General features: G+C 61.9%; 55 protein-coding genes and 5 tRNA genes (2 of these 60 cut by a window edge). 23 read left to right on the forward strand and 37 right to left on the reverse strand.

What is annotated here, in order from left to right; translation table 11 throughout:
- Positions 1–794: the 3' portion of a heme o synthase gene (gene cyoE / locus AACQ95_RS20355; protein ID WP_241279633.1), read on the forward strand. It extends 112 nt beyond the left edge of the window; 794 of the gene's 906 nt are visible here — the last part of the coding sequence; the start codon falls outside the window, past its left edge; it ends in the stop codon at positions 792–794.
- Positions 795–907: 113 nt separating this feature from the next.
- Here cyoE and AACQ95_RS20360 read toward each other — a convergent pair whose 3' ends face one another.
- From AACQ95_RS20360 to nhaC, 7 genes are all read right to left on the reverse strand, one after another.
- Positions 908–2,338, reverse strand: coding sequence for a gamma-aminobutyraldehyde dehydrogenase (locus AACQ95_RS20360; protein WP_241279635.1), 1,431 nt, complete (start codon positions 2,336–2,338; stop codon positions 908–910).
- Positions 2,339–2,367: 29 nt separating this feature from the next.
- Positions 2,368–3,186: an ABC transporter permease gene (locus AACQ95_RS20365; RefSeq protein ID WP_103472130.1), complete on the reverse strand. Its 819-nt coding sequence runs from the start codon at positions 3,184–3,186 to the stop codon at positions 2,368–2,370.
- Positions 3,176–4,144, reverse strand: a complete 969-nt coding sequence (locus AACQ95_RS20370) for an ABC transporter permease (RefSeq protein ID WP_241279637.1) — start codon at positions 4,142–4,144, stop codon at positions 3,176–3,178. The genes AACQ95_RS20365 and AACQ95_RS20370 overlap by 11 nt, the downstream gene beginning before the upstream one ends.
- Positions 4,141–5,154 (reverse strand): ABC transporter ATP-binding protein, encoded by a 1,014-nt coding sequence (locus tag AACQ95_RS20375; RefSeq protein ID WP_043137228.1) that lies wholly within the window; start codon positions 5,152–5,154, stop codon positions 4,141–4,143. The genes AACQ95_RS20370 and AACQ95_RS20375 overlap by 4 nt, the downstream gene beginning before the upstream one ends.
- A gap of 190 nt (positions 5,155–5,344) precedes the next feature.
- Positions 5,345–6,490 (reverse strand): ABC transporter substrate-binding protein, encoded by a 1,146-nt coding sequence (locus tag AACQ95_RS20380; RefSeq protein WP_241279639.1) that lies wholly within the window; start codon positions 6,488–6,490, stop codon positions 5,345–5,347.
- 200 nt (positions 6,491–6,690) lie between these two features.
- The gene (locus AACQ95_RS20385) at positions 6,691–7,614 is read right to left on the reverse strand and encodes a LysR family transcriptional regulator (RefSeq protein WP_043137224.1); all 924 of its coding nucleotides are present in this window, start codon (positions 7,612–7,614) and stop codon (positions 6,691–6,693) included.
- A gap of 105 nt (positions 7,615–7,719) precedes the next feature.
- Positions 7,720–9,129, reverse strand: a complete 1,410-nt coding sequence (gene nhaC, locus AACQ95_RS20390; RefSeq protein ID WP_241279641.1) for a Na+/H+ antiporter NhaC — start codon at positions 9,127–9,129, stop codon at positions 7,720–7,722.
- 302 nt (positions 9,130–9,431) lie between these two features.
- Between nhaC and AACQ95_RS20395 the strand changes: the two genes are divergently transcribed.
- Positions 9,432–9,638: a hypothetical protein gene (locus AACQ95_RS20395; protein ID WP_021141290.1), complete on the forward strand. Its 207-nt coding sequence runs from the start codon at positions 9,432–9,434 to the stop codon at positions 9,636–9,638.
- Positions 9,639–9,641: 3 nt separating this feature from the next.
- Here AACQ95_RS20395 and AACQ95_RS20400 read toward each other — a convergent pair whose 3' ends face one another.
- From AACQ95_RS20400 to rsmC, 9 genes are all read right to left on the reverse strand, one after another.
- Positions 9,642–9,908 (reverse strand): late competence development ComFB family protein, encoded by a 267-nt coding sequence (locus AACQ95_RS20400; protein ID WP_043137219.1) that lies wholly within the window; start codon positions 9,906–9,908, stop codon positions 9,642–9,644.
- Between the two features lie 109 nt (positions 9,909–10,017).
- Positions 10,018–10,103: transfer RNA gene (locus AACQ95_RS20405), tRNA-Leu, on the reverse strand.
- A gap of 71 nt (positions 10,104–10,174) precedes the next feature.
- Positions 10,175–10,260, reverse strand: a tRNA-Leu gene (locus AACQ95_RS20410).
- A 44-nt stretch (positions 10,261–10,304) separates the two neighbouring features.
- Positions 10,305–10,390: transfer RNA gene (locus tag AACQ95_RS20415), tRNA-Leu, on the reverse strand.
- Positions 10,391–10,434: 44 nt separating this feature from the next.
- Positions 10,435–10,520: transfer RNA gene (locus tag AACQ95_RS20420), tRNA-Leu, on the reverse strand.
- A 56-nt stretch (positions 10,521–10,576) separates the two neighbouring features.
- Positions 10,577–10,662 (reverse strand) — tRNA-Leu (locus AACQ95_RS20425).
- A gap of 116 nt (positions 10,663–10,778) precedes the next feature.
- Positions 10,779–12,239: a glycogen synthase GlgA gene (glgA, locus tag AACQ95_RS20430; protein WP_043137217.1), complete on the reverse strand. Its 1,461-nt coding sequence runs from the start codon at positions 12,237–12,239 to the stop codon at positions 10,779–10,781.
- Complete coding sequence (glgC, locus tag AACQ95_RS20435; protein WP_274454401.1) at positions 12,229–13,488, reverse strand: glucose-1-phosphate adenylyltransferase; 1,260 nt, start codon at positions 13,486–13,488, stop codon at positions 12,229–12,231. The genes glgA and glgC overlap by 11 nt, the downstream gene beginning before the upstream one ends.
- Before the next feature lie 107 nt (positions 13,489–13,595).
- Positions 13,596–14,624, reverse strand: a complete 1,029-nt coding sequence (rsmC, locus tag AACQ95_RS20440) for a 16S rRNA (guanine(1207)-N(2))-methyltransferase RsmC (RefSeq protein WP_241279643.1) — start codon at positions 14,622–14,624, stop codon at positions 13,596–13,598.
- 278 nt (positions 14,625–14,902) lie between these two features.
- Between rsmC and dapA the strand changes: the two genes are divergently transcribed.
- From dapA to AACQ95_RS20460, 4 genes are all read left to right on the forward strand, one after another.
- The gene (gene dapA, locus AACQ95_RS20445; protein WP_043554405.1) at positions 14,903–15,775 is read left to right on the forward strand and encodes a 4-hydroxy-tetrahydrodipicolinate synthase; all 873 of its coding nucleotides are present in this window, start codon (positions 14,903–14,905) and stop codon (positions 15,773–15,775) included.
- Between the two features lie 94 nt (positions 15,776–15,869).
- The gene (locus AACQ95_RS20450; protein WP_103472137.1) at positions 15,870–17,510 is read left to right on the forward strand and encodes a sensor domain-containing diguanylate cyclase; all 1,641 of its coding nucleotides are present in this window, start codon (positions 15,870–15,872) and stop codon (positions 17,508–17,510) included.
- A gap of 4 nt (positions 17,511–17,514) precedes the next feature.
- Complete coding sequence (locus AACQ95_RS20455) at positions 17,515–18,618, forward strand: EAL and HDOD domain-containing protein (RefSeq protein WP_043554407.1); 1,104 nt, start codon at positions 17,515–17,517, stop codon at positions 18,616–18,618.
- A gap of 65 nt (positions 18,619–18,683) precedes the next feature.
- Entirely contained in the window at positions 18,684–19,274 is a 591-nt protein-coding gene (locus AACQ95_RS20460) for an HAD family hydrolase (RefSeq protein ID WP_241279645.1), read from the forward strand.
- Positions 19,275–19,413: 139 nt separating this feature from the next.
- Here AACQ95_RS20460 and hfq read toward each other — a convergent pair whose 3' ends face one another.
- Complete coding sequence (hfq, locus tag AACQ95_RS20465; protein WP_011707507.1) at positions 19,414–19,776, reverse strand: RNA chaperone Hfq; 363 nt, start codon at positions 19,774–19,776, stop codon at positions 19,414–19,416.
- Positions 19,777–19,953: 177 nt separating this feature from the next.
- Between hfq and AACQ95_RS20470 the strand changes: the two genes are divergently transcribed.
- The 3 genes from AACQ95_RS20470 to AACQ95_RS20480 are packed head-to-tail and all read left to right on the forward strand — an operon-like array spanning position 19,954 to position 23,439.
- Positions 19,954–21,231, forward strand: a complete 1,278-nt coding sequence (locus tag AACQ95_RS20470) for a paraquat-inducible protein A (protein WP_043137196.1) — start codon at positions 19,954–19,956, stop codon at positions 21,229–21,231.
- Complete coding sequence (pqiB, locus tag AACQ95_RS20475; RefSeq protein ID WP_016352115.1) at positions 21,224–22,870, forward strand: intermembrane transport protein PqiB; 1,647 nt, start codon at positions 21,224–21,226, stop codon at positions 22,868–22,870. The genes AACQ95_RS20470 and pqiB overlap by 8 nt, the downstream gene beginning before the upstream one ends.
- Positions 22,870–23,439, forward strand: a complete 570-nt coding sequence (locus AACQ95_RS20480) for a PqiC family protein (RefSeq protein WP_080741096.1) — start codon at positions 22,870–22,872, stop codon at positions 23,437–23,439. Before pqiB ends, AACQ95_RS20480 begins: the two co-directional genes overlap by 1 nt.
- An 84-nt stretch (positions 23,440–23,523) precedes the next feature.
- Here AACQ95_RS20480 and ompA read toward each other — a convergent pair whose 3' ends face one another.
- On the reverse strand, positions 23,524–24,558 hold the full coding sequence (gene ompA, locus AACQ95_RS20485) for a porin OmpA (protein WP_241279647.1): 1,035 nt from the start codon (positions 24,556–24,558) through the stop codon (positions 23,524–23,526).
- A gap of 232 nt (positions 24,559–24,790) precedes the next feature.
- On the opposite strand from ompA, the gene AACQ95_RS20490 reads away from it, so the two are divergent.
- Positions 24,791–25,525, forward strand: a complete 735-nt coding sequence (locus AACQ95_RS20490) for a substrate-binding periplasmic protein (RefSeq protein ID WP_043137191.1) — start codon at positions 24,791–24,793, stop codon at positions 25,523–25,525.
- A 56-nt stretch (positions 25,526–25,581) separates the two neighbouring features.
- Here AACQ95_RS20490 and AACQ95_RS20495 read toward each other — a convergent pair whose 3' ends face one another.
- Positions 25,582–26,589, reverse strand: coding sequence for an SGNH/GDSL hydrolase family protein (locus AACQ95_RS20495; RefSeq protein ID WP_043137347.1), 1,008 nt, complete (start codon positions 26,587–26,589; stop codon positions 25,582–25,584).
- Positions 26,590–26,827: 238 nt separating this feature from the next.
- Between AACQ95_RS20495 and AACQ95_RS20500 the strand changes: the two genes are divergently transcribed.
- The gene (locus AACQ95_RS20500; protein WP_043137188.1) at positions 26,828–27,208 is read left to right on the forward strand and encodes a YgiW/YdeI family stress tolerance OB fold protein; all 381 of its coding nucleotides are present in this window, start codon (positions 26,828–26,830) and stop codon (positions 27,206–27,208) included.
- 69 nt (positions 27,209–27,277) lie between these two features.
- Here AACQ95_RS20500 and mltC read toward each other — a convergent pair whose 3' ends face one another.
- The 5 genes from mltC to AACQ95_RS20525 form a co-directional block, all read right to left on the reverse strand.
- Complete coding sequence (gene mltC, locus AACQ95_RS20505) at positions 27,278–28,378, reverse strand: membrane-bound lytic murein transglycosylase MltC (protein ID WP_043137185.1); 1,101 nt, start codon at positions 28,376–28,378, stop codon at positions 27,278–27,280.
- Positions 28,379–28,546: 168 nt separating this feature from the next.
- Complete coding sequence (locus tag AACQ95_RS20510) at positions 28,547–28,819, reverse strand: oxidative damage protection protein (protein WP_005313967.1); 273 nt, start codon at positions 28,817–28,819, stop codon at positions 28,547–28,549.
- 8 nt (positions 28,820–28,827) lie between these two features.
- The gene (mutY, locus tag AACQ95_RS20515; protein ID WP_043554415.1) at positions 28,828–29,889 is read right to left on the reverse strand and encodes an A/G-specific adenine glycosylase; all 1,062 of its coding nucleotides are present in this window, start codon (positions 29,887–29,889) and stop codon (positions 28,828–28,830) included.
- 101 nt (positions 29,890–29,990) lie between these two features.
- Complete coding sequence (gene exeB / locus AACQ95_RS20520) at positions 29,991–30,671, reverse strand: GspB family T2SS assembly factor variant ExeB (protein WP_098982031.1); 681 nt, start codon at positions 30,669–30,671, stop codon at positions 29,991–29,993.
- Entirely contained in the window at positions 30,671–32,314 is a 1,644-nt protein-coding gene (locus tag AACQ95_RS20525) for an ExeA family protein (protein ID WP_241279649.1), read from the reverse strand. Before AACQ95_RS20525 ends, exeB begins: the two co-directional genes overlap by 1 nt.
- A gap of 273 nt (positions 32,315–32,587) precedes the next feature.
- On the opposite strand from AACQ95_RS20525, the gene AACQ95_RS20530 reads away from it, so the two are divergent.
- Positions 32,588–33,826, forward strand: coding sequence for a multifunctional CCA addition/repair protein (locus tag AACQ95_RS20530; protein ID WP_103472143.1), 1,239 nt, complete (start codon positions 32,588–32,590; stop codon positions 33,824–33,826).
- Between the two features lie 129 nt (positions 33,827–33,955).
- Here the strand turns inward: AACQ95_RS20530 and AACQ95_RS20535 are convergent, their stop codons facing one another.
- The 4 genes from AACQ95_RS20535 to AACQ95_RS20550 all read right to left on the reverse strand — a co-directional run bounded on the left by AACQ95_RS20535 (position 33,956) and on the right by AACQ95_RS20550 (position 37,017).
- Positions 33,956–34,840, reverse strand: coding sequence for a hypothetical protein (locus AACQ95_RS20535; protein WP_241279651.1), 885 nt, complete (start codon positions 34,838–34,840; stop codon positions 33,956–33,958).
- Positions 34,841–34,894: 54 nt separating this feature from the next.
- Entirely contained in the window at positions 34,895–35,833 is a 939-nt protein-coding gene (locus tag AACQ95_RS20540; protein ID WP_241279653.1) for a hypothetical protein, read from the reverse strand.
- Positions 35,834–35,933: 100 nt separating this feature from the next.
- The gene (locus AACQ95_RS20545) at positions 35,934–36,623 is read right to left on the reverse strand and encodes an LrgB family protein (protein ID WP_103472145.1); all 690 of its coding nucleotides are present in this window, start codon (positions 36,621–36,623) and stop codon (positions 35,934–35,936) included.
- Positions 36,616–37,017 (reverse strand): CidA/LrgA family protein, encoded by a 402-nt coding sequence (locus AACQ95_RS20550; RefSeq protein WP_017412989.1) that lies wholly within the window; start codon positions 37,015–37,017, stop codon positions 36,616–36,618. Before AACQ95_RS20550 ends, AACQ95_RS20545 begins: the two co-directional genes overlap by 8 nt.
- Before the next feature lie 126 nt (positions 37,018–37,143).
- Between AACQ95_RS20550 and AACQ95_RS20555 the strand changes: the two genes are divergently transcribed.
- Positions 37,144–38,019, forward strand: coding sequence for a LysR family transcriptional regulator (locus AACQ95_RS20555; RefSeq protein WP_043137158.1), 876 nt, complete (start codon positions 37,144–37,146; stop codon positions 38,017–38,019).
- 6 nt (positions 38,020–38,025) lie between these two features.
- Here AACQ95_RS20555 and AACQ95_RS20560 read toward each other — a convergent pair whose 3' ends face one another.
- The 3 genes from AACQ95_RS20560 to pdxR form a co-directional block, all read right to left on the reverse strand.
- Entirely contained in the window at positions 38,026–38,886 is an 861-nt protein-coding gene (locus tag AACQ95_RS20560; RefSeq protein ID WP_241279691.1) for a hypothetical protein, read from the reverse strand.
- Positions 38,887–39,103: 217 nt separating this feature from the next.
- Complete coding sequence (locus AACQ95_RS20565) at positions 39,104–39,988, reverse strand: hypothetical protein (protein WP_241279655.1); 885 nt, start codon at positions 39,986–39,988, stop codon at positions 39,104–39,106.
- Between the two features lie 100 nt (positions 39,989–40,088).
- Complete coding sequence (pdxR, locus tag AACQ95_RS20570; RefSeq protein ID WP_241279657.1) at positions 40,089–41,516, reverse strand: MocR-like pyridoxine biosynthesis transcription factor PdxR; 1,428 nt, start codon at positions 41,514–41,516, stop codon at positions 40,089–40,091.
- A gap of 128 nt (positions 41,517–41,644) precedes the next feature.
- On the opposite strand from pdxR, the gene AACQ95_RS20575 reads away from it, so the two are divergent.
- From AACQ95_RS20575 to AACQ95_RS20585, 3 genes are all read left to right on the forward strand, one after another.
- Positions 41,645–42,127, forward strand: a complete 483-nt coding sequence (locus tag AACQ95_RS20575; RefSeq protein WP_043137150.1) for an OsmC family protein — start codon at positions 41,645–41,647, stop codon at positions 42,125–42,127.
- Positions 42,128–42,218: 91 nt separating this feature from the next.
- Positions 42,219–42,656 carry a rhodanese-like domain-containing protein gene (locus AACQ95_RS20580; RefSeq protein WP_098982046.1) on the forward strand — a complete coding sequence of 146 codons (438 nt, stop codon included), beginning with the start codon at positions 42,219–42,221 and terminating at the stop codon, positions 42,654–42,656.
- Positions 42,646–43,374 carry a GNAT family N-acetyltransferase gene (locus AACQ95_RS20585; RefSeq protein ID WP_098982047.1) on the forward strand — a complete coding sequence of 243 codons (729 nt, stop codon included), beginning with the start codon at positions 42,646–42,648 and terminating at the stop codon, positions 43,372–43,374. Before AACQ95_RS20580 ends, AACQ95_RS20585 begins: the two co-directional genes overlap by 11 nt.
- A 51-nt stretch (positions 43,375–43,425) precedes the next feature.
- On the opposite strand, the gene ybaK is transcribed toward AACQ95_RS20585, so the two are convergent.
- The 3 genes from ybaK to AACQ95_RS20600 all read right to left on the reverse strand — a co-directional run bounded on the left by ybaK (position 43,426) and on the right by AACQ95_RS20600 (position 46,088).
- Positions 43,426–43,896 (reverse strand): Cys-tRNA(Pro) deacylase, encoded by a 471-nt coding sequence (gene ybaK, locus AACQ95_RS20590; protein WP_241279659.1) that lies wholly within the window; start codon positions 43,894–43,896, stop codon positions 43,426–43,428.
- Positions 43,897–44,116: 220 nt separating this feature from the next.
- Positions 44,117–45,382 carry an inorganic phosphate transporter gene (locus tag AACQ95_RS20595; RefSeq protein WP_042868184.1) on the reverse strand — a complete coding sequence of 422 codons (1,266 nt, stop codon included), beginning with the start codon at positions 45,380–45,382 and terminating at the stop codon, positions 44,117–44,119.
- Positions 45,383–45,407: 25 nt separating this feature from the next.
- The gene (locus tag AACQ95_RS20600) at positions 45,408–46,088 is read right to left on the reverse strand and encodes a TIGR00153 family protein (RefSeq protein ID WP_042653142.1); all 681 of its coding nucleotides are present in this window, start codon (positions 46,086–46,088) and stop codon (positions 45,408–45,410) included.
- Positions 46,089–46,257: 169 nt separating this feature from the next.
- Between AACQ95_RS20600 and AACQ95_RS20605 the strand changes: the two genes are divergently transcribed.
- Entirely contained in the window at positions 46,258–47,223 is a 966-nt protein-coding gene (locus tag AACQ95_RS20605) for a CYTH domain-containing protein (RefSeq protein ID WP_241279661.1), read from the forward strand.
- A gap of 107 nt (positions 47,224–47,330) precedes the next feature.
- Here AACQ95_RS20605 and AACQ95_RS20610 read toward each other — a convergent pair whose 3' ends face one another.
- Together AACQ95_RS20610 and lpxL are read right to left on the reverse strand one after the other, a co-directional pair.
- The gene (locus AACQ95_RS20610) at positions 47,331–47,798 is read right to left on the reverse strand and encodes an energy transducer TonB (protein ID WP_043137134.1); all 468 of its coding nucleotides are present in this window, start codon (positions 47,796–47,798) and stop codon (positions 47,331–47,333) included.
- 155 nt (positions 47,799–47,953) lie between these two features.
- The gene (gene lpxL, locus AACQ95_RS20615) at positions 47,954–48,877 is read right to left on the reverse strand and encodes an LpxL/LpxP family Kdo(2)-lipid IV(A) lauroyl/palmitoleoyl acyltransferase (protein ID WP_241279663.1); all 924 of its coding nucleotides are present in this window, start codon (positions 48,875–48,877) and stop codon (positions 47,954–47,956) included.
- Positions 48,878–49,185: 308 nt separating this feature from the next.
- Here lpxL and hldE point away from each other — a divergent pair, with 308 nt between their 5' ends.
- Positions 49,186–50,613: a bifunctional D-glycero-beta-D-manno-heptose-7-phosphate kinase/D-glycero-beta-D-manno-heptose 1-phosphate adenylyltransferase HldE gene (hldE, locus tag AACQ95_RS20620; RefSeq protein ID WP_241279665.1), complete on the forward strand. Its 1,428-nt coding sequence runs from the start codon at positions 49,186–49,188 to the stop codon at positions 50,611–50,613.
- A 170-nt stretch (positions 50,614–50,783) separates the two neighbouring features.
- Here hldE and tolC read toward each other — a convergent pair whose 3' ends face one another.
- Positions 50,784–52,109, reverse strand: a complete 1,326-nt coding sequence (gene tolC / locus AACQ95_RS20625) for an outer membrane channel protein TolC (protein WP_098982054.1) — start codon at positions 52,107–52,109, stop codon at positions 50,784–50,786.
- A gap of 306 nt (positions 52,110–52,415) precedes the next feature.
- Between tolC and nudF the strand changes: the two genes are divergently transcribed.
- The 5 genes in view from nudF to AACQ95_RS20650 are tightly spaced (at most 26 nt apart) and all read left to right on the forward strand, a layout consistent with a single transcriptional unit that may run on beyond the window.
- Positions 52,416–53,057 (forward strand): ADP-ribose diphosphatase, encoded by a 642-nt coding sequence (gene nudF / locus AACQ95_RS20630; RefSeq protein WP_043554440.1) that lies wholly within the window; start codon positions 52,416–52,418, stop codon positions 53,055–53,057.
- A gap of 1 nt (position 53,058) precedes the next feature.
- Positions 53,059–53,505, forward strand: coding sequence for a DUF1249 domain-containing protein (locus AACQ95_RS20635; RefSeq protein ID WP_241279667.1), 447 nt, complete (start codon positions 53,059–53,061; stop codon positions 53,503–53,505).
- A gap of 26 nt (positions 53,506–53,531) precedes the next feature.
- Complete coding sequence (gene cpdA, locus AACQ95_RS20640; protein WP_043137116.1) at positions 53,532–54,350, forward strand: 3',5'-cyclic-AMP phosphodiesterase; 819 nt, start codon at positions 53,532–53,534, stop codon at positions 54,348–54,350.
- Between the two features lie 13 nt (positions 54,351–54,363).
- Entirely contained in the window at positions 54,364–54,951 is a 588-nt protein-coding gene (locus tag AACQ95_RS20645) for a YqiA/YcfP family alpha/beta fold hydrolase (RefSeq protein ID WP_241279668.1), read from the forward strand.
- A 2-nt stretch (positions 54,952–54,953) separates the two neighbouring features.
- On the forward strand, positions 54,954–55,257 hold the 5' portion of the coding sequence (locus AACQ95_RS20650; RefSeq protein ID WP_241279670.1) for an NUDIX hydrolase. The gene runs 320 nt beyond the window's last position; only the first 304 of its 624 coding nucleotides appear in the window; it begins with the start codon at positions 54,954–54,956; the stop codon falls past the right edge of the window.

Here is a 55,257-nt window from a genome sequence, read left to right on the forward strand (position 1 = left end):
TGTTGCTGGCTGAGCCGACGGTGGCCTCGCTGGACAACATGGTCTCCGGGTTGGTGGGGATAGGGTTGTTAGCCGCGGCGGCGGCGGCCATGAACCATATCCTGGACCGTGGCATTGATGCACAGATGCGCAGAACGCGCTGGCGACCGGTCGCCACTGGGCGGATCGGCACCAAACCGGCGATGGCGTTTGCGCTCTGGCTGGCCCTGCTGGGGTTTGCCTTGCTTTATTGGGGCGTGAATCCCCTGACCGCCTGGTTGACCCTGGCCAGCCTGTTTGGCTATGCGGTCGTCTACACCCTGCTGCTGAAGCGGGCCACACCACAGAACATAGTCATCGGCGGGCTGGCGGGAGCCATGCCGCCGCTGCTTGGCTGGACCAGCATCACGGGGCAGCTCTCGGCCGAGCCCTGGTTGCTGGTGATGATCATCTTCGCCTGGACGCCCCCGCATTTCTGGGCGCTGGCGATCCACAGGCGTGATGAGTATGCCGGCGCCAATATTCCCATGCTGCCTGTCACCCATGGCATCGAGTTCACCAAGACGGCCATCCTGTTCTATCTGCTGATGCTGACCCTGATCTGCCTGTTGCCATACCTGATCGGCATGTCTGGCCTCATCTATCTGCTCGGCAGCCTGGTGTTGAACCTCTTGTTCTGCTGGCACGGCTGGTTGCTGAAGTACTCGGAGCGGCCCGGTCAGGCGATGCGGACTTTCCGTTTCTCCATCTACCACCTGATGCTGCTGTTTGGTCTGCTGATCCTGGATCACCATTGGCTGTGGCGGCTGTCCTAGGGAAAGCCATCTGCCTTTGAGTTTCAGGGGCTTGGGATGGGGACAATTCAGGGGCGTAGTGCGGGGGAAACGGCTCAAGTGACAAGGCTGGCCCAGGGCCAGCCTTGTCGTTTTCAGAGCTTGACCATGATGTGGCGCGGCACTGTGTAATCCTCCAGCGCGTAGAGGGAGAGATCCTTGCCGTAGCCGGACATCTTCATGCCGCCGTGGGGCATCTCCGAGGTGAGCATGAAGTGGGTGTTGATCCAGGTGCAGCCATATTGCAAGTGGCTGGCCACCTTGCTGGCGAGGCCGAGATCACGGGTCCAGACCGAGCTGGCGAGGCCATAGTCCGAGTCGTTGGCCCACTGCACCACCTGCTCTGCATCGTTGAAGCGAGTTACCGACACCACTGGACCAAACACTTCGCGCCGCACTATCTCATCCTCCTGGCGGGCGCCGACGATCAGGGTCGGCTCGAAGAAGAAGCCGTTGCCGGGGCGGATCTTGCCTCCCGCAGTCACCTCCACATGACCGCTGCTCTGGGCCCGCTCGACGAAGCTGGCAACCCGGTTGCGCTGCCTGTCCGAGATGAGCGGCCCCATCTCCACCCCCTCCTCGCGTTGACTACCGACCTTGATGGAAGCCACCGCATCCGTCATGGCGGCGACAAACTTGTCGTAGATCTTGCCCTGGGCGTAGATGCGGCAGGCTGCGGTGCAATCTTGCCCCGCGTTGTAGAAGCCGAAGGTGCGAATGCCTGCCACCACGGCTTCCAGATCCGCGTCGTCGAAGATGATGACCGGCGCCTTGCCCCCCAGCTCAAGGTGGGTGCGCTTCATGGTGCGGGCGGCGCTCTGCAGTATCTTCTGGCCGGTGGCGATATCGCCGGTCAGGGACACCATGCGCACCAGCGGATGCTCCACCAGTGGTGCCCCCACGCTCTCACCCCGGCCACAGACGATGTTGATGACGCCGCGGGGGAAGAGCTCGCTGGCGAGCTCGGCCAGGCGCAGGGCAGTGAGCGGAGTCTGCTCTGAGGGCTTGAGCACTACCGTATTGCCGGCGGCGAGCACGGGGGCCATCTTCCAGGCCGCCATCATCAGCGGGTAGTTCCAGGGTGCTATGCTGCCCACCACACCTATGGGATCACGGCGGATCATGCTGGTGTGCCCCTCTATGTACTCCCCCGCCAGCGGCCCCTGCAGGCAGCGGGCCGCGCCGGCGAAGAAGCGGAAGCAGTCCACTACAGCCGGCAATTCGTCGTTCAGCACAGCCAGATAGGGCTTGCCGCAGTTGAGGGATTCGAGCGCCGCGAACTCCTCGGCGTGGCGCTCTATGGCATCGGCGAGGCGCAACAACAGGTTGCTGCGCTGGGCCGGGGTGGTGCGGCTCCACTGGGCGAAGGCACGCTGGGCGCCGTTCACCGCGCGGTTCACCTGCTCGAACGAGGCTTCGGGCACGGAGGCGAGCAGCTCGCCGGTTGCGGGGTTGAGGATGGGCTCGGCCGGGCCGTCTCCGGTCACGAACTGGCCATCGATCAAGAGTTGGGTAGAGAGTTTCATGGTTGCATCCTTGCGCACGCGTTGAGTCATTATTTGCCACTGCCGGCGACATCCTGGCCGTCGCGGGTGAGGTAGTAGGCAAGCAGAATGGGGATAGTGGTGAAGGCCACTATGATGAGGGCCACCACGTTGGTGACGGGGCGATCGCGGGGGCGGATCAGCTCCTGATACATCCAGATGGGCAGCGTGGTCTGCTGGCCCGCGGTGAAGGTGGTGACTATCACCTCGTCAAAGCTCAGCGCAAACGCCAGCATGCCCCCCGCCAGCAGCGCCGTGGCGAGATTGGGCAGGATCACGTAGCGCAGTGTCTGGAAGCCGTCGGCGCCAAGATCCATGGACGCTTCAATCAGCGACTGGTTGGTGCGGCGAAAGCGCGCCAGCGCATTGTTGTAGACCACCACCACGCAGAAGGTGGCGTGGCCTATGACTATGGTCCAGAAGCTGAACGGGATCTCCAGCAGGCCGTAGGCGGATCGCAGCGCTATGCCGGTGACTATGCCGGGCAGGGCGATGGGCAGCACCAGCAGCAGCGACACCACCTCCTGGCCGAAGAAGCGGCTGCGGGCTATGGCCCCCGCCGCCAGGGTGCCGAGCACCATGGCGGCCAGAGTAGCCAGCCCCGCCACCTCCAGCGACAGCTGGATGGCGCGCCACACATCGGGTCTGTTCAGGGTCACCTCGAACCACTTCAGGGTCAGGCCGGGGGGCGGAAACTGGTAGCTCTTGCTCTCGCTGGTGAAGGCGTAGAGGAAGATGAACAGGATCGGGATGTGCAGGAACAGCAGCCCGCCGATGGCGGCATATTTCAGCAGACCGGAAGCCTGATTCACGGGTGGATTAGAGCGCATCGAAGGCTCCTAAACGTTTCGCTATGGTGAGGTAGATGGCGATGATGAGGATCGGCACCAGCGAGAAGGCGGCGGCAAAGGGCAGGTTGCCCGCCGTGCCCTGCTGCATGTAGACCACCTGGCCTATATACATGGTGGAGTTGCCAATGATGCCGGGGATGATGTAGTCCCCCAGCGTCAGGGAGAAGGTGAAGATGGAGCCCGCCACCACGCCCGGCAGTGCCAGCGGCAGTATCAGGGTGCGAAAGGTCTGTGCCGGGGTGGCGCCGAGATCGCTGCTCGCCTCGATGAGGGATCGCGGGATCCGCTCTACCGCCGCCTGGATCGGCAGTATCATGAAGGGTAGCCAGACGTATACGAAGACGATGAAGGTGCCGAGCCGCGAGAACGACAGCGAGGGGCCGCCTATCACCGGCAGGGAGAGGATGCCATCCAGCAGCCAGTCCAGCCCCAGACTGTCCGCCAGCCAGCTGATGACCCCCTCCTTGGCCAGGATCAGCTTCCAGGCATAGACCCGTACCAGATAGCTGGACCAGAGCGGCAGCATGATGCCGACGTAGAACAGGGCCCGGGTCTTGCCGCTGGTGTAACGCGCCATGTAGTAGGCGATGGGGAAGCCGAGCAGCGCACAGGCCAGGGTCACCAGCAGCGACATGCCGACGGTGCGGCCTATGACGTCGAGGTTCTCCGCCCGCAGCAGGGCGACGAAATTTTGCAGTCCGAGCTCGTGGCGTACCTGGCCGCTGAACTCATCCAGCCCGAAGAAGGCGTTGGAGAGCAGCATCAGCAGGGAGCCCACGTAGATGACGCCGAGCCAGATCAGCGGTGGGCCGAGCAGGATCCCCAGCAGCAGGCCGGGTCGACCATAGAGCAGGGTGGAGAGGCGCCGCAATGGCCGCAAGCGTGCAGGTTCTGTGATGTGGCTCATGGCAAGGCTCGCACTGTGGGGGAGGCTCATGGCTGAGCCCCGGACTCGGAGCCATTCAGACGATGAATGGCCTGTTCCGGCCAGCTGAGGCTGACCCGGCTGCCATGGGCCAGACGGGCCTGCCCCTCGTTGGGGTGGTTGACGATAAGCTCGAGCCGCTCGCCGAGATCGACCCGGTAGCGTACGAAGGGACCCAGGTATTCCACCTCGCGGATCTCCCCCGACCAGCCGGGGCTGCCGGCCTCACTGAGCCGGATCCGCTCAGGGCGCACCATCATCTGGCGCTCGTCACCGCACAGCCGTCTGGCCTGCTCCCCCTCGAACAGATTGACTGTGCCAACGAAACGGGCCACAAACGGTGTCGCCGGCGCGTCGTAGATGGTATCCGGTGCGGCTATCTGCTCTATCTTGCCCTGATTGAAGATGCAGATGCGGTCGCTCATGGAGAGCGCCTCCTGCTGATCGTGGGTGACGAAGATGAAGGTGATGCCGAGCTGGCGCTGCAAGGCTTTCAGCTCGAGCTGCATCTGCTCACGCAGCTTGAGATCGAGCGCCCCCAGCGGCTCGTCCAGCAGCAGGATACGTGGCTGGTTGATCAGGGCCCGGGCGATGGCGATGCGCTGGCGCTGGCCGCCGGAGAGCTGGCCCGGTTTGCGGCTGCCGACGCCGGGCAGGCGTACCAGCTCCAGCATTTCGTCCACCTTGCGGTAACGCTCCGCTTTGGCCACGCCCTTGAGCATCAGGCCGTAGCCGATGTTGTCGCGCACATCCATGTTGGGGAAGAGGGCATAGTCCTGGAATACGGTGTTGAGGTTGCGATCGTAGGGTGGCACCCGGGAGCAGGGCTCACCGAACAGGCGGATCTCCCCCTCGCTCGGGTATTCGAAGCCGGCGATCATCCGCAGGCAGGTGGTCTTGCCGGAACCGCTCGGGCCAAGCAGGGTAAAAAACTCGCCGGAAGGGATCTGGAAGGAGATGTCGTCGACCGCCTTCACCTCGCCATAGTGGCGGCTGATGCGGTCAAATTGTACGGCGTTCATGGAGCGTCCTTGTCTGTGCAGGGATGGGCCGGACTCCTGTCCGGCCCGCTGGGTTGCGCGCAGTCAGCTCAAGCTCAGCGACCACCCAGGATGGCGATATAGTCGGAGACCCAGCGATAGTGCAGAGGACACGCGGGTCTCCTGTTACTGGCGCAGGGGAACCGATGGATGTCGTGCTGATCAATCTGCATCAGCGACCACCCAGGATGGCAATATAGTCGGACACCCAGCGATAGTAGGGCACGCAAGTCCCCTGGCTCTTGCACTGGGAGACGGGGGTACGCCAGAAGTGCACCCGATCGAAGTTGTCGATGCCATTGGTCTTGCAGCCCTCTTTCCCCAGCAGGGCGTTGCCCTCACAGGCGGCGGGCACCACGGGCACTGAGCCGAACCAGGAGGCGAGATCCCCCTGCAGCTTGTTGTTGAGGGAGTGCTCCAGCCACTGGTAGGCGCAGGTCAGGTTCTTGGCCTCGCTGTGTACCATGCTGGTGTCGGCCCAGCCGGTGACCCCTTCCTTGGGCACAGTGGTGGCGATGGGCTGCTTGTCGGCGATCAGGGTATTGGCCTGGAAGGGCCAGGAGTCGGAGGCCACCACCCCCTCGTTCTTGAAGTCATCGATCTGGACGAAGGCATCGTGCCAGTAGCGGCCCACCAGCTGGCGCTGCTTGCGCAGCAGCTCGAGGGAGGCCTTGTACTGATCCTCGTTCAGCTCGTAAGGGTCTTTGATGCCGAGCGCCGGCTGGTGGGTCATCAGATAGAGGGCTGCATCTGCGATGTGAATGGGGCCGTCGAAGGCCTGTACCCGTCCCTTGTTGGACTTGCCGTCCGGCAGTGTCTGCTCCTCGAACACCAGGCTCCAGGAGTCGGGGGCCTTGGGGAACACCTTGGTGTTGTACATCAGTATGTTGCCGCCCCACTGGTAGGGCACGCCGTAGTGCTTGCCGTCTACCGTGTGCCAGGGTGCACTCTGCAGGCGGGGATCTATCTTGCTGTAGCTCGGGATGAGCGCCAGGTTGAGCGCCTGTACCTTGCCCCCTGCGATGAGGCGCAGGCTGGCGTCACCGGAGGCGGTCACCAGATCAAAGCCCCCCTCGTTCATCAGCGCCACCATTTCGTCCGAGGTCGCCGCCGTCTTGACGCTGACCTTGCAGCCTGTCTCCTTCTCGAAGCCGGTCACCCAGTCGTAGTTCTTGTCGGTCTCGCCACGCTCTATGTAGCCGGCCCAGGCCACGATATTGAGTTGGCCTTCACCCTTGCCGAGTTCGGTCGGGGCGGCCTGGGTCTGGCCTGCCAGCAGGGCGGGGATCAGGGCCAGGGTCAGGGGGGTCAGTTTCATCTTGCTCTCCTTGCATGATCGGAAACCATGGCGATACCGCAATGGCAATTAACATCCTGTTAACCAGTCATGAGCGTAGGAGAAGACGGTGGTAATGAGAATTTCAATTTTTAACGCCAAAGGTATCTGCTAAATCGATATCGAGTGCAGATGAATCTGAATTTCTGTGGCAAATGCGGTCGTCAGGTCTCCGGGAACGGTTAGCGAGAAACCTGCTGGCGGGCCCGCAAGCGGCTCTGATCCCGCACTATGTCGATGAATTCGCGGGCAGTCCAATCCAGCCGCGAGCCGCGCCGCCACACCAGCCCTATGTCGATGGCGGGAATGGGCTCCTTGATGGTGCGGGCCTCGACCCGTTCCTGCTCCAGTGACCAGGGGCGATAGGCAAAGTCCGGCAACAGGGCAACCCCGAGCTGGCTGGCTACCAGGCTGCGCACCGCCTCCACCGAGGCGGTGCGCAGTACGATGCGCGGCGCTATGCCATAGCGGCGCAGGCCGCCGCCGATGATCTGGTCCAGCTGATCGGCGGTCAGCGAGATCATGGGCTCCTCACCGAGCGCCTTGAGGGAGAGGGTCGATTCGGCGCAGAGCGGGTGGTTGGCGGCGAGCCAGACCCGCAGCGGTGAACGGGTCAGCAGCTCGGTATCGAACGCCTCCTGGCGGATGGTGCGGTTGGTCATCAGGATCCCCACGTCCACCTCGCCGTTGACTATCTGGTGCTCGAGATAGGGCTGTTCATCCTCCTTCACCTCGATGCGCACCGCCGGAAAGGCGCGGCGAAAGCGCCCGAGCGCTTCCGACAGGTAGTAACCGGCCACCAGGGTCGTCACGCCTATGGTGAGCTGCCCCTGATCCTGCTGGGCCACCGCCTTGAGGGACTGGCCTGCCTCCGTCATGGCGCCGAGGATGCGGCGAGCGTGCAGCAGAAACTGGTGGCCCTGGGTGGTGAGGCTGACCCCGCGCGGATTGCGCTCGAACAGGGCTGCGCCCAGTTCGGTTTCCAGCTCGCGAATGGCGCTGGTGACCGCCGACTGGGAGATGTGCAGCTCGGCGGCGGCGCGGCTGACCGAGAAACTGTCGGCCACGGCGACGAAATAGCGGATCTGGCGAAAGGTAAAATTCATCTGGGCATCCTGCCACTCGCGACTGGGGTGGTTGCCAGCTTAACCTCGAATCCCGCTCAAACAAAAGGCGCCGTGATGGCGCCTTTGTCATTGATCTCGCAACGATTAGCGGGAGCTGGCAGCGGCCACCAGCGGAACCCGGTTCACTGCCTTGCCCAGGTAGGCGAGGGTGATGGTCACTATGATGCAGGTGAAGCTGAGCCACATGTAGGGCAGGTAGTCGAGGGTAGCGACCCCGAGCACCCCGGCCATGAAGATGCCGTTGTCGCTCCAGGGCACCATGCCGCAGGTGAGGGTGCCGCCGAACTCGGCGTTGCGGGAGAGGTTCTTGCGTGCCAGCCCCAGCCGGTCGTAGTTCTTGGCCATGATCTTGGGGGTCAGGATCAGCGACACATACATGGCCGAGCCGAACACGTTGGCCAGGAAGGCGGTGCCTATGGTGTGGCTGGTCAGGCTGCCGACGCTGTTGATGCGCTTCTCGAAGGCGGCGGCGATCACTTCCAGAATACCGACCTTCTCCAGCAGGCCGCCAAAGCCCAGACCGAAGATGATCACGGCCACCGAGCCCAGCATGGACTCCATGCCACCACGACCCAGGATGTTGTCGATGAAGTCTATGCCGGAGATGATGGGGAAGGGGCTGTAGGCGGAGTGCATCGCCTTGACCGGATCCATGTCCTGAAATGCGATGGCCCAGATCAGGCCCAGCAGGGCGCCGAAGCTGATCACCGGGAAGGCGGGTTTGCGGTTGGCCAAGAGGCCCAGCACCAGCACCACGGGGACTATGGCCAGCGGCGTGATGTTGAACTGCTTGTCGAGCGCCTCCATCACCAGATTGACCTGCTCCAGGCTGACATTGCCGGAGTACTGCATGCCGACCAGGGTGAACAGCACGGCCGTGATGACATAGGAGACTAGGCTGATGGGCAGCATCCCCTTGATGTGTTCCACCACATCGACGTTGGACATGGTCGATGCCAGCACCACGGAGTCGGAGAGCGGGGAGAGCTTGTCACCGAAATAGACACCGGAGAGCACTGCACCGGCCACCAGGGGGGCGGGGACGCCCAGGCTGTGGCCAATGCCCATCATGGCGATGCCGGCGGTGGCGGCAGAGCCCCAGGAGGTACCGGTGGCCAGCGAGGTGAGGGAGCAGATGATCAGGGTCGCCAGCAGGAAGATGGAGGGGTGTATCACCTTGAGACCGAAGTAGATGATGCTGGGCACTATGCCGCCGGCGATCCAGGTGCCGACCAGGGCACCGACGGAGACCAGTATCAGGATGGCCCCCATCCCCTTGGAGACGCCATCGACGGCGGCCTGCTCCAGGGACTTGTAATCATGGCCGAGCTTGATGCCGAGCCCCATGATGACGAACCAGGCGATGAACAGCGCCAACTGGATTGGCAGGTCGAGCACGCTGGTAAACGAGAAGGCCAGGGCCAGGAAAATGGCCAGGCAGGCAAACACCTGCGACATGCCCGGTAGTCGGATGTGGTTTTGTTGGTTTTGCATAGATACTTCCTAAACTCTTGCTCGCCAAGGTCAGTCCCTCTCGTCCTGTGGATACACGTATCCCGAGGGGCCAACCCAAAAAGAGGCCGCAATCTACCACAAACCTGGGGGGACAAATCCCAACAGATTTAGCAAAAATGCATTTTTGATTGAAAAACTTACAAATTAGTTGATCTCATAACCCGTTTTTGAGTGCTCTGTTTGCCCCTATGGGACATTCGACTCTGATAGAAAAGTCCGATTGCATACTCCAAAAATACAAATGATAATCGTTATCAAATAATGCGAGAGGAGGCATCACCATGATCTGGATTGTGAGAGTCATGTTGTTGGTCGGGCTGCTGGCCGTGCTGGGCTGGGGTCAGGAGAAGGAGTACGGCATCTGGAGTCTTGGCTTTGTGCTGGCCGCCTGGGTCATGCTGGAACCCAGGCTGAGGCCTGCCCTTATCCTGCTGCCGGTGGCCGGGATGACCGGCATAGCGGCTCTGATCTGGCAGCAGCCCTGGTGAGGATCAGGGGATGGGGGCGCTCTGAACCTTCTCCTGTGCCAGCTTGAGCGACTCAATGACGTTTTTCTCCATCTCGGTACGCTTGGCATCGGTCAGGAAGTAGATCATGTCGACGTCGTGACGTATGTAGTGGGAGGGCAGCTGGTTGAGGGTCAGGCAGCAGAGGTCGGCCATCTGGTTGGCGTTCAGCGTCAGGTTCAGACCCTGTCTCTCAATCTCCTTGAGCACCAGATGCTCGTAGAAGTTGTGAATGTCGGTATCCAGTATCATATGCGTTCCTTGGCATGACGATGGGCGGTAAGTCGTCAAAAGCATAGTCATAACAAGGAGTAAAAACAAAAAGCCCATCACTTGCGTGATGGGCTTTTTATGTAATGAATGGTGCGAAGAGAGGGACTCGAACCCTCACATCCGTGGGACACTAACACCTGAAGCTAGCGCGTCTACCAATTCCGCCACCTTCGCACACTGATTTTCTCCAGCTGGTTTTTAAATGCGGTTGGAGCGCATTGCTCTGTTTTTACATGTCAGAATCATGGTGCGAAGAGAGGGACTCGAACCCTCACACCCAGGGGGCACTAACACCTGAAGCTAGCGCGTCTACCAATTCCGCCACCTTCGCACATAGTGTTACCAGTTTTGATTTACATGCTGTCTGGAGAAGCATGGTGCGAAGAGAGGGACTCGAACCCTCACATCCGTGGGACACTAACACCTGAAGCTAGCGCGTCTACCAATTCCGCCACCTTCGCACATTGTGTTACCAGTTTTGATTTACATGCTGTCTGGAGAAGCATGGTGCGAAGAGAGGGACTCGAACCCTCACACCCGGGGGGCACTAACACCTGAAGCTAGCGCGTCTACCAATTCCGCCACCTTCGCACATTCGGGTTATCAGTCTGGATTGACATGCTGTCTGATAAAAGCATGTTGCAGTATGGTGCGAAGAGAGGGACTCGAACCCTCACATCCGTGGGACACTAACACCTGAAGCTAGCGCGTCTACCAATTCCGCCACCTTCGCATCACTGCGGTGGGGGATTCTATAGAGTTTTGGAAGAGCGTCAACAGCCAAAGGGGACTTTTTTCGCTGTTGACGTTCAAAGCTGTGCTAAGGGCACAAAACTTCAGCAATTAGCGTCATTGACGCGCCAGGGCGTCCCGATACATCTGCTCATACTGGGTGACCGAGTCCGGCCAGTTGAAGCGGGTGTTCATGGCGTTGCGCTGCACTCTGGCAAACCGTTCGGGATCCTGCAGGTAATAGAGCAGGCTGCGGCGCATGGCATCGAGCAGTATGTTGGCGGTCGGATCGTTGAAGCAGAAGCCGGTGGCGTGCTCAGGATCGGCATCCCAGTCCACTACGGTATCCTTGAGGCCACCGACGGCCCGCACCAGCGGCAAGGTGCCGTAGGCCAGGCTGTACATCTGGTTGAGACCGCAGGGTTCGAACAGGGAGGGCATCAGGAAAAAGTCGGCGCCCGCTTCCACCAGGTGGGCCAGCCGGTCGTCATAGGTGTTGATGAAGGCAAACTTGTCCGGGTACTGCTGGGCCATGGCCTGCAACTGAGCGGCGAGTGAGGGATCCCCCGAACCCACTATCACCACCTGCACCTTGTGATGCAGGAACTTGTCCAGCACCGGCAGCAACAGGTGCACCCCTTTCTGCTCGGTCAGCCGGCACACCATGCCGTAGATGGGCAGATCCGCCACCGGCAGGCCGGTTTCCTGTTGCAGCGTCTGTTTGCAGATCCGCTTGCCGGCGAGGTTGTCGACGTCATAGGTGGCGGGCAGGAAGTCGTCGAAGGCCGGATCCCAGTCCTGATAGTCGCAGCCATTGAGAATGCCGCGCAGGTCGGCTGCCCGCTGCTGGAAGATGCTGGCCATGCCGTGGGCGCCCAGGTGAGTCAGCAGCTCGCTGGCGTAGTTGGGACTGACCGCGTTGATCTTGTCGGCATAGAGCACCCCGCACTTGAGCAGGTTGATGTGACCGTAGTCGTAGCTGATGCGCTGTTCATACTCGGCAATCTCGGGCATGGCCCAGAACTGCTCCCGCCCGAACACCCCCTGGAAGGCCGCGTTGTGAATGCTGATCACGCTGCGGGTGTGCTGGAAGAAGGGGTTATGGGCATGACGGGACTTGAGCAGCAGCGGCAGCAGACCGGTATGCCAGTCGTTGCAGTGCACTATGTCGGGGGCAAAGTTGAGCTGTTCGCAAGCATGCAGGGCCGCGGCCGAGAAGAAGGCGAAGCGTTCACCATTGTCGCCATAAGCCTGGTTGTTCTCGGCGTAGAGCTGGGGTCGATCGAAATATTGCGGGCAATCGAGCAGGTAGACACAGACCCCTTCCAGCTCCATCTGATAGATGCGATAGCCGATATCCGGCAGTCCCGGATGGGTTGGCAACCAGCGCGAGGCGATCAGTCTGGCCTCATCACGGCGTTTGATCGTCTTGTAGAAGGGCAAGATGATCCTGACGTCATGGCCCTTCTGGGCCAGATACAGCGGCAGGGCTCTGGCCACGTCCGCCAGGCCCCCGGTCTTCACAAGCCCCTCAACTTCCGAGGCAACAAACAGGATTTTCAGTGGGTTAATAGCCAACTCTTGCTCCCTTAGGTACCACGACGATACCGCCTTCGGATACGGTAAATCTCTCTCTGTCATGGTCCAGATTTTCACCGATCACGGTGCCGGGTGCAATTTCAACGTTCTTGTCAATGATGGCGCGTCGAATGGAACAGCCTTCACCAATCTTCACATCCCCGAGCAACACCGACTCGCTGATGTGGCTGCAGGGGCCTATATTGCAGCGAAAACCCAGGATGGAGCGCTGGATCTGGCTGCCCTGAATGAAGCAGCCGCCGGAGATCAGGGAGTTGGCAATCTTGACCTTGCAATCGTCGGTATCGACGAAGGTGGCGGGCGGCAGGGGCGGATAGTGAGTGTGCAGCGGCCACTTGCGGTTGTAGAGGGAGAAGGGGGCGTCGTCCGCCACCAGATCCATGTGCGCCTGCCAGTAGGAGTCGAGGGTGCCCACGTCGCGCCAGTAGACGTTGGGCTTCTCGCCCGGGATCACGTTGGTACTGTAGTCGTAGACATAGACGGGGGCGCGCGGGAACAGGCTGGGGATGATGTCCTTGCCAAAATCGTGGCTGGAGTTCTCCTCGGCGGCATCGCGCTTGAGCTCGCGGTAGAGCGCTTCGGTTTCGAAGATATAGTTTCCCATCGAGACCAGTGCCTGGGTGGGATCCCCCGGGATGTGCTTCGGATGTTTGGGTTTTTCTTCGAAACCTATCATGCGCCCTTCCTGATCCACCTCGATCACTCCGAAGGCGCTTGCCTCCTCGATGGGCATGCGCAGGGCGGCGACGGTCAGGGCGGCGGCCTTCTGTTTGTGGAAGGTCACCATCTGGCTCACATCCATCTTGTAGATGTGGTCGGAGCCGAAGATGCAGACGTGCTCGGGGTCGGAGATCTCGATGAAGCGCAGGTTCTGGTAGATGGCATCGGCCGTGCCGTCATACCAGCGTTTGCCCATCCGCATCTGGGCAGGAATGGGGTCGATGAAGCGGTCCGTGATGCCGACTATGTTCCAGCCCTTCTTCATGTGCAGATAGAGGGACTGGGACTTGAATTGGGTCAATACGTAGATGCGCAGGAAGTCTGCGTTGACGAAATTGTTGAGGACGAAGTCGATCAGTCGATAGCTGCCGCCGAACGGGACAGAGGGCTTGCTGCGAGTGGTGGTAAGCGGCTGGAGACGGGTTCCTTCGCCGCCTGCCAGTATCATGGTGAGTATGCCTGCCATCGTATTTCTCTCCCTGAATTTATGATATGAAAAGGTTTTCAGCTCACTGCAAAAAAACACCCCTAAAGGGGTGGTTAAACGATTGACAATTACCTTATCAGATCCCGGATGGGGCCCTCTACTTGTTTTATTACACCGGTTACACTTATTTACACTTTGCTCAGATACACCTTGAATTTGCTGTCGCTGTTGACCACTTCGGTCCGTTTGAAGTGCGTATCCAGTATAGGCTGATATCGCAGGAAGGCGTTGGCGACTATGGTCAGACCGCCATTCGCCGACAGGTATTCCGGTGCCTTGGCGAGGAAGGTTTCGGTGGCCGCATAGAAGGTCTTGAGCCCGGCGTGGAAGGGAGGGTTCGAGACGATATGTTGAAACTTTTCAGCAATGTCGGAGTAAACGTCAGAGGCATGAACCTTCCCCTGCAAGCCATTGACGGCCAGGGTGCGGCGGCTCGATTCCAGCGCCAGCGCGCTGATATCCACCATGCTGACCGCCAGATCCGGATTACGTTTGGCCAGCATTGACCCTATGACACCGGCGCCGCAACCAAAATCGAGCAGCTTGCCCCGCATCGGCGGCAGGCTGGCCAGCAACATCTGGCTGCCCAGATCCAGCTCATCGGCACTGAATACCCCCGGCAGCGCCAGCACGGTCAGTTCTGTCTCACCCGCCTTGCATTCATACCGGCTGAACCAGGCGTCCAGTTCGAATGGCGCTACCGGTTTGCTCAGCTCACAGTGATAGAGGGAGCAGCGGCGCGCCGAGTCGCGCTTGATGGGCTTGTCGCCGTAAGGGGCCAGCAGCTTGTCGGCGCCGTTGATGCCGCCGCGATTCTCACCGGCCAGAAACAGATCGGCGCGAGCCTCCAGCAGGGGGGTCATCATGGCCAGCAGGTATTGCGCCTCGGCCTTGGCCTTGGGCATCAGCAGCAGCAAAGCATCGAAACGGGGGGCGCCGCCGAGCTGGTGATCGAACTGGATGGTGTCCCCCAGTGCGGCCTGCTGACTGCGGTAGTAGCAATAGTCCGTGGTGAATACTGTCATGGATAGGGCCAGCTCGGCCAGCTGGCGGGGATAGTCATCCTCCAGCGTCCCGCAGACAAGTAGCCGCTTGCCGACAAAGAGGGCTTGGTTTCGTTCCAGCATCTGGCTGACGGCACTGACAGGGCTGCTCATCGGGTCTCTCCACACAATTTTGGGCGGCCATTATACATAGCCCCTTTCGCCTTGACATTTATGCCGTGTTCCCGAAATATGCCCAGACACCATTTTTTGACCAGAGATGATGAAATGCGGTTCAACGGGTTGAAACGAAAGCACAAGAAAAGCCTGACATTCGGGCCTGCCGACGTTCGCGCGTAACCTCTCATCCCTGAGAAGATTCAAACCCCGGTTGCGCAGCCCGTACCGGGGTTTTTTATTGCCATATGCGAGTCAACGGAGAAGGAAATCCCATGTTTCAAGGTTCGATAGTTGCCCTGATCACCCCATTTCGACAGGGCCAGCTGGATGAGGCCGCCCTGGCCCGTCTGGTGGAGTGGCACATAGCGCAGGGGACCCACGGCATAGTGCCGGTCGGTACCACGGGTGAGAGCCCGACCCTGACCCACGACGAGCATTGCCGGGTGGTGGAACTGGTGGTCAAGCAGGTGGCGGGGCGCATTCCCGTGATTGCCGGCGCCGGCTCCAACAACCCGGTCGAAGCCATCGAATACACCCGCCACGCCGAGCAGGCGGGGGCCGATGCGACCCTGCATGTGGCCGGTTACTACAACCGTCCCAATCAGGAGGGGCTCTACCACCACTTCAAGGCGGTACACGATGCGACGACCAAGCCCATCATCGTCTACAACATTCCGCCGCGCGCCATCGTGGACGTGCAACCGGCGACTCTGGCCCGCCTGGCCGAGCTGCCGCGCATCGCCGGCGTGAAGGATGCCACTGGCGACCTGGCCCGCCCCTGGACCGAGCGCCAGCTGATCAAGAAGCCGTTCGCCTGGCTCTCCGGCGAAGATGCCACCGCGGTGGCCTACAACATAGGTGGCGGCCAGGGCTGCATCTCGGTGACGGCCAACGTGGCACCCAAGCTGGTGGCCGAGGTGCAGAATCTGACGCTGGCCGGTGAGTGGCAGGCTGCCCGTGAGTTGCAGGACACGCTCATTCCGCTGCATCAGGCCATGTTCGCCGAGCCGAGCCCGGCGGGCGCCAAGTATGCGGTCTCCCTGCTGGGCTTTTGCAGCGAAGAGTGTCGCCTGCCGGTGATGCCGCTGTCCGAGGCGACCCGCGAGCGCATCCGCAGCGCGATGCAGGCATTGAATTTGTTATAAAAATTGGGCTCTGGATCGCGCTTTTGACTGCCTAGTCAATTAATGTGCAAGGTTTGCCGATATACTCGCTTGGATACAACCAAGGATGGCAGGCATGCAGGAATGGGATCCAGAGCACTTCACCAGTTTTGAACATCTCTGTGAAGTGACGCTGGCAACGGTCAGGGAAAAGACAGAAGCCGAACAAATTTACCTCTGGTTGCGGGCTCCCGAGTCCCAACTTTACAGCTTTCAGCTCGATCAGGGGCTGATCTGCCTGAATGCGGACATTGCCGCCCCCCTCAAACTCCCCGTCATCTTCATCGAACATGCCTTCGACAAGGGCCAGCTGGTGGTGGAGCAGATAGCCCCGACGACCGATGTCTGGGAGACGGTCGAACCCGAAATTCCACGCCTGCGTGCCTGCTTCCCGCTCAAACGCCAGAAGGGGCTCAAGGCCGTGGTCTATCTGGAGACTCGCCGTCGCCTCGATCGCCTCTCCCGACGCCAGCAGCAGAGCATCCAGTTGCTGATGCACTACCTGGCCGCCGAGCTGGAGAGCCGGTTGCTCGCCAGCCAGATCGATCAGGAGCGGGATCAGCGCAGGCACACCCAGGCCGACCTCATCCGCAGCCAGGCGCTGCAAGACTCTTTCCTCAGCATGTTGCAGGCGCTGCATCAGGTGGGGGTCAAACTCTCCCGTTGCGACAGCGAGCATCAGCTGCTGCACGATGCGGTGGCGCTGGCCCGTCAGGATCTGCAATTCGACCGCATCGCCATCTTCCTGGTCGACGCCGAGTTCAAGACAATGCACGGCACCTGGGGCACCAACGAGGCGGGTGAACTCATCGACGAGCACCACTTCATCAGCCCCATTCCGGAGCACCCCACAGTGCAGGAGGCCCTGCGTCGCAAGGACTATGTGCTGGTGCTGGAAGATGCGCCGCTCTACTACGAGAAGCAGGAGGTGGGGCGCGGCTGGAATGCCATGGTCTCGCTGTGGGACGGCGCCACGCCCATCGGCTGGATCGCCGCCGACAACCTGCTGTGGCGGCGGCCGCTCAAGGCGTACCAGAGCGAGATTTTCAAGCAGTATGCGGCCATGCTCTCCCAGCTGTTGATCCGTCAGCGCACCCAGGCCGCGCTGGAGCGCTTCAACCGGGAGCTGGAGCTGAGGGTCAGCGAGCGCACCATGCAATTGGCGGAGACCAACCGGGCGCTGGAGGAGGCCAACAAGCGGCTGTCGCTGCTGTCGCTGGAGGATCCCCTGACCGGCATAGCCAACCGTCGCCACTGGGATCTCACCATGCAGCGGGAGTGGGAGTGGGCCCGTCGTCACCAGGGCCTGCTGGCGGTGCTGATGATCGACGTGGACGAGTTCAAGTCCTACAACGATCACTTCGGCCATGCCAAGGGGGATCTGTGTCTGCAACAGGTGGCCAGTTTGCTGCAGGAGGCGGAGCGGCGGCGCACCAACCTGGTGGCCCGCTACGGCGGGGAGGAGTTCGTGATCCTGCTGTGCGGCCCGCAACCCGAAGAGGCCGAGCGGTTGGCGGAGCGGATTCACGAGGGGCTCAGTGAATTAAAGATCCCACATCCGGCTTCCCGAGTTGCTGATTTCATTACGGTTAGCATAGGCTTTAGCTATCTGGTTCCCTCGCTGGATGGAACATGGCAGAGCTTGACCGAACAGGCCGATCAGGCGCTCTATCATGCCAAGTCGCAGGGGAGGGCGTGTACGCTAGCCTATCGGTGAGCCCATGTTGTTACGTCGCTATCCCATCTTCAATCGTCGTCTCGCCCTCGTTGCCTATGGCATGGACTATCAGCTTGCCGACCCCGCCGAATGGACTCTTCTCGCGACGCAATGCCGTCTGCTGGCCCAGGGGCGCCAATACTTGCTGCCCTTCAGCCATGAACAACTCGATGAGCAACGCCCCCTGCTGTTCGATCAGGACACTATCCCACTGGTCGAGGCCTCGGCCGAGCGGTTGCCCGCCTCCTTTCCCGTACTGGCCCAGTGGCGCGATTATCGACGCCGCCTGGCCGTGCACGGCGCCCAGCGCGAGCCCCGCTGGTTCAACGCCTCCCGGCTGCTGGTGTTCTGGATGGGGGAGGAGGGGATCAGTCAGCCGACCGAGCACAAGCGGATGGCGCTCGACATCGAGACCTGGGGCGATTTTCTGCCGCTCAAGGAGGCGGGGGTGGACTTCTTCGCCGGCGGTTTCCTCGCGCGTCCCGAGCTGGTGAATCAGCGCGCCGCCCAGCCGGACATGAAGCTGGTGCAGGAGATACTGCAAATCATCTGCCATGAGGAGTTCTCCTTTGCCAGGGTCGCCAGCCTGCTGGAGCAGGACGCCTGGCTGCCGGGCCAGCTGATGACCTATGTCAACGCCCCCGGCTTCGATCACGCCAGCCCCATCGTCTCGGTCACGCGGGCGCTCTCCTATCTGGGGGAGCAGGAGATCCGCAAGTTCGTGCTCATCTACGGGCTGGCGCGGGTCAGTCAGCACATGCCGGAGGCCTGTACCCGCATGGCCATCGCCCGTGGCCGTTTCTGCGAGCTGATCGCCGTGACCGCACTCGGCAAGGCCGCCGCCAGCTGGGCGTTTCTGGTGGGGCTGGTGCTGGATGGCTCGCTGCTCTCCGAGCAGCTCAAGGCCCATCTGCCCAAGGATGTGAAGCGGGCGCTCGAGTCCAGCGAGGGGCCGCTCTTTCATCTGTTCCAGCTAGTGAAGACCTATGAGCAGGGGAACTGGCCGCTGCTTGCCCAGCTGGCGCCTAGCTATCAGCTGGATCCCGCCAAACTGACCCCCATCTATTTTCAGGCACAAATGTGGGGGCAAGCGTTTCTCGCCACCTAGGTCATGGCGACGGGGCGCGGCTCTGGTTAGAATGGGGACCCATTTTCAGACACAGATCCCGCACCATGACCCTCTCCGGATTTCAAGGCCTGGTATTTGACCTTGATGGCACCCTGGTGGACTCAATGCCACTGCACCTTGCCGCCTGGGCGCACACGGCCCGGGAGTTTGGTTTTCACTTCGATGCCGACTGGTTCTATGAACTCGGTGGCATGCCGAGCCGCAAAATCGCCCTGCTGGTCGCCGAGCAGCAGCAGATCGCCCTGGACCCGCTGGTGGTGACCCGCTGCAAGACGGATCACTACGTGGCCAACCTGCACAAGGTCACCGTCTTTCCGGCCATGCTGGAACTGGTTCAGCGTCATCACGGCCTTATTCCCATGGGGATAGGCACAGGCTCGCCCCGCATCAATGCCGAGGCCGTGCTGCGCAATACCGGGCTGGATCGTTACTTCTCCGTGGTGGTGACCGCCGACGATGTGGATCTGCACAAGCCCCATCCAGATACGTTTCTGCTGGTTGCACGTCGGCTGGGGGTCGAGCCGGCGACCTGTCTGGTGTTCGAGGATACGGGAATTGGCGTACAGGCCGGTCAGGCTGCGGGGATGCAGACCTGCATGGTCAGGGATGGAAGACCGGTCGACTTGCCGTATTGAAGTGAAGGGCGGTGAAACAGGCGGATCCACTCGGAGGAAGAGTGGAGTCCATTCTCATACGGGACAGACATGATAAATGAGAATGGACTCGGTCACCCTTTGACGCAGCAATGGCGTGGGGGTGATTCAGGCAAGCGCATTACTGCTCGCTGCTACCGCCGCCCTGGTTGTCATCGTAACGACCGGGGGCGCCATGAGGACGCGGCGCCATGGAGACGCGCGGCTTGCGGGCACGCTGAATGCTGACCTGGGGACGGCCGGAGTGCATGGCGATGGTGGAGATCTTGGCCTTGTAGACCAGCTGCTGGTTGCCATGGGCATCGGTCAACAGCACGCTGTACTGGTCGAAACCGCTGATGGTCCCCTCCAGCTTGATGCCGCTCACCAGGAAGATGGCGACCTGACTGCGATTCTTGCGCAACCAGTTGAGGGCAGAATCTTGCCCGTTCCCGAGGGAGAAGGCTTGCTCGATCGTGGAGTAGCTTGGGGATTCAGTTGTCATAAATTATTGTCCCGCGGAAAAAAAGTGGCGTTTGATTGTGCTAAATGGTCACTGGCTTGTCAAAGTCATTCTCGCTCCCATCCCGGATGGTGCAACGACAGTGCTGGTCGGCAGGGGCCGCTGCTGTAATAATTGGCGGCTCTGGCCCCGTGGCGGGCCTCATGCTGGGGTTTCATCTTGCATCCGGTTTCACACCAACACCTACCCACCTATACCCATGACGCGACCGCGTGCGAAGAGTGTGACCTGCTGGTGCCGGCCACCGCGCTGGCCGTCGGGGAGACGAGCAGCTGTCCGCGTTGCGGCCATACCCTGAGCCGTCATTTGCCGGAGCAGGAGCGCAGGCCCATCGCTTACGGCTTTGCGGCCCTCATCATGTTCGTGCTCTCCAACGCCTTTACCTTCATGTCGTTCTCGGCCAAGGGAGTGGGGCAGGAGATGACGTTTCTGCAGTGCATCACCACCCTGGTGGATCAGGGCTATCTGTTTCTGGGCGCCGTGCTGAGCCTGACCCTGATCGGCCTGCCGCTGGTCTACATCGGCTCCATCATGCTGGTGCTGTGGCGGGTCGACAAGGACTTGCACAGCAATGCCCTGCGCTCCCTCGGTCGCCTGCTGTGCCGGATCAAGCCCTGGCTGATGGTGGATGTCTTCCTGATCGGGGTGCTCATCTCGCTGGTGAAGCTGATGGGGATGGCCGACATCAAGATGGGCCTGTCGTTCTGGGCCTTCGTCGGCTATACGGTGCTGCTCATCAAGATGATCTCGTCGCTGGACCGGATGTGGCTGTGGCAACGGCTGTTCGGTCCGACCGAAGCCCGCGAGCTGGATGCGGATGGCGAAGCCGCTGCCATGGCGTCCGGGCTGGTAGGTTGTCACATCTGCGGCGCCCTGAGCGAAGCGGGCGAGCACAGCTGCCCGCGCTGCGGCGGCAAGCTGCACAGCCGCAAGCCGGGCGGCCTGAACCGGACCTGGGCCCTGCTCTTCACCTCTGTGATCCTCTATGTGCCCGCCAACCTCTATCCCATCATGGACACAGTTTTTCTGGGGGACGACAGCCCTTCCACCATCCTCGGCGGCGTGGTCTTGCTGTGGGCCATGGGTTCCTACCCCATAGCCGCGGTGATCTTCATCGCCAGCGTGGTGGTGCCGCTGGTGAAAATCCTGGCGCTGTTGTGGCTTTGCTATATGGTACAGCGCGGCCACGGCGCCTCGCCCCTTGGCAAGCTCAAGCTCTATCGCATGACTGAATTCGTGGGACGCTGGTCGATGATCGACGTCTTCGTGGTGGCCATACTGGCGGGCCTGATCCGGCTCGACAACCTGATGACCATCTACCCCGGCCCCGCGGCCGTCGCATTTGCGGGTGTGGTGCTGATTACCATGGTGGCAGCCATGAGTTTCGATTCCCGCCTGATCTGGGATTTACAACAAGGAGAACGCGAACGTGAGTGAGCGTAAGAAAAGGTGGAAACCCGGCTCTGATTTTCTGAGCTCGGCCGCCGCAATCTGGATGGTGCCGCTGCTGGCGCTGTTCATCGGCATCTGGATGTTGTTCCAGCACTGGTATTCGCAAGGTCCCAGCTTCACCCTGACAGTGGCCACCGCCGAAGGCATAGTGGCAGGCAAGACGGTGATCCGCTCCCGCGAGGTGGAGGTGGGCCGCATCGAGGCGGTGGAGCTCAGCGAGGACTACAGTCATGCGGTGCTGAAGGCTCGCCTGACCAATGCCGCCGCCGGCATGCTCAAGAAAGACAGCCAGTTCTGGGTGGTCAAGCCCAGGGTCGGCCGGGAAGGGGTCTCGGGCCTCGGCACCCTGCTCTCCGGCGCCTACATCGAGCTGGCCCCCGGCAAGAAAGGCAGGCCGCTGGACGAATACGCCATGCTGGACAAGCCGCCGCTGGCCTCCCAGGACGCCAAGGGGCTGCGGCTCTCCCTGAGCAGCCGGGATACCCGGGCGCTCGGGGTGGGCTCGCCCATCAACTACCAGGGCTTCACCATAGGCCAGGTGGAGGAGGCCAAGTTCCTGCCCGAGAAGAGCGAGATGCAGTACCAGATCTTCATCAACGCCCCCTATGACGTGCTGGTGAGCGGCAACTCCCGCTTCTGGATGACCCCGGGCTTCGAGGTCTCCATGAGCAGCGAGGGGATGAAGGTGAAGATGGACTCGCTGGAGAGCCTGCTCGACGGCGGCATCACCATGGGTCTGCCCCCTGGCTGGGCACCGGGTGAGCCAGCCAAGCAGATGGACGATTTCACCCTGTTCCAGGATCAGGCCAGCGTGCTGGCCGGTAGCCTGGATCAGTTCATCGACTACGTGTTCCTGTTTGAAGACAGCGTCGGTGGCCTGCACCCCGGTGCGGCGGTGGAGTATCGCGGCATCCGGGTCGGCACCGTCATCTCGGCGCCCTATCTCATCGACGAGAAAGGGGTGCAGATATTCCAGAACCGGCAGATCCCGGTACTGGCGCGCATCGAGGTGCAGCGCCTCTCCCACCGCTACGCCAACGCGGAGAAGGAGCAGTGGCGCGCCCTGTTCGGCAAGCAGTTCAAGGAGGGGTTGCGGGCGACGCTCAAGACCTCCAGCCTGTTGACCGGCGGCAAGGTGGTGGATCTGAACTTCTATCCGGATGCCCCCAAGTATCAGGCCATCAAGCTGGCCGGTTATCAGGTATTCCCGACCGTGCAGGCCGGGCTGGACCAGATCGAGCGCAAGGTGAACCAGATCCTCGACAAGTTCGTCGACATGGACACGGCCAAGACGCTGAACCAGGTGAATCACACCCTGGTTACCCTGGACCAGACCCTCAAGAACGTCAGCGCGGTGAGCGCCAATCTGGACAAGTTTACCGGCCAGAGCGCGACCCAGCAGTTGCCGGCGTCCCTGAACGACAGCCTGAAGCAGTTGCAGAGCACGCTGCAAGAGTACGATGCCAACTCCCAGACCAATCAGGATCTGCGTCAGTCGGTACAGTCGCTCAATCAGCTGATGCGTGAGTTGCAGCCACTGGTGCATTCGCTCAACGAGCAGCCGAGTTCGTTGATCTTCGATCGCGCCCGTCCCCGTGATCCCGAGCCCAAGCGAGGCCAATGATGAAAAAACAGATGATGACGCTGGCCTTGCTGGGCCTGCTGGCGGGTTGCAGTTCGGCGCCGACGGCGCTGCACTACTACTCCCTCGATGCCGAGGCGCAGCAGCCGACCACTATGACGGCACAACCGCAGCACCAGCTGGTGCTCAAGCCTGTCTCCCTGTCCGGCCAGCTGGACAGGATGAGCCTGGTCTATCAGCTGGAGGGCAAGGAGTTGCACTTCGCCGAGTACCATCGCTGGGCGGGTTCCCTCGATGCCCAGCTCGATCAGCTGACCCTGAACGGTCTCTCCAGCCGGCTGCCCGGTTGGGTGGTGCGTCAGGACGGTGCTCGCAAGGGGCCAGTGCTGACCATCTCGGTCGAGCGCTTCCAGGGGCGCCACGACGGGCGCGCCGTGCTGAGTGGCCGCTGGCGACTGCTGACGGAAGAGGGCACTGTCCTGCGTGACGTCCCCTTCCAGCAGGTGCGGGTGTTGCCGGAGGATGGCTACGGCTCCCTGGTCAGCGAACTGGGACAGGGCTGGCAACAGCTGCTCGACCAGATTGCGGCAGAGGTGCGCAAGGGCGCCTGAAACCGCGGAGAATGAAAACGGGAGGCCAGAGGCCTCCCGTTTTTTTATCCCGGCACCACAGACCCGGTGCCAAGGAGGTGGAACTTACTGCTGAACGTCGGATACCCCTTCCACCTTGACCTCGACCCGGCGATCCGGGGCCAGGCAGACGATCAGCTCACGCTTGGATTTGCTGGTGCAGCTGTCGCCGGTGACAGGGGAACCCTTGCCACGCCCTTCCACATTGACCTTGCCTGCTGGCAGGCCCTTGCCGACCAGGTAATCGGCAACAGTGTGGGCACGCTGCTCGGAGAGCTTCTGGTTGTAGGCATCCGAGCCGATGCGGTCGGTATAGCCGATCACTGTGGCGACGCCATCCTTGGGTCTGGCTTGCTCAATCTGGCCGTAGAGGTTATCCAGCGCCTGTCCACCTTCCGCTTTGAGGGTCGCCTTGTTGAAGTCGAACAGCACGTCCGAGCTCAGGGTGAACTGCTTCTCGACCACCACTGGCTCAGGCGCGGGGGCCGGAACCGGGGCCGCAACCACGGGAGCAACCTGACCGAAGCGGTAGACCACGGCGACCGCCAGCAGGCCGTTGTCCATACGTAGCCCAGTATCATCACGACTGCCATATGGTGTGGAATATTGATATTCAAGACGGGCAGCCCAGTCGCGGTTGAAGGCATACTCACTGCCTAATGCACCAACAAAGTTAAATCGACCATCTCCCCCCTTTAGGTCGCTGTTGGCTGCAGCATATCCACCACCAACACGACCGTATAGATCTAGGTTATCAGTGATAGGGAGTCCAAATTTCAAGGTCAGATGAACAAGTTGAGCCTGCACTTCATCATGGAAAGCTACTCCAGTTGTTGTGACGGCATCATATTTATATTTACCTAGATAATCATAGCCATATTCGATGCCTAGATTGCGGTTGATCTGGTATCCGGCAAACAAACCGGCCCCTAATGCATCATTTGTTTCATTGTCCAAAGCAAAATTATTGCTTTCATCAATACCATAGAAGTTGGACCAACCCAGCTTGGCGCCGCCATACCAGGTGTTGTCTTGTCCGGCAGCCTGGGCGTTGGCCGCAAGCAAGCCTGAAACCAGTAAGGTAATCAGTGTTTTATTCATGTTGAGCCTCTGCAATTTCATATTGGGGGGGAGGTTTTTCTATGTCGCCTCTCCTTATGGGTCGGGGCTTATAGCACAGCCACAACAGATTAAAGGTAGTCGCTTTCCATGGGTTCTCAAGCAACTGATATAAAACATATTGTGATTATTATTGCCGCAGTTGAGCTGTGTGATTTGATCTCTGGGGCGGGGCGGCAATAGTTAACCGAGGCAGGATCGCACCGGGGTGGGCATGAAAAACAAATGGATATGGCTGTGCTGGTCGCTGTGGCTGGCGCCGGTCTGGGCTGCTGACTCGCTGCAGGTGGTGACAGAAGACTATGCCCCCTACAACTATCTGGAAGAGGCCGAGATCAAGGGGCTGGGCACCGAAGTGGTGGAGGCCATGTTGGAGGAGGCGGGATTCGAGTACGACCTCGACATCTATCCTTGGGCGAGGGCCATCTCGCTGGCCCGCAGCCGCCCCAACGTGCTCATCTACAGCATCAGCCGCTTCCCCGAGCGCGAGGCGCAGTTCCAGTGGATCGGGGTGATAGCCCGCATCAACTTTCATGTGTTTGCCCTGGCCAAACGCGACGATATCAAGCCGTTCAGCCAGCTGTCACAGGCGCGGGCCTGGTCCATCGGCACAGTGCGCAACGATGCGCTGGAGCAGTATCTGATCGGTCTCAACTTCTCCAACCTGCAGCGCAACAACAGCAACGAGGCCAACATGCTCAAATTGTTGATGGGGCGCATCGATCTCTGGCCCGTGTCGCAGGAGGCGGCGAACTACTATGTGCGGCAGGCGGGCTATGGGCCAGACACCCTCAAGATAGTGCACGACATCGAAGACTTTACCGGGGGAGAGCTCTACGTGGCGGCGAGCCTGAAGACGGCGCCTGAGGTGATCAAGCGGCTGCAGGAGGCGCTGGCCACCATCCGGCAGAACGGCATCTATGACGGCATAGTGAAGCGCTATCGCTGATTGATGGTGTCGTGACGAGGCAAAAGAGGGGCCGACCGAGTGTCGGCCCCTTGTCATCAGTGGGCGAGGAACTCGTACTGGCTCTCGATGAAGGTGGCGGCGCGCTCGCTCAGGGCGGCGTGCACGACAGTGGTGGGGTGGACCTGATCCCAGAACATCTTGCCCTCACAGTTGAGGGTGCTGGCGCTGCGGCGGGCCATGGGGCTGGCGACGGCCTGTGCCAGCAGCGGGTTGCCGGCGATGGCGAGGCGCTCCTGCGGGTTGAAGGCGGAGAGCTGGCTGTCGGTGCTGGCGCTGCGGGAGGCAAACGGCTTCCATACATAGCTGCCACCATAGCAGGCGTTCTCCGTGTCGCTCAGGCCGAAGTTCTGCGGATCACGCAGCATCTCGGCAAACTGCTTGTCGATCTCGAACAGCTTCACCATGCCGGTGGGAGCCAGCTGGCGTGCCAGGTTCAGCAGCAGCTGGTTGTGGTAGGCGGAGACATGGCTGGCCGCCTCGACCACCTTCTGGCTGCGGGCCGAGGGGTTCTGGCCCAGATCCGGCAGGTTGAACAGCAGTATCTGCTTGGCGCCGTTCAATACCATGCGGTTGGCCGCATCGCTGATGGCGTCGCGCACCCGCTTGGCATCCTGCTCTGTGTTCCAGCCATAGGCCAGATAGTCGTTGGCGCCGACCCAGAGGATCACCAGATCGTCCGGCTTGAAGCTGTCTTTTTGCAGGAACTGGGTGACCTCGTAGTCCAGGTTGTTGATGACCTGATACTTGGGATTCCAGGAGATCTTGTTGTAAGCCACGGCGGTGGCACCGCCTTCCGCCTCGTTGGCTATGGTCAGGCCCGGGAACTGCTTGGTCAACTGCTCCAGCCAGACGGGCCCGTTGGAGAAGCGGCCCTCATAGTAGGGGGGGCTGGAGGGGAGGTAACCGCGCATCTTGCTGTACATCTTGCCGGTATCGGAGAGGCTGTCGCCAAACATCACGATCCGGGAGAAGGCGGGACGGCTGTCGGCTGCCTGAACTGTCAGCGCGACCAATCCCAATAAACACACAAACCATTTTTTCATCTTGTTGTTCTCGTTGCTTTGAAAGCAGGTGGTGCCTGCAGGCTTTTCCTCGATAGGCAAAGGTGCTGGGAAGCTGTTTTGCCATTTTGCAGGGTATCCAGCCGAATTAAATTTCGCAGCAGGCGGTGCTGATTAAATCGATTACGGTCACATCCCCTTCACCCAGATGGGGAGGCTTCACGTTTGTTTCACGCCCCGGCTTGCACACTGCTCCCGTACCCAATGACAGGAGCATGAAATGAACAAGGCAAGCGTAATCGGTCTGTTGACCCTGATGTCCATCTCTTCTTTCGCCATGGCGGCCTATACAGGCCCGCAGGAGCAGAACAAGGTGTCCGTCGCGCAGTTGAAGGATCTGGCCGATGACAGCTGGGCCACCCTGGAAGGGAAGCTGGTCAAGCACCTGGGCGGCGAGAACTACATGTTCCGTGACGCCAGTGGCGAGGTGGAAGTCGAAGTGGATCAGGATGTGTGGCGCGGCACCGAGGTGGGCCCGGACGATCTGATCCGCATCCGTGGCGAAGTGGACCACAGCTGGAACAAGACAGAGGTGGAGGTGGAGAGCCTGGAGAAGGTGGGCGCCGCTCCGCAGAGCAAGGGCGGGTTTGTCGCCAAGTAAGGCAGGATAGCCGCACGCCGGACGTAACAAGGGCGCCTCCATGGAGGCGCCCTTTTGCTGTTGGTCTGCTTAGCCGGTGCGGGCCAGCGTGCGCTTGAATCCCTTCTCGGCCTGGTTGACCTTGTAGAGATAGCGTCTGGCTTCCGCCTTGGGGTGCTGCTCGGTCAGGATCTGGTACACAGCCTCGGGGGAGAGCTGGTTGATCATGCCGGGCGCCGCCTTGCGGTCGCTGGAGAAGGTGTTCAGCACGCCGCCGGCACCGCCGTTGTAGGCCGAGATGACGGCATAGCGGCGGGAGAGCGGATCCTGGATGTCCACCAGATAGACGGTCTGCAACAGGTGCAGGTAGGCGGTGCCCACGTCTATGTTGTAGGCCGGATTGAACAGATCCTCCCGGGTCGGCTGGCCGTTCCTGCCCTTGACCCGCACGTAGACGTCCCGTCCGGCGGTGGCCGGGATCACCTGCATCAGGCCATAGGCGTTGGCGTGGCTGACCGCATAGGGGTTGAAGCTGCTCTCTGTCTTGATCACCGCGTAGATGAGGCTTTCGGCGACACCGTACTTGCGGGAGGCTTCCCGTATGATGCCGGCATACTTGTAACCCCGCCTGTCTTCGTGGTTGGCCACCATGGGGATGTCGACGAAGAAGATGGTGCGGATCCCCAGGGTGCGCTTCTTCATCGCCGTGCTGAGCAGGTAATCGGCGTAACGCTCGGCACGCCAGTCGAAGCGGATCGGCTGGCCCAGGTTGTCCAGCACCTGACCATAGAGGAAGGGCTCGCCACCGGGCAGAATTTCACGGTCGGAGTACAGATCCACTTCCGCCGGGTCGTCCGGGGTCAGCAGGGTCTCTATGATGGCGCGGCGCAGGTGGGCACGAGGGTCAAGCCCGGAGACGGTTTCCACCATGATGTGGCCGCTGGAGAAGTCGATGTGAGCCCGGCTCTTGTACTGATCCGTGTATTTGACGTAGTCAAATTTGCCCGCGAACAGCGCCTCACGCCCCCATATCTCGTTCACGTTATGGGAGAGCGCGCTGATCATGTGTTCGAAACCGCGAATGTCCTTGCCGTTGACCAGATCGTCATCCTCACTCCCGCTGGGCTTGGGGGAGGATGAGCAGGCAGAGAGAAACAGCAGGGTGCAAAGCAGCCAAAAAATTCGGCCCATAGGATCCTCAAACTGGGCGGCGGGGCCGCCCGTCATGCATGGCTGTGAACAGAGAGAGGTATAGCCGTCACTGGCTCACAGGTACAACTCATTGGTTCATAGGCCGGTCACTGGCTGTGAACCGGGAGCTGGATCGCCGTCGCTGGCTCACAAGTACAACTCATCGGCTCATTGGCTGGGAGGGGTATAACCGTCTATGGCCACTTCACCCGCTTCAAACAGGTAGCTCACCATCTCTTTTTCCAGCAGCTGACGATGCTCCAGGTTCATCATGTTCAGCTTCTTCTCGTTGATCAGCATCACCTGCTTCTTCTGCCATTCGGTCCAGGCTTCCTTGCTGATGTTGTCAAAAATCCGCTTGCCGAGTTCACCGGGATAGAGTTGGAAATCCAGGCCCGGGCCCTCTTTTTTCAGGCGTTGGCAAAATACAGTACGGCTCATGTTGACCTCTATGGTTGTAAGTCCGGGTAGGCGAGCAGGCGGGCCGTGGCGGCCGCCAGACCCACCTCTGCAGGATGGCGTAAGTTATACCAGAGTCGGTTATCCGCTTCCATGAGCTGGGGGGCCGGTGGCGCATCGATTTCAATCAGGAAAGGCTGAATATCGAGATGGAAGTGGCTGAATGTATGCCGAAATCCGCTCAGTTCCCGATAATCATGGCCGCTCAGTCCGAGTCGCTGCATCAGCCCCTCGACCTCCGTCAGCGACTCCACCTGCGGGAAGCAGTAGAGCCCGCCCCAGATCCCCTGTGGCGGCCGCTTCTCCAGCAACAGCTGGTCGCCGTGACGAATGAGCAGCATGATGCCGGCGCGGGCCGGAATGCTCTTCTTGGGCTTGCTGTTGGGGTAGGCGGTGGGCTTGCCCTGCGACAGCCCCTGGCAATCGGCCTGCACCGGGCAGCGCTCGCAGGCGGGTTTGCTGCGGGTGCAGACGGTGGCTCCCATGTCCATCATGGCCTGGTTGTAGTGGGCCACGCCGAGCTTGGGCGTGAGGCGGATGGCGAGCTCCCACAGATCGTTCTCCACCTGTTTCTGGCCGGGCCAGCCCGGCAGTGCCAGCCAGCGGGTGAGCACCCGCTTCACGTTGCCGTCCAGAATGGCGTGGGGCTGGCCAAGGGAGAGGGAGAGCACGGCGCCCGCGGTGGAGCGGCCTATGCCGGGCAGGGCCATCACCTCTTCCAGCCGCTCCGGGAACAGGCCGCCGTGCAGTTCGCAGATCTGCTGGGCCGCCTTGTGCAGGTTGCGGGCGCGGGCGTAATAGCCGAGCCCGGTCCAGTGGTGCAGCACCTCATCTATGGGGGCCTGTGCCAGGGCCTGCACGTCGGGGAAGCGGGCCATGAAGCGTTGATAATACGGGATCACGGTGGCGACCTGGGTCTGCTGCAGCATGATCTCAGAGACCCAGACCCGATAGGGCGTCTTGTCCTGCTGCCAGGGCAGGGTCTTGCGGCCGTGGATCTGGTACCAGTCCAGGATCCTGGTGGCGAAGGTGGTGTTGTCTGAATTGCTCACATGGCTCTCATGTTATTGATTAAAAAGGGGAGCTCTCAGGCTCCCTCTTGAAATGGACGCCGGCTCAGCGGGGCTGAGCCGGCGTTGTGGTCGTAACGGGATCAGCCGCGCCAGTCCTGCAGTGCCTTGAGACTGACGTTCTGGCCCGCCACCTGCAGGATGATGTAATCCTGGGCTATGGCGATCAGGGTGACGCCGGGGGCGACCTCGCTGCCCTCGCGAAACTCACGTCCGTTCAGCATCACGGCCCGCTTGGCCGGGTTGGACGAGAAGACGTGGGAGCCATAGGCCAGGGGCGGCACCCGCTGCTTCAGCTCCAGCGGCAGGGCGCTGATCGGCATGGCCTGAGACTCGCTCTGGGCCTGGGGCGCCGTCTCCTCCATCAGCGGCGTGCTGTTGAGTGCATTCATGATGCGCTCGGCCAGCCCCTGGCTGCTGTTGGTGGCAGGGGCACTGTCATTGGGGGTGACTCTGGGGCGCACCACGGGTTCCGGCAGCGGCGGGGGCAGCGGGCGGGTGATCATGGGTCTGGGTTCGACCCGCACGAACGGCGGCGTGACCACCTCTTTCACCTCCACCGTCTTCTCGATGGGGCGGTTGTTGAGCAGGTGCCAACCATAGTTGGCGCCGGCCCCCATCAGCAGGGCAAGCGGGGCCAGCAGCCACCAGATCCAGCGCCGGTTCTGCTCCTCTTCCTGGGTGACGGGCAGCCCCATCGCCGGAATATGCGGGGTGAACTGGGGCTGTTCGGCCCGGCGCAGTGCCTTGAGCAGGGTAGACATCAGGAAGCCTCCTCCGACAATGTGACCATGGGCTCATCGTTCATGGTATCCGGCGTGGCCGGTGTACTGGCGCGCTGGGACTCATCTTCCAGCTTCGGCATGGGCTCACCGGCCATCACGTTGAGGCGCAACAGGGTATTGCTGCCGGCGATGCCGTCCGGGTTCAGCCCCTGCTCGCGCTGGAACTGCTGCAACTTGTTCTTGAGCTCGGCGTCGAAGCGACGCACCTTGCGATCCGGCTGTTGCAGGGCACGGCTGAGGGCGTTGTCCAGCCACTGCACCTGGGTCGCCCCGGCATTGTTGCCGATCAGGGCGACGCCGCCCTTGGGCATGCGCCACAGCAGGGTGTAGCTGCCGCCCCAGAAGTCGGACAGCCACTGCCTGTCCACCTGCCAGCTCTGGTTGCCGATGAGCAGGTTGGCCTTGTCCGGCCCGAGATTCACCAGGGTTGCGTAATAGATGCCGCCCGTCTCGTCGGTCAGGCTGATGAGGGCCGGGTGCTGCAGGGCCTGCAGCTCCGCCAGCGAGGCGTCCCCCTCCTGGCAGCGCAAGCCGGCGCGCGGTGCGTTGTCGCAGGTCGCCTCCTCCAGCTCTGTCTGGTAGCCCCACACCTTGTAGAGATTCTGCATGGCGCTATCCGGCTCCAGCGCCTGATTGATGGCGCGGGTCAGTTGCTCCTGCTGTTCCGGGGTGTCGTCCACCTTGACCGGCACCTCCACCTTGATCACGGGGCGCTCGGGGAAGAAGCCGAAGAACTGCCAGCCCCACCAGCCGGTCGCGACCAGCAAGGCCCCCGCCAGGGCGACCATGAGGCCGGACTGCCAGGTGCCCTCGTCGCGAATGCCGCTCACCTCATAGGCCGCCAGGCTGATGTCGCCGTGCACTATCTTGTGGCTGCCACGGGCGAAGGCGGCGATCAGGGCGCGATCGCAGATGAGGTTGATGAGGCGGGGAATGCCGCCGGAGAGGCGGTGCAGGGTCTGGAGCGCCTTGGGGGTAAAGATGGGCTGGACGCAGCCCGCGACCTGCAGCCGGAAGCGCACATAGGCATCCACGTCCTGATGCGAAAGCGGCAGCAGGTGATAACGGGCCGTGATGCGCTGGGCCAGCTGGCGAAGCAGGGGCTGGCGCAACATCTGTTGCAGCTCGGGCTGACCGATGAGCACCACTTGCAGCAGCTTCTTCTCGTCGGTTTCCAGGTTGGTGAGCAGGCGCAGTTGCTCCAGCACACCGGGCAGCAGGTGCTGGGCCTCATCCACCAGCACCACGCTGCGCTTGCCTGCCGCCAGGTTGGTCAGCAGGTGGTCGCGAATGAGATCGAACAGCAGCTTGAGACCGGCGTCCTTGTCGTACGGCAGCTGGAACTCGTCGCAGATGGCCGCCAGCAGGTCACGCTCGGTCAGGGATGGATTGAGGATGTAGGCGATCTCGGTCTCGGCCGGCAACTGCTGCAACAGGCAGCGGGAGACGGTGGTTTTACCGGTTCCCACTTCCCCGGTCAGCAACACGAAGCCTCCCCCATCCTGCAACCCGTAGTTGAGGTGGGCGAGGGCCTCCCCGTGACGTTCACTCATATAGAGGTATTTGGGGTTGGGCGAGATGGAGAACGGGGGCTCCGACAGACCGAAGAACTGTGTGTACATAAGGATCCATTCCATTGTTATGGGCGGCAGGTTAAAGCCTCCCCACCGGGATGTCAAAGACCCGGGTGCCATAAGGGGGGCTGGCGCATCTGGCGGCCAAAACTGCTGTTTTTAGCGAATATGGCCTGGTTGTGATGGGGAGAGGTCAGCGTGGCTGTCGGGCCAAACCAACCGGGCAATCATGGCTGCCTGATCGCGGGGGCGTGGCGGCGCCATCGTGCCCGCCAGGCAAAACCGGTATAATCGAGGCAGGTTTATCAAGGGAGACAGAGATTGCAGACTTATCTGGTTGGGGGCGCGGTGCGGGATCGCCTGCTGGGATTGCCGCAAGGGGATCGGGATCACCTGGTGGTGGGGGCGACCGTGGAGCAGATGCTGGCGCTGGGGTTCACCCAGGTGGGCCGCGACTTCCCCGTGTTTCTCCATCCCAAGACCCAGCAGGAGTACGCACTGGCCCGCACCGAACGCAAGCAGGGCCGCGGTTACACAGGGTTTGTCTGCCACGCCTCCCCCGAGGTGACGCTGGAGCAGGATCTGCTGCGCCGTGATCTCACCGTCAATGCCATCGCCGAGGACGAAGAGGGTCGGCTGCACGATCCCTACGGCGGCATCCAGGACCTGGAGCGACGGGTGCTGCGTCACGTCTCCCCGGCCTTTGCCGAGGATCCGCTGCGCATCCTGCGGGTTGCCCGCTTCGCCGCCCGTTTCCACGCCCAGGGCTTCGTGGTGGCCCCTGAGACGCTGGCGCTGATGCGCGAGATGACCGACGCCGGCGAGCTGGCACACCTGACCCCGGAGCGGGTCTGGAAGGAGCTGGAGAAGGTGCTGCTGGGAGAGACTCCCCAGATCTTCTTCGAGGTGCTGCGCGAATGTGGCGCCCTCAAGGCGCTGTTCCCGGAGCTGGACGCCCTGTTCGGTGTGCCGGCCCCCGCCAAGTGGCACCCTGAGATAGACACCGGCATCCACACTCTGATGGTGCTGGGGCAGGCGTGCCGCCTCTCCCCCGAGCTGGCGGTGCGCTTCGCCGCCCTGTGCCACGACTTTGGCAAGGGGCTGACTCCGCCCGCCTTCTGGCCGAGCCACCACGGTCACGGCCAGAAGGGACTGCCGCTGATCCGCGACTTTTGCGAGCGTTTTCGGGTGCCGAACGACTGTCGCGATCTGGCGCTGCTGGTGAGCGATCTGCACACCCATATCCACATCGCCTTCGAACTCAAGCCTGCGACCCTGCTCAAGGTGTTTGACAAGGCGGATGCCTGGCGCAGACCCGAGCGTTTCGCCCAGCTGCTGGACGCCTGCCGCGCCGACTTCCACGGCCGAACCGGCTTCGAGGAGCGGGTCTATGCCGAGCCCGACTATGTGGCCCAGGCGCTCGGCGCGGCCCAGGCCGTGCCCGTGAAAGAGATAGTGGCCGCCGGTTTCAAGGGCGAGGCCATTCGCGAGCAGCTCGCCAAGCGCCGGCTCGATGCCATCAGCCGGGTGCGGGACGAGTGGACCTTTATCGAGGAGTAATCCATTCCTCCTCAAGATGGCACCATGAAAAAGCCCGGGTCACTGACCCGGGCTTTTTGCTGAGGTGTGTTCCAAGAGGCGCAGGCTGGGGCTGTCGGCCGAGGATGTCGCTGCCCGGGCAAGGTCCGTTCAAGGTTCGCCCGGGCCGAAACGGCCGTGGACGGGGTCGTAGAAATAGGCCTGATAGTCGAAGTCTATGTCCTTGATGAAGGGGTTCTCCAGCCGGAACAGGCGGCGGGTGTTGAGGTGGGCGAAGGTGAGTGAGGGCTTGAAGGTCTTGAGCCAGTGCGCCTGCAGCGAGCCGTCTCGCCAGGCGGCCTTGAGCCCGGCCTGTACCCGCTGGATCGCCTGCCGATTGGCATTGTGGGTGAAGAAGACGCGGGGCAGGGGGTAGTAGAAGGCTATGTTCTCATCCATGACCAGCCCTTTTATCCCCTTGTGGTTCAGCTTCTCCTGAGGCAACTCGTTGATCCCGCGGCAGAAGAGATCGAAACGGCCACGCGCCACCATCTTGAACAACTGCTCGTAACCCTCTATCTCCTGCACCCTGAACCCGGCTTGCTGCAGGATCTTCACATCGAGCCAGCCCTTGCCCTGGCCCAGGTCGAACTTTTTCAGCTGCTCCAGGCTGGTGACCCTGGCGACGGCCTCCTTCTGCTGGGGGCTGACGAAGCAGATACGGTAGCTGACGATGCCGAGATGGATAGGAAAACGCACATAGTCGACCCCCGTCATGTCACGGTCCGAGTGGTAGCTGTCCATGGCAAACAGGTTGGGATAGTGATCGAAGCGCAGGCTGATCCACATCCTGGCCAATGTCATGGGCGGGGCGGCTTGCAGGCGATAGTCGCCATGGCTGGCGCGGGTCTTCTCCAGCACCAGCCGCAGCAGCTCACGATCATAGGTGACCCTGGGATCCTGTTCGCTCTCCGGGCTCATGTAGGTGAACACAGTCGGGGCCGCGGCCGGCACGGGCAGGGCGAGAAACAGGGCAAGCAGCGGGATCCAGCGCATCGTGACCTCCTGTCGGAGAAAGAGACTCCCATGAGTGTAGTGGTTGCGCCCTTGCTAGTGGGTCGGGCTCGCCTCGCCCTGCTGCTCATGGCTCGCGGCTTCGCCGGGCCCGAAGCTGTGGCTGAGGGGGTCGTAGAGATAGGGGCGATAGTCAAAATCCATCTGCCGGAGCAAAGGGTTGTCCAGCCTGAACAGCAGGCGCTGGTCCAGTCTGGCAAAATCGAGGGCGGGTTTGAAGGTCTTGAGCCAGAGCGCCTGCAGCGATCCGTCCTGCCAGGCTAGTTGCAGGCCGGCCCGGATGCGGCGCAGGGCATGCTGGTTATCCTTGTGGCTGTAGAAGAGGTGGATGAAGGGGTAGTAGAGGGCCAGATGCCGATCGACCGTGAGCCGGGCCAGATCCCGGTGGGTTTCCAGCTCGGTAAACAGCTCGTTGGCTCCCCGGCAGAACAGGTCCAGCCGGCCCCTGGCCACCAGCTTGAACAGTCGCTCGTACCCTTCTACCTCCTGCACCTTGAAACCGGCATGACGCAAGATGTCGACATCCTGCCAGCCACGGCCCTGACCATGGCTGAACTGCTGCAGATCGGCCAGGGTGCGCACCTGTGCCACCGCCTGCTGCCGCGCCGGGCTGACGAAGCAGATGCGATACCCCAGGATGCCGAGATCCACCGGGAAACGGACATAGTCCAGATCATGAGGGTCTCCAGGGGGCGGGAAGCTGTCGATGGCAAGCAGGTTGGGGTAGAGGTTGTATTGCAGCACCTGGCGCAGCCGTGTCCGGCTCATGGGCGGGGCCGGGCGCAGCTCGTAATCGCCGAAGCTGTCGCGGGTCTTCTCCAGCGCCAGTTGCAGCAGTTGCTGGCCGTAGAGGGTGCGCAGATCCCGATCACTTTCCGGGCTGACGTGGGTCACTATGTCCACGGCCTGCAAGAGGGGGGAGAAGAGCAGGCTGCATATCAGCAACCCGAGGGGGATCACTCTGTGGTTCATCATACCGCTCACCGCCATCACATTGAGTTCAGTGTAGCGGCTGGCGGGGGAGGCTTGCCGTCCTTGGCAGGGGGAAATTGACCTCGCCTGGCGGTAGGCCGGATTACCAGAACATCTGGCCGAGCAAGGGGGCGAGCAGCACAGTCACCATGCCGGCGATCATCATCACCATGCTGGAGACGACGCCCTCCTCGTTACCCATCTGGTACGCCTTGGCGGTGCCGGCGCCATGGGCCGAAGCGCCGAAACCGGCCCCCTTGCCGAGGCGGCTGCGGATGGCGAGCAGGGTGAGCACGCTCTCCCCCACCGCCATGCCGATCACCCCGGTCAGCACCACAAACAGGGCGGTGAGATCGGTCTGGCCGCCGATGGCGCGGGTCGCCTCCACCGCGAACGGTGTGGTGATGGAGCGCATCGCCAGGCTGCGCTGCAACATGTCGGAGAGGTGCAGCCAGCGCGCCAGCAGCACAGTGCTGCCCACCGCCATGATGACGGAGGCGACGACCCCGACCGAGAGGGAGAGCCAGTGACGGTGGATCAGCTGGCGGTTCTCATAGACGGGCACGGCGAAGGCGACGGTGGCCGGGCCCAGCAGCCAGAGCAGCCAGTGGGACTGGGCCATGTAGTCCTGATAGGGGATGTGGAACAGCAGCACCACGGCCACCAGCAGGGTGGGGGCCAGCAGCAGCGGCATCAGGGGTAGTATGCGCTTGCGGCCATAGAGCCACTTGCTGGCGTAGTAGAACAGCAGGGTCAGGGCGAAGCAGAGCAGGCCAAGCAGGGTATCAGACATGACGGCGACTCCGGCGGGCCAGCTTCAGCTCGAGGCGATAGACTCTGTCCACCACCAGCGCCGTGGTACCCAGCACCAGGGTGGTGCTGATCAGCAGGACCAGCATGATGCGCCACCCCTCCTGCAACAGCAGATCCTGATAGTTGACCACGGCCACCACGGCCGGCACGAAGAACAGCAGCATCTCGGCCAGCAGCCAGCGGGCGCCGGCGCTGAACCACTGGGTCTTGACCACGCCGAGCAGGATCAGGACCAGCAGCGCCAGCATGCCGGTGAGGTTGGCGGGCAGCGGCAGATGGAAGGTGCGTACCGCCGCATCGGCCAGCAGCCAGATGGCGGCCAGCAGGGCGATTTGGAAGGGGGTCTGGAACCAGCGAATGCAGAGGGCTTTCATGATGGGTGTCTTTCTGTGAACTGGCTCACAGTATAGAGACAAGCAAAACCTGCAAAAAATGAATTTAAATTATCAAATTCATGCCAAAGAGGCATGATTAAGGCTTGCCGCCCGTGAGAGAGCACCATGGATATCCGAGCCCTGCGTTACTTTGTCGAACTGGTGCGGGAGCAGAGCTTCACCCGCGCCTCCGAGAAGCTGTTCGTCACCCAGCCCACCATCAGCAAGATGATCCGCAACATGGAGGAGGAGCTGGGTCAGCCGCTGCTCAACCGGGAGGGGCGCCGCTTCACCCTGACCGACAGCGGCCAGGTGCTGTTCAACCGGGCCCAGACCATATTGGCCGAGATGCAGCAGCTGGAGGCGGAACTCGCCGATCTGCAGAGCCTGCAATTTGGCCGGTTGGCCCTCGGCATCCCGCCCATGGTGGGCCACGTCTATGCGGATCTCATCCGCACCTACCGCAGCCGCTATCCAAGGGTGGAGCTCTCCATCGTCGAGTACGGCGGCCGGCGCATCGAGCAGGCGGTATTGGAAGGGGAGCTGGATCTCGCCATCACCATGCTGCCGACCAAAGAGGGGGGCGCCCTGAGTGCGCTGGAGCTGGATCAGTATCCCATCCAGGTGGTGTTGCCTGACTTGCCGCGCTGGCGCGCGTGCCGCGAGATCCGGCTGGAGGATCTGCGCGATGAGCCCTTCCTGCTCTACACCCAGGCCTTTACCCTGAGCGAGCGGCTGGAACAGGCGTGCCAGCAGGCGGGCTTCGTGCCCCAGGTGGCGGCCCGCAGCAGCCAGTGGGACTTTCTCACCGCCATGGTGCGCAGCGGCATGGGGGTCGCCTTTCTGCCCGAGCCCATCTGCCGCCGGCTGACCCCGGACGGGCTGGTGTTGCGGCCGCTCCTGCCCGAGCTCAGCTGGCGACTCGGGGTGATCTGGCCGAGCGAACGCTATCTCTCCCGCACCGCAGAGGCCTGGCTGGCGCTCTGCCGCGAACAGGGCTGAGCCTCATCAGGGCTCGCCGAAGCGATCCGTCATGGGGTTGTAGAAGTAGGGGCGGTAGTCGAAGTTGATGCCTTCGAGGAAGGGGTTATCCAGTCGCAGCATGCGCCTCTGCTTGAGCCCGGCAAAGGCGATGGCGGGGCCGAAGCTGTGGCGCCATAAGGCCTGCAGCGAACCGTCCTGCCAGGCCTGCCGCAGCCCCGTCTCCACCCGTTTCAGGGCCTCGCCGTTTGCCACATTGGTATAGAAGACCCTGGGCAGCGGGTAGTAGAGCAGCAGGTAGGGATCCATCTTCAGACCCCCTATGTCCTTGTGGGTCAGCAGCTCGCTGCGCAGTTCGCTCGCCCCGCGGCACAAGAGATCGAACCGGCCGCGCGCCACCATCTTGAACAGCATCTCGTAGCCATCCACCTCCACCACCTTGAGACCGGCGTGGCGCAGTATCTCCACATCCAGCCAGCCCTTGCCCTGGCCGAACGTGAAACGGCGCAATCCTGCCAGGTCATTTACCTCCGCCATAGCCGCCTGCCGTTGGGGGCTGACGAAGCAGATGCGATAGCTGACGATGCCGAGATGAATGGGGAAGCGGACATACGCCAGCCCTTTGCCATCGCGCGTGCTGCTGTAGCTGTCCATGGCAAACAGGTTGGTGAAACTGTTGAGCTGCAGGCTGAGCCGCACCCTGGCCTTGGTCATGGCCGGGGCGGGCACCAGCTCATAGTCGCCGAAGGTGTCGCGGGTCTTGTCGAGGGCGAGACGCAGCAGCTCCCTGTCATAGGTCATGCGCGGATCCCGCTCGCTCTCCGGACTGATGTAGGTGAAGCGGGTGGCCGCCTGGGCCCCCATCGGCAGGAGACACAGCAGCGTCATGACCAGCAGAGTCGCCTGTCTGCCGATCTTCATGAGGGCGACAAGGGGGAGAAGCAGGTTGCCTGCACGCACTGGCTGCGCCGTCTGGTCATTGGCGGGTCGCAGCTGGCGTCCACGCCAGGCAAACAGGGCGTGCATCACGGGCTGCCCGCCAGTGGGGTGAGTGACGCCCCGGCTTGGTGCCATGCCTGGCCATGCCGGCGGCCTGTGCGCCCCATCAGGGGTCAATGCCAAAGTCATCGCGTACCGGGTCATAAAGATAGGGCCGATAGTCGAACCCCTCCTTGGGCAACAAGGGGTTGGTCAGCCTGAAAATCTGGCGCGGCCCCAGATTGGCAAACACCAGGGAGGCTTGAAAGTGGTGGCGCCAGAGCCGTTTCAGCGAACCATCCTGCCAGGCCAGTTGCAGGCCGCGCTCGATGCGTTGCCGCTCCTTGCTGTATTGGGCATGGCTGTAGATCACATGGATCAGCGGATAGAAGAGCGCGACATGGCGATCGACCACCAGCCCGGGCAGGCCGGCTTGATGGGTTTTCCACTCGGGGAGTATCTCGTTGGCACCGCGGCAGAAGAGGGCTACGCGGCCACGGGCCACCATGCGAAACAGCGACTCGTACTTTTCCACCTCCTGCACCTGAAAGCCGTTGTGGCGCAAGATATCGGCATCCTGCCAGCCGCTGCCCGTGCCCTGGTTGAAACCTTGCAACTGGGCCAGTGTGCCGACCCTGGCCAGCTCATCCGCCCGAGCCGCGCCGACGAAGCAGACCCGATAACCGAGAATGCCGAGATCGATGGGGAAGGGGATGGCAGTGACTTGATCGCCGGGGGACTGCAGGGGCCAGCTGTCGATGATGAAGAGAGCGTTGGCCCCGGGTTCCTGCACCTCGATCCGCATTCGTGCCTTGTTCATCGGCAGCGAGTCGAGCAGCTCATAGTCGCCATAGTCGGGGCGGGTCTTCTCCAGCGCCAGTTGCATCACCTCCCGGTAGTAGCGCATCCGCGCATCCTGCCCGTTTTCGGGGCTGAGCAGGGTAAAGCGGGTGGCCGCCATCGGGGGGGAGGAGAGGAAAAGGCAGAGGATCAGCAACAGGAGTCTATACATCTCGGCTAGGCTCTACGACTTTGGTTCATCCATTATAGTCCGGCGCCCGGGGCTGCGCCCTGCCCCCGGGGTGGCTTGCCTCGCTACCAGAATGAGCCCGTCAGGACGACGCCATCAGGCTGCCCAGCTGGCGACAGAGCCGGCGCAGGGTCTGGTTGTCGAGGGCGCCAAAGCCGAGCAGCCAGCCCTCCAGACCCGGCTCGCCTAGATGGAACTGGCCGAGCGGGCGCAGGCCAATACCCATGTCATTGGCACTCTTGGTCCAGCGCGCTTCGCCGCCGGCGGGCAGCAGCACGGCGCACTGCAAGCCGGCGCCGCTGTGAACCGGGGTGAGGGCGGGGCAGTGACTGGCGAGCTCACTCAGCAGCAGGTCGCGCCGGCTCTGGTAGATGAGCCGGCTCTGGCGCAGGTGGGTGGCGAAGTGACCGGCGCGGATGAAATCTGCGGTGACCGCCTGCTGCAGCTGGTTGCTGTGGCCATCGAAGGCTGCCCTGGCCCGGCAGAAGGCATCCATCAGCGGTCTCGGCAGCACCAGATAGGCGAGTCGAAGAGAGCCGAACAGAACCTTGCTGAAGGTGCCCACATAGATGACCCGCCCCTGGCCATCCAGCCCCTGAAGGGCGGGGAGCGGCCGCTGATCGTACTGATACTCACCGTCGTAATCGTCCTCCAGGATCCAGGCACCGTGACGCTCGGCCTCGCTCAGCAGTGCCATCCGGCGAGGCAGGCTCATGGGCACGCCCAGGGGATACTGGTGGGCCGGCGTGGTGTAGATGAGGCGCGGTGCCGGATGTTGCCCCAGTGGATTGAGCCCTTCCCCGTCCACAGGCACGGGGTGGACCTTGGCACCGGCGCTCTCCATGGCGGTGCGGGCCCCAGGATAGCCGGGATCTTCCACCCAGACTGTGTCGCCGGCATCGATGAGCAGCTGGGTCGCCAGCAGTATCCCCTGCTGGGAGCTGGTGAGGATCAGGATCTGCTCCGGCTCGCACACCACGCCGCGGGACTGCACCAGATAGCTGCTGATGGCGCTGCGCAGCTCGGGCAACCCCTGCGGGTCGCCGTAGTTCATCCAGCGTTCCCCCTGCTGGCGCCACTGTTGCTGCATCAGCCGGCCCCAGAGCCCGTGGGGGAAGAGGCGGGGATCCGGCTGGCTGGAGGCAAAGGAGGCGCCGACGTGCGGCGTGTCGTGACAGGCGCCCCCCGCCGCCATCTCCCGGCCACGGCGGGAGAGTCCGGCCGCCGACTGGGGCGGACGTGGCGCCGGGCACACGGCCGCCAGCGCCACGAAGCTGCCGGCCCCCACCTTGCGCACCAGATAGCCCTCCGCCTCCAGCCGGCCATAGGCCAGCTCTACCGTGCTGCGGGAGATGCCGAGATCGCCAGCCAGCATGCGACTGGCTGGCAGCCGGCTGTGCTGGGGCAGATGGCCGGCCAGAATGGCGCCTCGCAACATGCGCACCAGTTGCTCGTGCAGCGGCAGCTCGCTGGGTTGCTGAGTGGCGAACAGGGTTGGCAGGGCGGGCATGGCTATTTCCAGGCAGACAATTGGTCTGCCCATATTGGCAAAATTGGTCGGCGTGGCAAGGCCATTATGTCGCTACATTGAGGTTCAAGGTTCGGGAACAACAGATATTGGCAATGAAAGGAGTCTGCATGTCGGAATACAGCGCCACCATCAGCTGGCAGTGCGGGGCCGGCGAGCCCTTCGTCGATCAGCGCTACAGTCGGGCCCACTGGTGGGAGTTTGATGGCGGCGTCAGGGTGCCCGCCTCCTCCTCCCCACACGTGGTGCCCTTGCCTTGGTCGGTGGCCGAGCACGTCGATCCGGAGGAGGCCTTCGTCGCGGCCCTCTCCAGTTGCCACATGCTCACCTTCCTCTGGCTGGTGGCCAGGGCGGGTTATCGGGTGGAGAGCTACCGGGACGAGGCGGTGGGCATCATGGAGGCGGACGACAGGGGTCGCCAGTCCATCACCCGGGTCACATTGCAGCCGCTGGTGCAGTTTGCCGGCGAGCGGCAACCCACCCTGGCCGAGCTGGAGCAACTGCACCATCAGGCCCATGAGGAGTGCTTCATCGCCAACTCGGTCAGGACCACAGTGATCACCAAAATCGTGCAGTGGTCACGGGAGGCTTAGCAATGAGCCATGTATTGGGTACCGGCTTGGTCAGTCCGGTCAACACAGTCGTCACCACCCGGACTCGGGTCTGGTCACAAGGAGGTTTATCATGAGTCAGGTATTGAGCAGCGGGCTGGCCAGTGCGGCAGAGGCCAGCGCTTTCTTCGAGGCCCAGCTGGCCTATCGCACCGACCCGGCCGATCTGGCTGCCGATCTGCTGGCGGGCGAGGCGCGCATCGTCGTCATCGACACCCGCTCCGCCGGCCACTATGCCGAGGGACACATTCCCGGTGCCATCAGCTTCCCCCACGCCACCATGAACCCGGCGACCACGGCCGCATTGGCACGGGACAAGGTCTATGTCTGCTATTGCGATGGCATCGGCTGCAACGGCTCGACCCGCGGCGCCTGCAAGCTGGCGGCGCTGGGGTTTCAGGTCAAGGAGCTGATCGGCGGCCTGCACTGGTGGCGCCAGGACGGCTTTGCCATCGCCACCGGCAACGAAGCGGGCGTGCAGCAAACGGGAGGGATCGCCTGTGGCTGCTGATATCCATCTGAACGAGTTCGGCCAGCCGGTCGGTGCGCCGCTGCCCGATTGGCGGGGTGCCGAGTTTCCGCCCCGCCGCCCTCTCAGCGGCTGGGGCTGCCGGCTGGAACCGCTGGATCCCGAGCGTCACGGCCCCGGCCTGTGGCAGGCCTTCAGCGCCGACAGCGGGGCCATGTGGACCTACCTGACCACGGGTCCCTACGCAGAGGAAGCGGATATGCTGGCCTGGCTGCGAGAGTGCGCCGCCAAGACAGATCCCCAGTTCTACACCATCTTCGATGAGCATGGTGAACAGCCGCTGGGGCTGGCCAGCTACCTGCGCATCGATCCCCTGGCGGGCAGCATAGAGGTGGGCTGGCTGCACTTCTCGCCGGCCCTGCAGCGCTCGCGGCTGGCGACGGCGGCCATGGCGCTGATGATGGCCAACGCCTTTGCCCTCGGCTACCGGCGTTACGAATGGAAGTGCAATGCCTTCAACCGACCCTCCTGGCAGGCGGCGCTGCGGCTCGGTTTCAGCTACGAGGGAACCTTTCGCCAGAGCCGGGTGGACAAGGGGCTGGCACGGGATACCGCCTGGTTCTCGGTGATCGACGGCGAGTGGCCGGCGTTGCAGGCCTGCTTTGCGCGCTGGCTGGCGGAGGAGAACTTCGATGAGGCCGGCAGGCAGCGGTTGCGGCTATCCGAGCTGACCGCCGCTTGTCGAGCCAATAACGACTGACCCGGCAACATAACAGAGGCCCCGTCAGCGGGGCCTCTGTCGTTTCAGGCGTTACTCATGGTGCTCGCCGATGGGAGCGGAGATCCACTTGAGCAGGGTCAGCATGTCCTGTGGCGCCACCCCGACCGAGAGGCCGCGCTTGCCGCCGCTCACCAGGATCTCGTCAAACGCCATGGCCGAGTCGTCGAGCACTGTGGGCAGCAGCTTCTTCTGGGCCAGCGGGCTGATGCCGCCGACCTTGTAGCCGGTCAGCTTCTCGGCCTCGGCCGGTTTCATCATCTCCACCTTCTTCAAGCCTGTGGCCTTGGCCAGCTGCTTGAGACTGCACATGCCCGACGAGGGCACTATGGCGACCACCGCCTGCTTGTCGTGATGGGCGACCAGGGTCTTGAACACCTGGGCTTCCGGCAGGCCGAGCTGGGTCGCGGCATGTTTGCCGAAGTCGTCGTGAGCTTCGCACTCGTAGGGGTAGAGTTTGTGGGGGATCTTGAGCTTTTTCAGCAGGTTGATGGCAGGAGTCATGATGGTTGCCTTGAATCGAATCGCATAAAAACAAGGCCAAACAGTCTGCGCCTGCCAGGCAGGGGATGCAAGCCGGTTGCAGCGGCAGGAGGTGGCACGCCCGACATTGTGAATAGAGACAGTGCCTGGGCCGTGTTGACCGCCGCCGAACCCTTGCTTCCCATGCGCCAGGTATAAAAAAGCCCGGGTCAGTGACCCGGGCTGTTTGCGGCTGCGCGTATCAGGAGAAACAGGCTTGCAGCACGTAGAAGATAGCGATGGCCAGGATGGCACCTGCGGGCAGGGTAATGATCCAGGAGACCACTATGTTGCGCAGTACGCCCAGGTTCAGGGCGGCTATGCCACGGGCCAGACCGACACCCATCACTGCACCCACCAGGGTCTGGGTGGTGGAGATGGGCAGACCCGTGCCGGAGGCGATCACCACGGTGGCGGCGGTGGCCAGCTGGGCGGCGAAGCCACGGCTCGGGGTCAGGTGGGTGATGCCGGTACCGACGGTGGCCATCACCTTCTCGCCCATGGTGGCGAGGCCGATGACTATGCCGATGCCGCCGAGCGGCAGGATCCACCAGGCGATGGTGGACTGACCGGCGATCTGGCCGGCGCTGTCGACGATGGAGACCACGGCGGAGAGCGGGCCTATGGCGTTGGCCACGTCGTTGGAGCCGTGGGCAAAGGCCATGGCACAGGCGGTGATCACCATCAGGATGCCGAATACCTTCTCCACGTTGGCGAAGTGCATCTTGCTGTCATCCTGCGGGTTGTATTGCTGGCCGCGAATATAGAGCCAGCCGGCAAATGCCACCGCGATGGAGATGACGATGGAGAGCAGGATCCCTTCGCCATCGCTCAGGTGCAGACCGACGTGGGTCAGCCCCTTCTTGATGGTCACCAGGCAGATCACCAGGGCGGTCAGGAACATGTAGAAAGGCACGTAGCGCTTGGCGTTGGCCAGGGGATCATCTGTGTTGAAGATGAGCTTCTGCACGCTGATGAACATGAAGTAGGCGATGATGCCCGAGATGGCCGGGGTGATGATCCAGGAACCGACTATGCCGCCGAACTTGCTCCACTGCACAGCTTCCGGACCTATGCTCACCACGGCGAAGCCGACGATGGCACCTATGATGGAGTGGGTGGTGGAGACGGGCCAGCCGAAGTAGGAGGCCAGGATCAACCAGGCGCCGGCCGCCAGCAGGGAGGCGATCATGCCGAGCACCAGCAGATCCGGGGTGTCGGCAAAGGCGTTGGTATCTATGATGCCGTTGCGTATGGTGGCTGTCACTTCGCCGCCGGCCAGATAGGCACCGGCAAATTCGAAGATCATGGCGATGATGATCGCCTGACGTATGGTCAGGGATTTGGTGCCGACCGATGTGCCCATGGCGTTGGCCACGTCATTCGCGCCTATCCCCCAGGCCATCAAAAAGCCGAACAAGGCCGCCACGAGCACCAGAGTAGTGCCGTAATTCGCGATAATGTCCATTAATAGTGTTTACCCAGTCAGTCGATTACGAACGAGCCAGCATCAGTTCCAGACGGGCGCCAACGCGCTCGGCCTGATCTGCCAGGTCACCTACCCATTCGAGGATCTTGTAGAGGAACATAACGTCGATCGGATTGTATTTCTGCTCAACGGCTTGCAGCTGTTGGCGCAGCCCGATCTGCATGGTGTCAGTATCGTCCTCGATAAGATCCAGCTGATGGATCATCTCGGCAACCATTTCAACTTCACGTCCTTTGAAGCCGGTTTCGAGCAGCTCATCGAGTTCTCCGATGGCTTTTTCGGCTTGGGCGGTCGCATCGATACAACGTTTGAGATAGGCCATGAAATCGGCACGCATCTCGGCAGGGAATTCCATTCGACGACCAAGCATGCGGCCGGAGATATCCTTGGCACGGTTGGCAATCTTGTCTTGCTGGGTCAGCAGCTCCAGCAGGTCGGTACGGGCGACCGGCAGGAACAGGCCGCGAGGCAGTTTCAGACGAATTTCACGCTTGAGGATGTCAGCCTCTTTTTCCAGCTGGGCTATCTGCTGCCGGATCTTCTCGGCATCTTCCCAACGGTCTTCGGCAACGGCGTCAAAGAAGGGAATGAGCTGCTCGCAGCACACGTGAACCTTGACGATATGCTTCTGCAGCGGCTTGATGGGGGACTTGGCAAAAAGCCCCAAAATAGTATTTACTGGCATGGCCAAACCTGTGTCGGTGAAAAAACACTCGATACGATTTTATGAGGGGCGCATGGTAACCGAACTGCGCCATCAATAAAACCGTGAATTAATCCTGATGTATCGCAGGCATTATATCCTCGCGCTCCACATCATGCCCCCCAAAGTTGCCTGCCAGCCCGGAATGACTATGCAAACTGAGATCGAGATAAAGTTTTTTGTCTCACAAGATATTCAACAACCACTATCCAAGCTTCTGAATTCACTTGAAATTATATCAAGCTCCCAGGTCGAGCTCGGCAATGTCTATTTTGATGCGCCGACTCTGGATTTACGTCGGCTGGAAATGGGATTGCGGATTCGTCGCAGCGATGATTTTGCCGAGCAGACGATTAAATGTCGGGGCCAGGTGGTGGGGGGATTGCATGCCAGGCCCGAATATAATGCCCCCGTACATGGCGATGTGCCCCTGCTTGCGGCTTTTCCAGCCGAGCTTTGGCCGAGTCTGGTGGTGCGCGACGACATCCAGGCCGGGCTGGTTGCCCAGTTCAGGACAGACTTCCTGCGCCGCCACTGGCTGGTCGCCTTCGAGGGAGCCGAGATCGAGCTGGCCTGGGATCAGGGGGAGATCGTCGGTTCGCTGGGCAAGGTCGCTATCGATGAGCTGGAGCTGGAACTCAAGTCCGGCGACGCCCGCGCCCTGTTCGGGTTGGCTGAGCAACTGGCCGGGCTCGGCGGGGTCAGGCTGGGGGCGCAATCCAAGGCGCAGCGCGGCTATCGGCTGGCGGGGCTCGGAAAGCCGCTGGCGCTGCAATCCTTGCCGGCGATCAATGGGACCGACGCCGCCATGCGCATCACCGCGGGTCTGCAACATTGGCAACATCACGAGCAGTACTGGCTGGAGCAGGCGGACCCCGAACAGCGACGCCAGGCGCTGCAAGAGATCCGGCAAGGGGTTGCGCTCATCGTCGATGCTGCCGCTCCACGGGCGCCAGTGTGGCTGGCGGTGCTGACCGATTTGTCGACTCATCTGGCCTTGTTGGCCCAGGCTTCGGCCGACGCCGAGTGGCAAGCGACCCTGTCGACGCTGTTCCATCGCGCCGACTATGTGCGGTTGCAACTGGCCATCGCCGCCTGGCTGCACGCTGGGACATGACATCCATGCCTTTCAGGGCGCAGCGGCGATAAACAACTGTGATAACGAAAAAGGTGAGCCTGGGCTCACCTTTTTCATGTGGGATACCTAGCCAGTCGGGGCTGTGCTCAGACCTGGGTGTAGACCTGCCCCGTACTGCGAACCATGTCCTCACCCTGGCAGAGCTGCGCCAGCCCGCTGGTGTCACAGGGCTGGCCGTTATGCTCGATACAGAATTCGAACCGGGTCTGGGACTTGACGGGAAGATGGCCCGGATTGGCAGCGGTTGCCTGCCATTGCCACTGCTGCAGCGTCTCCATGGCGGCCTCGCTGAATGTGTCGTCACTGCGTGCCAGCACGCGGATCTGCTCGGCCCGGCCCGCTTCATTGATCACGTACTCGAGCGAGGTACATCCCATCTTCTCGGCCAGTATGGCCTCCTTGGGGTAGCGGGATTCGTTCCTGCTGAGAGGGCTCCACTGGGCATTCACATCCGTGATCTTGCTCAGGGGGAGAGAGGTGAGGTGCACGCTCTGGGTCTGGTGACTGCAACCTGTCAATGCGCACAGGGCGCCCACTAAAAGAGTGGCTTTCATGTTCGCTTCCCTTCGTTCGTTTTATTGTTCCTGGCGGGGCCCGGCCCGCCGCTCGGCACTGCCATTAATAAAATATCCAGCCACGAATGAAAACCCTTTCCGGGCTGCAGGCCATAAAAAACCGCCTCGCGGCGGTTTTTTCATCCCTTTTTGACTCAGTAGTAGCCAGCGTCATCCGGATTGGGCCGGGTTTTGAAACGACGGTGCAGCCACATGTACTGCTCGGGGGCCTTGCGAACCGCCGCTTCTATCTCCCTGTTGGCGCGGGTGGCGTCGGCCAGGTCGTCACCACTGGGGTAATCGGCGAGCGGCGCCCCGATATGCAGTGTGTAACCCTCGCTGGTGCGGATGTTGTAGCAGGGCAGGGTGACGGTATTTTTCACCCGCGCCAGGGTGGCTGTGCCCGTGATGGTGGCGGCCTGTTCGACCGCGAAGTAGGGCACGAACACGCTGGCGTGGCTGCCGTAGTCGTGATCCGGCGCATACCAGAGGGCGTCACCGTTGCGCAGCGCCTTGATCATCCCCTTCACGTCCATGCGGTCCACCAGATACTTGTTGGAGGCGCAGCGACCGTGGTACTGGGCATATTCCAGCACCGGATTGGTGTTGGGGCGGTAGACGCCGACCCCGGGGCGCACCAGGCCGAAGCAGCGGGCGTTCAGCTCCAGCGTCAGGAAGTGGCAGGAGAGCAGCAACATGCCCTGCTTCTTCTCCATGGCGGCGATGACGTGTTCTTCCCCTTCCACCTTCATCAGGTTGCGCATCCGCCAATCCGGCCAGAACCAGGCCATGCCCACCTCGAAGATGGCGCAGCCTACGCTCTCGAAGTTGGCCTTGAGCAGCTTCTCCCGCTCATCCTTGGTCAGCTCGGGCATCGCCAGTTCCAGGTTGCGGCGGGCAATTTTGACGCGGGATTTCAGCAGCTTGCGGGCGAGACGACCCAGTTGACGGCCCAGCCACATCTGGCTGCGCCAGGGTAGCAATACCAGCAGCCAGAGCAAGCTGAGGCCGAACCAACTGCCCCAGTAGCGGGGGTGGAACAGATGGGGGTCGAGGCGGGGTGCATTATCGTGGGCCATGAAAAGTCTCTTGTTCGCAATCGCCATGCACCGGGGCAAGCCCGGTCGAATAAGGGGAGGCGATAAAGGCACGTGGGTATCCTGAGCGGATAGTTTTACTCGCAATCGGGGGATTCTAGCCGAAAAGCGGGGTCGGGGGCGAATGGCTATGTGCTGGTCAGAGGGGCTGCTTGCCTCTGATCCGCGTGGTGCGAACTGTAACTATGAGTTTCCTTAAATGGAAACCACAGGTTTGCTTTTTCTACACCGTAGAAAAGAGTGTGATAAAATCGGCGACTGAATTTTTCAGGTTTTGAGAGTCGATACAGATGAAGATCACCCTGCCCGAGTTTGAAAAAGCCCGCGTTCTGGTCGTTGGCGATGTCATGTTGGACCGCTATTGGCATGGCCCCACCGGCCGGATCTCGCCCGAGGCCCCGGTGCCCGTGGTCAAGGTTGAGCACATTGAGGAGCGCCCGGGTGGCGCCGCCAACGTGGCCCTCAACTCTGCTGCCCTGGGCGCCCACGCCGTACTGCTGGGCCTGACCGGTCAGGATGAGGCCGCCGATGCGCTGGCTGGCCAGATGGCTGGCGTCAAGGTCGCCTGTGATTTCGTTCGTCTGGCCGACTATCCGACCATCACCAAGCTGCGGGTGTTGTCCCGCAACCAGCAGTTGCTGCGTCTGGACTTCGAGGAAGCGTTCCACGATGTCGATGCCACTCTGCTGATGAACAAGGTGGAGCAGGCGCTGCCGAACAGCGACGTGATGATCCTCTCCGACTACGGCAAGGGTGCCCTCAACGATGTACCCGGCATGATCCAGCGTGCCCGCGCCGCCGGCATTCCCGTACTGGTCGACCCCAAGGGGACCGAGTTCGAGAAGTATCGCGGCGCCACCCTGCTGACCCCCAACATGTCCGAGTTCGAGGCCGTGGTGGGCAAGGTGAAGGGTGAAGAGGATCTGGTCGCCAAGGGACTGGAGCTGGTCAAGCGTTTCGAGCTGGAGGCCCTGCTGGTCACCCGTTCCGAGAACGGCATGACCCTGATCCGCGAAGGTCAGCCAGAGCTGCACCTGCCGGCGCAGGCCCACGAGGTCTACGACGTGACAGGTGCCGGTGATACCGTCATCTCCACCCTGGCCACCTCGCTGGCCGCCGGCATGAGCCTGGACGAGGCCTGTGCCCTGGCCAACACAGCCGCCGGTATCGTGGTCGGCAAGCTGGGTACCTCCACCGTCAGCCCGGTCGAGCTGGCCAATGCCCTCTACACCGAGCAGGAGACCGGCTTTGGCGTCATGTCCGAGGCTCAGCTCAAGATCGCCGTGCAGGCTGCCCGCCTGCGTGGCGAGAAGGTGGTGATGACCAACGGCTGCTTCGACATACTGCACGCCGGCCACGTCTCCTACCTCGCCAATGCCGGCAAGCTGGGGGATCGCCTGATAGTGGCGGTCAATACCGATGACTCGGTCCGTCGCCTGAAGGGGCCGGGTCGCCCGGTCAATTCGACTGACCGTCGCATGGCCGTGCTGGCCGCGCTGGGCGCCGTGGACTGGGTGGTGCCCTTCGCCGAAGATACGCCCCAGCGGCTGATCGCCGAAGTGCTGCCCGACCTGCTGGTCAAGGGCGGTGACTACAAGCCGAAGGATATCGCCGGTTACGACGAGGTGACCGCTAACGGTGGCGAGGTGCGCGTGCTCAACTTCGAGGATGGCTGCTCCACCAGCGACATCATCAAGACCATCCGCGAACGCGGATGAGTCAAAACCCGGCTCAGGCCGGGTTTTTTTATGTCTGGCGCGTCAGAGCGCGGAAGTGGCACCTAGCGGTACCAGCCTGCGGCAAAGCAACCGGCCGCTGGGCAACAACAAGCGCAGATAACAAAAAGGCGACCCTGAGGTCGCCTTTTTCATGACATGAGCTGCGGGGCTCAGGACTTCTTGGTGACCTTGGCGGCAGGCATCAGCCCCTGGTTCACCTCTTCCAGATCCTTCTGCTCAAGGGTGCCGGCGGCCTGCTTGAGGGAGAGGATGCTGAGGATGTAGTTGTAGCGGGCCTCGGAGAGCTTCTGCTTGGCCTGGTACAGCTTGCGGGTGGAGTCCAGCACGTCGACTATGGTGCGGGTGCCGACCTCATAACCGGCCTCGGTCGCCTTGAGGGCGCTGTCGGCGGAGATGACGGACTGGCCGTAGGCGCGTACCGAGCCGATGCTGGCGTTCACGTTGTTGTAGGAGGAGCGAACCGTGCTCTGCACCGAGCGGAAGCTGCGCTCCAGCTGCTCGCTGGCGGCCACGTAGTTGAACTGTGACTGCTTGACCTGGGAGGTGGTCGCCCCACCCGTGTAGAGCGGCAGCTTGAAGTTCAGGCCTATGTTGCCCTGATTGCTGTTGCTCTCGGGGTTGCGGATCTCGTCCTTGTAGTCGTTGTAACTGGTGGAGAGACCGGCGCCCAGATCCACGGTCGGCTCGTGACCCGTCTTGGCCAGATCGATCTGCTCCTTGGCGATGTCCTTGCCGATGCGGGCGCTGTGCAGTTGCAGGTTCTTGTCCAGCGCCAGCTCCAGCCACTTGTCGGAGTTGAACGGTGTCTTCTGCGGGGTGAAGCGCTCTGTGTTGAGCACGTCCAGCTGACGGTGGTCTATGCCGGTCAGTTCACGCAGGCTCTCGTAGCTGTTGTCCAGGGTGTTTTCGGCATTGATCTCGTCCGCCAGCGCCTGGTCGCGCTCGGCCTCGGCCTCATGCACGTCCGTGATGGCGGTCAGGCCCACTTCGAAGCGCTGCTGGGTCTGTTCCAGCTGGCGTTCCACCGCGGCCTTGTTGGCGCGGACGAACTCCAGGGTGTCCATCGCCTTGAGCACGTCGAAATAGGCCTGGGAGGTACGCAGCATCAGGTTCTGGACTTCGAGGTTGTAGGCCACGTCAGACTGGGTGGCGCTCTTCTCGGTCAGATCCAGGTTGACCCAGTTGCTGCGGCGGTAGATGGACTGATCCAGCGAGAGGGAGCCGGTGGCGTTGCTGTTGGTCTGGGTGTCACCCTTGTTTTGCAGGTAGTTCAGACCGGCACCCAGATTGATTTGGGGCAAGAGGGCTGCGCGGGATTCATTGATCTTCTCGAAAGCCTGATCACGCTTGGCCTTGGATTCCAGCAGTTGGGTGTCCTTGATCTGAGCCTGTTGGTAAATATCGAGCAGGTTTTCGGCATGGGCGCCGGCGCTGACGCCCAGCAACACCATGGCTGACAAGAGTGTTCTTTTCATAGATCGTTTTAACCTTATGTATTAACCCAAAGCTGTCGCTGGATGAAGGAGGGGTATTGTCACTGAGCAAGCTTGATTTCAGCTTAATCACTCTACTATAAGCAAAATTTTATGATAACTGTCTCTTTTCCAGCGACAGGAACGTCAAGCACGAGGGGGAGTTTTCTCCCCCTCGTGCCTAGCCAAATGCCCTGTGGCTGCTAAAATCCATCCCTCATCTCCGTCGGGAACGAGTGAATGAATGTTCATTCATGTTCTCGGATTTTATGGTCAAACCGAGCCAAGTCAAGCTGGCGGGAGTCTCGTATGTCGCAGCAAGCCTTGCCCCAAACCCGTCACTATTCTGCCGATGACGTAAAAATCATCGATAAATCATCGGGATATAACGGCTTCTTCAAAGTGAACGTCTATCGCCTGCAGCACAGGTTATTTGCGGGGGGCTGGAACGAACCCATAGTGCGCGAGCTGTTCGAGCGCGGCCATGCCGGCGCCCTGCTGCCCTATGATCCTGTGCGCGACCAGATAGTGCTGGTGGAGCAGTTCCGCATTGGCGCCATCGAGACCAGTCCCACTCCCTGGCTGCTGGAGCTGGTAGCCGGCATCATAGATGAAGGGGAAACCGCCGAAGCCGTGGTGCGCCGCGAGGCGGTGGAAGAGGCCGGGATAGAGGTGGGTCGCTGTGAGCATGCCATCAGCTATCTGGTGAGCCCGGGTGGCAGCACGGAGCGGATCGAGGTCTATGTGGGCGAGGTGGATGCCAGCAAGGCCGAGGGGATCCACGGTCTGGCGGAGGAGGGCGAGGATATCCGGGTGCACGTGGTGAGCCGCGAACAGGCCTATGCCTGGCTCAAAGAGGGGCGCATCGACAATGCGGCCTCCGTCATAGCGCTGCAGTGGCTGGCCCTCAATCACGGCGAGCTGCGGGCTCGCTGGCTGGCGGGGCGCTGAGGTGGCACTCGTTCACACCCAGACCAGGCGTTATGTGCCTGATTTGATGTCCTTGCAGCGTACCTGCGAGGTGAATTATATGGCCTTGATGAAACTGTTGCCGCCGGGCGGCACAGTCGGGGCCGAGCGCCGCTATCAGGTGGGCAACGGCCTGCAATTCCAGCTCACCGTCAGCGAGGAGAGCCGCTTCACCAGCCAGGTGATCCTGGCCCAGCACAATCCGGAATTGCCGAGCTACTTGCAGGCTCGCATCGAGATTCGTTTGTATCATGATGTGCGGATGGCGGAAGTGTGTGCGGCGCAACAGATTTCGAGGTTGCAACCACGTTATGATTATCCCAATAAAAAAATGCACCAGCGGGATGAAAAGGAGCAGGTAAATCTGTTCCTGGCCGATTGGCTAAAATTTTGTCTCAGACATGGTACCAGCCTGATAAACATCCTCTAGTTGAACTTATAAAAAGAAGCGTGATTTTGGAAACAGAGCTACCCCAGGCGCAGGACGGCAGTGTGCGCCTGTTACAAATTACTGACACCCACCTCTTCGCGAGTGCCGAGGGGCGGCTATTGGCCGTGCGCACCGCGGAGAGCCTGGCTGCCGTGCTGGAGCGGGTGCAGGCCAACGATCATCCGTTTGATCTGATCCTGGCGACCGGCGATCTGTCGCAGGATCACAGTCCGGAATCCTACCAGCGCTTTGCCAGCATGATGGCTCCGCTGGCACGCCCCATCTACTGGCTGCCCGGCAACCATGACGATGCTCCCCTGATGACCGAATACCTGCATGCGGCCGGTATCAGCGAGGCCAAGCAGCTGGTGGGCGAGCACTGGCAGGTGATACTGCTGGATACCCAGGTGCGCGGCAAACCGCACGGCGTGCTCGGCGATCACCAGCTGGCGGCGCTGGACAGTGCACTGCGCCAGCACCCCGAGCGCCATGCCCTGATAGCCCTGCACCATCAGGCGGTGCCTGTGGGTTGCGCCTGGCTGGATCAGCACAATCTCAAGAACGCCGACGACCTGTTCGCCGTGCTGGCCCGTCATCCCCAGCAGAAAACCATCTTGTTTGGCCATGTCCATCAGGAGTTTGACGAGACGCATCGTGGGGTACGGCTGATTGCCAGTCCCTCCACCTGCATCCAGTTCAAGCCGCTTAGCGATGGTTTCGCGCTGGACGAGTCAGGTCCGGGCTGGCGCTATCTTACCCTGCATCCGGATGGCCGGGTCGCGAGCCAGGTGTGGCGTCTGCCGGTGGGGCAGTTTGTGCCCGACCCCGATGCCACCGGTTATTGAGGAGGCCGCTTCCATGACCTCCGTTTTGCTTTATCTGCACGGTTTCAATTCATCACCCGGCTCGGCCAAGGCGCAGCAGATGGCTGCCTGGGTAGCGGCGCACAGGCCCGACATCGAGGTGATTATCCCGGCCCAGCCCAATACGCCGGCGGCGGCCTGGGCGGCCATAGCGCAGACCATTGAAGCGGCCAGCGCCCGTCACGGTAACCGCCTCAAGCTTGGCGCCGTGGGCAGCTCACTCGGCGGTTTTATGGCAACGAGAGTCAGTGAGTTGTATGGCTGCCGCGCGGCCCTGATCAACCCGGCGGTGCGCCCTCACGAGCTGCTCTGCGACTATCTGGGCCCCCAGACCAATCCCTATACCGATGAGCGCTACGAGCTGCTGCCGGCACACATGGACGAGCTGCGGGCGCTGGCGGTGCCGGTAACCGCCCCCGAACGGCTCTGGATCCTGCAACAGCAGGAGGATGAGGTGCTCGACTATCGCAAGGCGCTGACCGAATACCGCTTTGCCCGCCTCTCGCTGGAGTGCGGTGGCAATCACGCCTTCACCGGGTTCGAGCGCTACCCGGCCCAGATCATTCGTTTCCTCGGGCTCTAGCCATGCAACCGCCGTTGGCCGCCTTTCTGGAACAGGTGCTGGCCACGGCGCAGGCCGGCCTCACCTATTCCAGGGATCCCTTCGATATCGGCCGTTTCGAGGCACTCAGAGCGGCCACGGTCGCCCTGATTGCCAGTCAGAGCGAGCTGGATCCCGCTGCCATTGCAGCATGGATCGCCCTCGATAGCGGCTATCCCACCCCCAAGCTGGATGTGCGGGCGTTTATTCAAAACGATGACGGCCATATCCTGCTGGTGCAGGAGAGCAGCGACGGCTGCTGGACCCTGCCGGGCGGCTGGTGCGACA

Origin of the sequence: Aeromonas sp. MR19 (assembly GCF_963899305.1) — a bacterium.
Taxonomy (GTDB): domain Bacteria; phylum Pseudomonadota; class Gammaproteobacteria; order Enterobacterales; family Aeromonadaceae; genus Aeromonas; species Aeromonas bestiarum.

Bases quoted from the DNA above. Each gene is read 5' to 3' on its own strand.
- AACQ95_RS20610 (WP_043137134.1), bottom strand. From the start codon at position 47,798: ATGAAAGCCACTCTTTTAGTGGGCGCCCTGTGCGCATTGACAGGTTGC.
- AACQ95_RS20380 (WP_241279639.1), bottom strand. From the start codon at position 6,490: ATGAAACTGACCCCCCTGACCCTGGCCCTGATCCCCGCCCTGCTGGCA.
- AACQ95_RS20385 (WP_043137224.1), bottom strand. From the start codon at position 7,614: ATGAATTTTACCTTTCGCCAGATCCGCTATTTCGTCGCCGTGGCCGAC.
- AACQ95_RS20580 (WP_098982046.1), top strand. From the start codon at position 42,219: ATGAGTCAGGTATTGAGCAGCGGGCTGGCCAGTGCGGCAGAGGCCAGC.
- AACQ95_RS20480 (WP_080741096.1), top strand. From the start codon at position 22,870: ATGAAAAAACAGATGATGACGCTGGCCTTGCTGGGCCTGCTGGCGGGT.
- ybaK (WP_241279659.1), bottom strand. From the start codon at position 43,896: ATGACTCCTGCCATCAACCTGCTGAAAAAGCTCAAGATCCCCCACAAA.
- hfq (WP_011707507.1), bottom strand. From the start codon at position 19,776: ATGACAACTGAATCCCCAAGCTACTCCACGATCGAGCAAGCCTTCTCC.
- nudF (WP_043554440.1), top strand. From the start codon at position 52,416: ATGTCGCAGCAAGCCTTGCCCCAAACCCGTCACTATTCTGCCGATGAC.
- tolC (WP_098982054.1), bottom strand. From the start codon at position 52,109: ATGAAAAGAACACTCTTGTCAGCCATGGTGTTGCTGGGCGTCAGCGCC.
- hldE (WP_241279665.1), top strand. From the start codon at position 49,186: ATGAAGATCACCCTGCCCGAGTTTGAAAAAGCCCGCGTTCTGGTCGTT.
- ompA (WP_241279647.1), bottom strand. From the start codon at position 24,558: ATGAATAAAACACTGATTACCTTACTGGTTTCAGGCTTGCTTGCGGCC.
- AACQ95_RS20550 (WP_017412989.1), bottom strand. From the start codon at position 37,017: ATGAAAGCCCTCTGCATTCGCTGGTTCCAGACCCCCTTCCAAATCGCC.
- AACQ95_RS20605 (WP_241279661.1), top strand. From the start codon at position 46,258: ATGCAAACTGAGATCGAGATAAAGTTTTTTGTCTCACAAGATATTCAA.
- AACQ95_RS20595 (WP_042868184.1), bottom strand. From the start codon at position 45,382: ATGGACATTATCGCGAATTACGGCACTACTCTGGTGCTCGTGGCGGCC.
- AACQ95_RS20565 (WP_241279655.1), bottom strand. From the start codon at position 39,988: ATGTATAGACTCCTGTTGCTGATCCTCTGCCTTTTCCTCTCCTCCCCC.
- AACQ95_RS20360 (WP_241279635.1), bottom strand. From the start codon at position 2,338: ATGAAACTCTCTACCCAACTCTTGATCGATGGCCAGTTCGTGACCGGA.
- AACQ95_RS20545 (WP_103472145.1), bottom strand. From the start codon at position 36,623: ATGTCTGATACCCTGCTTGGCCTGCTCTGCTTCGCCCTGACCCTGCTG.
- AACQ95_RS20500 (WP_043137188.1), top strand. From the start codon at position 26,828: ATGAACAAGGCAAGCGTAATCGGTCTGTTGACCCTGATGTCCATCTCT.
- AACQ95_RS20370 (WP_241279637.1), bottom strand. From the start codon at position 4,144: ATGAGCCTCCCCCACAGTGCGAGCCTTGCCATGAGCCACATCACAGAA.
- pdxR (WP_241279657.1), bottom strand. From the start codon at position 41,516: ATGCCCGCCCTGCCAACCCTGTTCGCCACTCAGCAACCCAGCGAGCTG.
- AACQ95_RS20490 (WP_043137191.1), top strand. From the start codon at position 24,791: ATGAAAAACAAATGGATATGGCTGTGCTGGTCGCTGTGGCTGGCGCCG.
- AACQ95_RS20535 (WP_241279651.1), bottom strand. From the start codon at position 34,840: ATGCGCTGGATCCCGCTGCTTGCCCTGTTTCTCGCCCTGCCCGTGCCG.
- AACQ95_RS20555 (WP_043137158.1), top strand. From the start codon at position 37,144: ATGGATATCCGAGCCCTGCGTTACTTTGTCGAACTGGTGCGGGAGCAG.
- dapA (WP_043554405.1), top strand. From the start codon at position 14,903: ATGTTTCAAGGTTCGATAGTTGCCCTGATCACCCCATTTCGACAGGGC.
- nhaC (WP_241279641.1), bottom strand. From the start codon at position 9,129: ATGCAAAACCAACAAAACCACATCCGACTACCGGGCATGTCGCAGGTG.
- AACQ95_RS20600 (WP_042653142.1), bottom strand. From the start codon at position 46,088: ATGCCAGTAAATACTATTTTGGGGCTTTTTGCCAAGTCCCCCATCAAG.
- AACQ95_RS20645 (WP_241279668.1), top strand. From the start codon at position 54,364: ATGACCTCCGTTTTGCTTTATCTGCACGGTTTCAATTCATCACCCGGC.
- AACQ95_RS20395 (WP_021141290.1), top strand. From the start codon at position 9,432: ATGATCTGGATTGTGAGAGTCATGTTGTTGGTCGGGCTGCTGGCCGTG.
- mltC (WP_043137185.1), bottom strand. From the start codon at position 28,378: ATGGGCCGAATTTTTTGGCTGCTTTGCACCCTGCTGTTTCTCTCTGCC.
- AACQ95_RS20400 (WP_043137219.1), bottom strand. From the start codon at position 9,908: ATGATACTGGATACCGACATTCACAACTTCTACGAGCATCTGGTGCTC.
- AACQ95_RS20375 (WP_043137228.1), bottom strand. From the start codon at position 5,154: ATGAACGCCGTACAATTTGACCGCATCAGCCGCCACTATGGCGAGGTG.
- AACQ95_RS20450 (WP_103472137.1), top strand. From the start codon at position 15,870: ATGCAGGAATGGGATCCAGAGCACTTCACCAGTTTTGAACATCTCTGT.
- AACQ95_RS20575 (WP_043137150.1), top strand. From the start codon at position 41,645: ATGTCGGAATACAGCGCCACCATCAGCTGGCAGTGCGGGGCCGGCGAG.
- lpxL (WP_241279663.1), bottom strand. From the start codon at position 48,877: ATGGCCCACGATAATGCACCCCGCCTCGACCCCCATCTGTTCCACCCC.
- AACQ95_RS20540 (WP_241279653.1), bottom strand. From the start codon at position 35,833: ATGATGAACCACAGAGTGATCCCCCTCGGGTTGCTGATATGCAGCCTG.
- AACQ95_RS20365 (WP_103472130.1), bottom strand. From the start codon at position 3,186: ATGCGCTCTAATCCACCCGTGAATCAGGCTTCCGGTCTGCTGAAATAT.
- exeB (WP_098982031.1), bottom strand. From the start codon at position 30,671: ATGTCTACCCTGCTCAAGGCACTGCGCCGGGCCGAACAGCCCCAGTTC.
- AACQ95_RS20560 (WP_241279691.1), bottom strand. From the start codon at position 38,886: ATGACGCTGCTGTGTCTCCTGCCGATGGGGGCCCAGGCGGCCACCCGC.
- AACQ95_RS20495 (WP_043137347.1), bottom strand. From the start codon at position 26,589: ATGAAAAAATGGTTTGTGTGTTTATTGGGATTGGTCGCGCTGACAGTT.
- AACQ95_RS20460 (WP_241279645.1), top strand. From the start codon at position 18,684: ATGACCCTCTCCGGATTTCAAGGCCTGGTATTTGACCTTGATGGCACC.
- AACQ95_RS20510 (WP_005313967.1), bottom strand. From the start codon at position 28,819: ATGAGCCGTACTGTATTTTGCCAACGCCTGAAAAAAGAGGGCCCGGGC.
- AACQ95_RS20525 (WP_241279649.1), bottom strand. From the start codon at position 32,314: ATGTACACACAGTTCTTCGGTCTGTCGGAGCCCCCGTTCTCCATCTCG.
- AACQ95_RS20455 (WP_043554407.1), top strand. From the start codon at position 17,515: ATGTTGTTACGTCGCTATCCCATCTTCAATCGTCGTCTCGCCCTCGTT.
- rsmC (WP_241279643.1), bottom strand. From the start codon at position 14,624: ATGAGCAGCCCTGTCAGTGCCGTCAGCCAGATGCTGGAACGAAACCAA.